The organism is Gudongella oleilytica (genome assembly GCF_004101785.1).
GTDB lineage: Bacteria > Bacillota > Clostridia > Tissierellales > Tissierellaceae > Gudongella > Gudongella oleilytica.
The window spans coordinates 1,901,486-1,959,156 of the sequence record NZ_CP035130.1 but is presented as its reverse complement, the minus strand read 5'-3'; the positions used below and the strand labels follow the sequence as shown (position 1 = coordinate 1,959,156).

The window sequence follows — 57,671 nt, the reverse complement described above, 5'->3', positions numbered from 1 at the left end:
TTAATGGGTGAGAGCGGGACAGGGAAGGAGGTCTTTGCTCAATCGATCCAAAATTACAGCAACCGGAGAGATGAACCCTTCGTAGCCCTGAATTGCGGAGCGATACCTAAGAATCTCATTGAATCAGAGCTGTTTGGCTATGTGGGAGGAGCCTTTACCGGAGCCAAATCGGAAGGTCACCCGGGTAAGTTCGAGATAGCTGACGGAGGAACACTTTTCCTCGATGAAATAGGAGAGATGCCATATGAGCTTCAGACAAGGCTTCTTAGAGTTATCGAAGAAGGGACCGTAAGGCGGATAGGAGGGAATCGGGAGATCCCTGTGGATGTCAGGATAATAGCTGCCACCAATAAGAATCTCAAGGGAGAGGTGGAGAAGGGCAATTTCAGGAAGGATCTTTACTACAGATTGAATGTACTGCCTCTCAGGCTGCCTCCACTTCGCGAGAGGAAAGAGGACATACCCCTTCTGATAGATTATTTCATGGAGAGGAAGTCCAGAAGACTAAACAAGAAGAAGGTAAATATATCTGCTTCAACTATGGAGAGGCTGCAAAACTATGATTGGCCTGGCAATATAAGAGAGCTTGAAAATTTCGTCGAGCTTATTATCAATACTGAATCCATCCCGGGAGAAATGAGCCCTGAGACTATTGTCAAATCTGCTGCAAGTGAAACAAAAAAAATCCTTTCTCTTGCAGAGGTTGAGGAGCTACATATAAGGAGTGCCCTCGAGGAGTGCTCATATAATATCACAAGGAGTGCTGAGATTCTTGGCATAAGTAGAAACACTCTATACAGGAAGCTTGAATTATATAAAATTGATGTTCCAAAATAGGACAGTGCTCTAAAATTGAGCACTGTCCTATTGCGAATATTGTTCAAAATTGGTACATATTTTATAATTGGAGCATTGCCCGCTTTATCTTTGTCCTGTAATCAAGCAAGACAGAGCTATCCGACAATTTTATATTTTGCTGAAAGTTGGCACTATTCTTGCATTAGTATATCGTACAATATTTAATGGGAGGTCTGCATATGTACGGTTACAATGGAAAGATACTAAGAGTAAACCTGACAGAAGGAACCCTGAAAACTGAGAATCTTGATATGGATATGGCCAGGAAGTTCCTTGGAGGAAGGGGACTTGGAACCAAGCTTATGATGGATGAGGTAGATCCAAAGGTCGATCCCTTCAGCCCTGAAAACAAGCTGTTTATAGTTTCGGGACCGATGACTGGAAATCCTGTCGCCACAGGTGGAAGATACATGGTCGTTACCAAGTCGCCGCTCTCAGGAACTATAGCATCCTCGAATTCCGGAGGAAAATGGGGAGCAGAGATGAAATTCGCAGGCTGGGATGTCATAGCATTTGAGGGCAAGTCAGAGAATCCTGTATATCTTAGCATAGAGGATGATAAGGCAGAGCTGCTTCCTGCAGATGAGCTTTGGGGTACAACCGTATCCTACACAACAAAGAAGCTTGAGGAGAATCATGCAAAAGGTGCAAAGGTACTTGCTATAGGTCCTGCAGGGGAAAATTTGTCGCTTATAGCAGCTATCATTAACGATGAAGACAGAGCAGCAGGACGTTCAGGTGTTGGAGCAGTAATGGGATCTAAGAACCTGAAGGCTGTCGTTGTTAAGGGCTCAGGCGCGCCCGATGTCCCCGATCAGGAGAAAATCAAAGAGCTCAACAAAAAACAACTTGGTATAATAAAGGAAAATGGAGTAACAGGACAGGGCTTGCCTACATACGGTACAGCAGTTCTTGTGAACATACTGAATGAGCTTGGCAGCTTGCCCACCAATAACTTCCAGAAAGCATTATTTGAGGGAGCGGAGGAAATAAGCGGCGAAACACTGGCCGAAAAATACCTGGTCAAGAGGACCGCATGCTACAGGTGCCCAATCGGGTGTGGAAGGTATGTTAAGGTAGGTGACTGGGAGGGCGGTGGTCCTGAGTATGAAACTCTATGGGCATTCGGGGCCTCCTGTGGTATAAGCGATATGGAATCGATAATAAAGGCAAATTATTGGTGCAATGAGATGGGTCTTGACACTATTTCCGCTGGAGCAACCATTGCAGCCGCTATGGAGCTTCATCAAAAAGGATACATCAAGGATGAGGATCTTGACGGAGTAAGCCTTGAGTTCGGGAATATAACTGACATTGCTGAATGGACGAAGAGAATGGGCTATGGACAGGGCTTAGGTGCAAAAATGGCTATGGGCTCATACAGACTGACAGAAAGCTATGGAGTGCCTGAGTTGTCAATGTCAGTGAAGAAGCTTGAGATGCCTGCGTATGACCCAAGAGGTATCATGGGTATAGGTCTGAACTATGCAACCAGCAACAGAGGTGGCTGTCACGTGAGAGGCTATACAATATCTCCAGAGGTTTTGGGTCTTCCCGAGCAGATTGACAGATTTGAAGCCAAAGGTAAGCCAGGCTGGGTCAAGACTTTCCAGGATCTTACTGCCGCAATAGACTCCCTTGGAGTATGCCTGTTCACATCCTTCGCTCTCGGAGCTGATGACTATGCTGAAATGTGCAACGCCATCTGTGGAACTGATTACACAGGTAAAGATATCCTTAAGATAGGCGAAAGGATATACAACATAGAAAGACAATTCAACATGATGGCAGGCCTAACCCCTGCGGACGATACTCTTCCAAGGAGACTGCTGGAGGATGAGATTCCCGAGGGTCCTTCCAAAGGCCATGTAAACAGACTTGCCGAAATGCTTCCGGTTTACTATTCAGAGAGAGGCTGGGGGACTGATGGTATCCCAACAAAGGAAAAATTAGAGGAATTGGGTTTGTAATGATAAAAGTCGAGGTCAGGTACTTTGCAACTCTTCGCAGTGATGGAGTCAAAAAAGAGATAATTAGTACCAATAAGGATAAAACAGCTGAAGAACTTATCGGGGATTTAGGGATATCCATTGACGATGTTGCCATCTTGCTCATAAACGGTGCAAGGAGTAAACCTGATACAGTCCTGAAGGAGGGAGATGTTATCTCCCTGTTTCCTCCTGTTGGAGGAGGCTGATATGATGAATTTAAAGCATCCAGACTGGTGGAATGACCGCCAGCTCCGGATGCTTTACTTTTGTTCTTAATAATTATGAATAATATTGCTATAATATACATAACGAATGGAGGTGGTTTTGAGTTGAGAGGTGGATATATACTTGCACTGGATCAGGGTACAACAAGCTCGAGAGCTATATTATTCGACCATAAGGGCAGCGTTTTTTCATCTGCGCAGAAGGACTTCAGACAGATCTATCCAAAGTCCGGGTGGGTCGAGCACGATCCTCTTGAGATTTGGGCTACCCAGTCAGGTGTAATCAAGGAGGTACTGGAGAAGGCCTCGGTGAAGCCGGATGACCTTAAAGCTATAGGAATCACAAATCAGAGGGAGACTACTGTGGTGTGGGAGAAAAACACGGGGACTCCAGTATATAATGCAATAGTATGGCAGTGCAGAAGGACTGCCGGGATATGCCAGAGTATGATGGATGAAGGCTTGGGAGATTATATATCTGAGAGTACCGGGCTGATCATCGATGCTTATTTTTCAGCAACAAAGATAAAATGGATTCTGGACAACGTGGAAGGAGCAAGAGAAAAGGCTGAAAGAGGGGACCTCTTATTTGGCACGATAGATACCTGGCTTATCTGGAAGCTGACATCAGGAAGGATTCATGCAACTGACCACTCAAATGCCTCAAGGACGATGCTTTACAATATAAAGTCCCTGGAGTGGGATGAAAAGATTCTTGATTATCTTGATATCCCAAAGACTATGCTCCCCGTTGTAATGCCCTCATCAGGAATATTTGGATACACTGATGAAAAGGATTTTGGAGGCAGAGTTCCCATTTCCGGAGTTGCGGGAGACCAGCAGGCAGCATTGTTTGGACAAGCCTGCTTTGCACCGGGAGAAGCGAAGAATACCTATGGAACAGGCTGCTTTATGCTTATGAACACCGGAGACAGAGTGATCAGATCGAAAAATGGGCTGCTGACGACGATAGCCTGGGGTATGGACGAAAGGATCACCTATGCCCTCGAGGGGAGCATATTTGTAGCAGGAGCTGTAGTTCAATGGCTTAGAGATGAGATGAGGCTAATAAGGACCGCTGCTGAATCAGAAATGATGGCGTCCTCAGTACCAAGTGCCAACGGGGTGTACGTAGTTCCTGCCTTTGTAGGCTTGGGGGCCCCCTACTGGGATATGTATGCCAGAGGGACAATAGTAGGTATAACGAGAGGCACCAAAGCAGAGCATATAGTGAGGGCATCCCTTGAATCAATTGCCTACCAGACTAAAGAAGTCCTGGATTCCATGGAGGAAGATTCAGGAATAAAGCTAAAAGCGTTGAAGGTTGATGGTGGTGCAGTAGCTAACAACTTCCTGATGCAGTTTCAGGCTGATATATTGAATACCCATGTAGAGAGACCATCAGTAACTGAAACTACAGCCCTGGGAGTTGCATATATGGCAGGACTTGCTGTAGGCTTCTGGCAAAGCAAGGAAGAGATAGTAGGGAACAGGATATTGGATAGAATATTCGAGCCCGGTATGGATACCTCTTCAAGGGAAAGGCTTTACAGGGATTGGAAGAGAGCTGTGGAGAGATCCAGAGGCTGGGAACCGGAGGAGGATTAAATGATAGACGGGATTATACTGGCATCCGGTTTTTCCAAACGGATGGGAAAAAACAAACTTCTGTTGTCACTGGGATCGGATACAGTGGTTGAAAAAGTAATACTCGCTGCAAGAGCCTCAAGGCTGAACAAAATAATCCTGGTATGCAGAGATGAAAGACTGATGGAGATAGGGAAAAGTCTGGGCGTAACGCCAGTCATGAACAAAAATGCCATATTGGGTCAGGCTGAAAGCGTAAAGCTTGGAGTTGCAGCATCCGAGGCTAACGGGTATCTTTTCCTGGCTGCAGACCAGCCATATATAACTTCTGGATTTATCGACCTTCTCATAGAAAAGCATATGGAGACGGGAAAGGGTATAATAGCCCCCGTACTCAGAAACAGGATAAAAATGCCGATACTGTTTTCGGAAAGCTATAGAGAGGATTTGCTTCGGGTCCAGGGAGAACATGGAGGCTTTGAGATAATTGAAGGCAATCCCGAGGACATAGAGCTTGTGGAGGTTGAGAATGAAAGGCTGGTAGCGGATGTGGACACCCTGGACGATTACAGATGGCTAATGGCAAATGGAGGAGAAATATTGTAATGGAGCATATTTTCGTAAGTCAAAACGGACATCAGTTTCTCACATTCCCGGAGCTTATTAAGGCGGGGCTGTCCATATGCATGACAACAGGCGATATGGACGTTGGTACCTCAACCAATGGGGATATAGAGTCCATAAGAAATAACCTGAAGTATGCATTCGACGTACTTGGAAGCGAGCCAAGGCTCCTGTACAACGGGTACCAGGAGCACACCAACAATTTGGAAATAATAAATTCCCTCGATCAGGGGCTGGCAAGTCCCTACGGAAGATATATACCGTCCACAGACGGACTCATCACCGATATGACTAAAGTATGTCTGCTGACAAGATTTGCTGACTGTGTTCCGATCGTACTGTTTGACATAAAAAATAAAGTCCACGCAAATATCCATTCAGGATGGAAGGGTACTCTCTTAAAGATCGGGGAAAAAGGAGTCCATGCAATGAAGAGGAATTTCAATTCAAAGGGAGAGGATATAATTGCTCTTATAGGACCATGCATTGGAAGAGATGATTTTGAGGTGGAGTGGGATGTTGCATCCAGGTTCATTGATATACACGGACATATCCCTGAAGCTGTGCGTAAGAAAAATGAAAGGAAATTCCTTGTTGATCTTCAGCTGATAAACAGGGAGCTACTCTTAAATGCAGGGGTCAAGGAGCATAACATAAATATCATACCGATTTCCACCTTCTCGGATAATAGGTTCCACTCATACAGAAGGGACAAGGCATCCTATGGACTCATGGGTATGATCACTATGATAAAATAACCACTTAAGAAGGAGCTCCTGATACTTTGATCAGGAGCTCAAGATATTATTGGATATTTTTAATAGGGTCTTTCTCTGTAGCGCTTTATCTCCTGGGTAAGAAGAGGAAGTATTTCCAGCGCATCGCCCACAATACCGATATTTGCCACACCAAATATAGCTGCCTCAGGATCCTTGTTTATTGCTATAATATAGTCTGACTTCTCCATCCCGGCAAGGTGCTGTACGGCACCTGATATACCGCATGCTATGTATACCTTGGGCTTGACGGTCTTGCCTGTCTGTCCCACCTGGTGGTCCTTCGCAATGTAGCCCTTGTCGACAGCGCCTCTGGAGGCACCTACTACAGCGCCCATGATATCTGCACATTCCTGAAGCACGTGGAAATTATCTCCTATACCTCTTCCGCCTGATACTATTATGTCGGCCTTGGTAATATCAACAGCCATGTGGTCCTTGTGCATTACCTCGAGGATTTTGACAGGGTCGTTTATATGGTCTATGGAAACCTCCCTTTTATCGATCTCGAAGCATCTATGCTCATCCTTATGGAGCATCTCCATAACTCCAGGTCTTATAGTTGTCATCTGAGGTCTCTTCGTTTCGTTTATTATCGTTCCGAAAAGATTACCCCCGAATGCTGGTCTCGTAACATACAACAGGCTTGAGTCAGCATCCTCAGGATTAAGCTCAAGCTTGGTAGCATCAGCAGTAAGCCCAGTGTCACACCTGGCTGCTATCCTTGGAGCCAGGTCTCTTCCCATAACTGTGGCAGGTATTAGCACAATATCCGGCTTATCTGTCTCTATCATTTCTGTGAAAAGGGAAGTGAAAATTTCTGTGCTGTAGTGTTTAATATCATCATTCTTGAGGAAAACCACCTTATCTGCACCATACCAGCCTACATGGGCAGCAACATCATCGGAATGATTCCCTATCAAAACTCCCACTACCTTATACTCAAGCTGTGGCCTTCCTTTAACAAGTCTTGAAGCCTCGCCTAAAAGCTCCAGTGATGCATCGTGGACCTTTCCGTCCTTGACCTCACAGAAAACATAGATATCCTTGTATTCATTTAGATTCATATTATTCACCCTACTTTCCTATAAACTTGAAATCGACCATAATATCGAAGACTTTTCTTGCTGCCGCCTTGCCGTCAAGGTGAAGAATATCAGAATTCTTGTGGACTTCCTTGGTAAAGGTCTTTTTAACCTTTGTTGGCGAGCCCTTCAGCCCTATGATCGATTGGTCTATCTGGATATCATCAAAGGTCATGATCTTTATATCTCTCTCGAATGCATGGCTTATTCCTCTTACATGCATATACCTTGGGGTGGCGAGGGTGCTTAGTGTGGTGATCACACAGGGAAGTGGAGCTTCAACGATCTCATAGGTGCTCTCCAATGCTTTTTTGACAATTATTTTACCTTCCTTCACAGCGATAATATCGTCAACATATGTTATTTGCGGTAGTCCCAGCTTCTCAGCTGTCTGCGGACCGACCTGAGCTGTATCGCCGTCTATAGCCTGACGTCCTGCAATGATAAGATCAAATTCCAGATTTCTGATAAGAGCTGCCAGTGTATTGGATGTAGCCCATGTGTCAGCTCCGCTGAACTTCATGTCACTTAGCACTATGGCTTCATCAGCCCCCATTGCATAAAGCTCTCTCATCATATTCTTGGCTTGTGGCGGCCCCATGGTGATGCATGTTACCTTTGCTCCCATTGAATCCTTAAGTCTTAGAGCGGCTTCAAGACCAGCAAGATCGTCCGGATTGGTTATAGTAGGAACTCCTGCTCTAATAAGAGTCCCGGTTTCCTTATCGATCTTCATTTCAGTTGTATCGGGTACTTGCTTTAGTAAGACCAGTATATTCATAGCAATCTCCTATTATCTTAGTATTTTACTTGCGATAACCATCTTCTGCACCTCTGAGGTACCCTCATATATCTCGGTTATCTTAGCGTCTCTGAACATTCTTTCCACCGGATAGTCTCTGGTATAGCCATATCCTCCATGCAGCTGGATCGCCTTAGTCGTAGTCTCCATAGCAACCTCTGAAGCGAATAGCTTGGCCATTGCTGCCTCAGTGCTGTAGCTTTGATTCGTATCCTTCAGGTAAGCTGCTCTGTAAACCAAAAGCCTTGCCGCATCTATTTTGGTCTGTAGATCGGCAATGGTAAACTGTGTGTTCTGGAAGGCTGCAATTGGCTTGCCGAATTGCTTCCTCTCCTTCACATACTTAATCGTCTCATCAAGAGAACCCTGTGCAATCCCAAGAGCTTGAGCAGCTATACCGATCCTGCCTCCATCAAGAGTAGACATGGCTATCATGAAGCCCTTGCCCTCTGCTCCAAGCAGATTTTCCTTTGGAACCATGACATCCTTGAAAATAAGCTCAGTGGTTGAACTTCCCTTTATGCCAAGCTTGTGTTCAGTTTTGCCGATAGAAAAACCATCCATGCCTTTCTCAAGGATAAAGGCTGAAATGCCTCGATTACCCTTTGATTTATCGGTCATTGCAAACACTATATAAGTATCTGCATAGCCTCCGTTAGTAATGAATATCTTCGATCCGTTGATCCTGTAATAGTCGCCTTCCCTGATCGCAACCGTTTGCTGCATCGCCGCATCGGTACCCGCATTCGGCTCAGTAAGGCCAAATGCCCCAAGCTTCTCACCTCTGGCCAGCGGCACCAGATATTTCTCCTTTTGCTCTTCGTTTCCGTAGGTATAGATAGGGTTGCATCCCAGAGAGGTATGGGCAGAAAGAATTACTCCAGTTGTGCCGCATACCTTGGAAAGCTCCTCCACCGCCAATATGTATGAAAGGTTATCTCCGTCAGAACCACCATACCTGCTTTCAAAGGGTATTCCCATCATACCTATTGCCTTCATTTTTTCTACTGTTTCTACGGGAAATCTTTCCTCCTCGTCGATATCTGCTGCTATCGGCTTAACTTCCTTCTCCGAAAATTCCCGGAAAAGCTTCCTCATTAACGCCTGCTTTTCGCTTAAATCAAAATGCATTGCCTTACTCAAGAACTTCACCCCTTATTATTGATAAAATAGTAACAAAGTAAGTCAAAAAAATATTGAAATTGTTAAATTAATCACTATTTACTATTATAAAACATTTGAAACATAAATCAAGGAGTTTGAGAATATTTGATAAAAAATAATCAAACTATGCTCGATTATTAAGCTAAATTTCAAAATATTTATCCAATATTTGTTCTGTACACCATAGAAAATAATTCGATTTATTGCTATACTTTAGTGAAATACAATAAAGGGGAGGGGTGCTATGAGAACAAAGCTTGAAAGAATAGAAAGAGACATAGTTGAGCTCTCAAAGTTCAACAGCAGCAAGGATGGAGGATTGACAAGATTCTCACTGACTGAGGAAGACAGGGCAGCAAGAAACTACCTGAAAAGAGAGCTGGAAAAACTCGATGTTAAGATATACGAAGATCAGGCAGCTACACTTTTTGCAAGAAGAGAAGGTACCGATCCGGCTGCTCCGGCAATAATGATAGGCTCACACTTCGATTCTGTAAGAAACGGGGGAAACTTTGACGGTCCTGCGGGTGTAGTCATGGCTTTAGAAATTATGAGAACTCTGGATGAAAACAAAGTCAGAACCAAGTACCCGATCGAATTCGTCGCGATGATCGAGGAAGAAGGCGGCCGATTTGGGTCAGGAGTTTTCGGCAGCAGAGCAATGGCTGGACTTGTTACCTATGAACAGCTCCAGGCTAACAAGGACAGCGAGGGAGTATCTATGGCTGAAGCGTTGGAAAAATTCGGTTTTGACCCCCGCAGGATAAACGAGGCGAAAAGAGACCCCTCAAAAGTAAAGGCCTTTATAGAGCTTCATATCGAGCAGGGACCTATCCTCGAAAAGAACGACAAGGATGTTGGCATAGTAGAGTTTATAGTAGGTATAAATGAGTTCAAGGTAATACTCTCAGGAAGGCCGGATCATGCAGGGACAACACCAATGGACATGAGGGCGGACGCTCTTGGCGTAGCAGCTAAGGTGATTTCAAAGATCGACAGCTACCCGACACCAGAGAATAACGGCACTGTAGCTACTGTAGGCGTGCTTGAGGTAAAACCCGGAGCTGCGAACATAGTACCTGCGCAGGTAGTGTTTACTGTTGATATCAGGTCCAAGGATCAGGAGAGTATAATAAGAGTAAAAGATAAGATCCTAAAAGACCTTGATCAGTTGACCAGTGGCTCGGAGGTTTCTTATCAGGTTTTCGACATGCTCAATGTGAAGCCCGTGAGGATGAGCGAAGAGGTCATAGGAATGTTTGAGGAATCTGCGGGTAAGCTTGGCTTATCCTCTCAGAAGATGTCAAGCGGGGCAGGCCACGATGCTATGATCATGGCTGCCGTCAGTGAAGTTGGATTGATATTCGTACCCAGTAAGGATGGCAGAAGCCATTGCAAGGAAGAATGGACAGATTTTGACAAGCTGCAAAAGGGAATCGAATTGATATATGATACAATACTAAAATTAGGGGAGGTATAAAATGGATATCAAGGAATTAATGAAGAAGCATTTGGACTATGCAGTAGCAACGAGGAGATACTTTCACGAAAATCCTGAACCAAGCATGAAGGAATTCAATACTCAAAAGAGAATAATGGAAGAACTTAAGGCTATGGGTATAGAACACTATCCATGCGGAGGGACAGGGGTCGTAGGTATCATTAAGGGAAAAGGACCTGGAAAAACTATAGCTCTGAGAGCAGATATTGACGCATTGGAGGTTCAGGAGGAAAATCCTGTACCTTATAAGTCAAAAATCGATGGAATGATGCATGCATGTGGACATGATACTCATATTTCCGGCCTGCTAACAGCGGCAAAGGTCCTCAATGAGATCAAGGATGAGTTTGACGGTACAGTAAAGCTGATATTTCAGCCAGGTGAAGAAGTTGCCCAGGGTGCGCTTGCCATGATCAAGGATGGAGTAATGGAGGGCGTGGATGGAATTTTTGGGATCCACATCTGGAATGACGTTGAAACAGGAAAGGTATCTGTGGAAGCTGGACCAAGGATGGCATCAGCTGGAATGTTTAAGGTATATATCACCGGAAAAGGCGGCCACGGTGCTATGCCGCACCAGACAGTAGACGCATCAGTTGTGGCATCTGCCATCGTCATGAACCTCCAGAGCATAGTCAACAGGGAGATAAACCCTTCAGATACTGCAGTTGTTACCGTCGGAATGATAAGAAGCGGCTCCAGATGGAATGTAATATCGGGTGAGGCTTATATGGAAGGCACTACAAGATGTTACAGTATGGAGGTAAACAATGCCTTTGAAGGTCAGATCAGAAGAATTGTAGAGATGACAGCACAGGCATATAGGGCGGAAGCAAGAATGGAATATACTCAAATGACCATTCCTACCATCAATGATCCTATGATGTCAGCTATAGCTGCCGAATCAGTTAAAAAAGTTGCTGGCGAAGAAGGCCTGGTGACCTTTGAAAAGACCTCAGGAGGAGAGGATTTTGCATTTTTCTCAGAATATGCTCCTTCGACATTTGCCTTTGTTGGTTCAAAAAATACTGCCAAGCTGGACTATTACCCTCACCATCATCCAAAGTTCGATATCGACGAGGATGCTCTTGGGGTATCAGCAGGTCTTTACACACAATTTGCTCTTGATTTTCTAAGTAAATAAAAACTGCCCTGAATCCTATAAGGAGTCAGGGCATATTTTTTTCTCAAGCTCTGGGTAAATTGAAATGATCTCAAAGGCAAGCTGAAGCCTAAGTCTCTTTTCATAGTCATCAAGGTCAAGGCTTAGGATCTCCTTTACCCTTGACAATCTGTAGGTAAGGGTATTCCCGTGAATATGAAGGGTATCCCTGGTGCCGGACCAATTTCCACAGCTTTTGATATAGACTTTTAATGTTTGGTACAGCTCAGCCCGTGAAAAGCCAGGGTATTCTGAAAGCGGGCGGAATACCTTGATCACAAACTCCTCCAGCTCTTTTCTGTCCGCCTTCAGGAGGAACCTTTTAACCTCAAAATCCTCATAGAACACACATTTATCCCTTAAAGCCCCGATCGGCGCAAGTTCAAAAAGCCTGAAGGAATAGTCATAGGTAGTACGCAGCTGTTTCCAGTCGTCGATTCTTTCGCTTACAACCATCGATATGGCTGGAGAGTAAATGTGGGAGAACTCAGAGCCAATAAAGTAGTTAACCAGATCCCTATGGAATTCCATTATACCCTTACGGGTTGGATTCTTAGTCTCGTCAAGAAGTACGATGATCATATTTCCCTTCAGCAATAAAAGACAATTTTTAAACCTCTGCAAAGCCAGTGCGTTTACTTCCTCATACAAATGCTTTATAAGCTTATAATTTGAAACCTGAATCGTGGGTAGCTCCAACCTTATCAGGATAAGTCTGTGGGGCCTTCAAGATCGACCTTGTACCTTTTGGAAAATGCCTCGATGGACTCCAGACTGCCTGAATTCATAAGGTTGTCAAAGAGATCCCCCTTTATAGACTGTTCAAGATTGAACATCCATATGATCAAGCAGATTTGATTTTTGAAAGGTGAGTGCATCTCTTGATACTGAGAAATCTCCCCAGTAGCTTATCACGGAATAAAAGGAGTCTATGACAAAAACATCGCTCTGCAGGAGCATCGACACCTCCCGAACAATATCGTCTATGGTGCTTTTCTTAAGGATCATCTCAGTAAACCTGTTGTGGAGGTAGCATTGAGCAGTCTTGTTGCCTCCAGGATATTTTGAAGCTCCAGTATTCTTCTTTCGGATTTCTGCATTGGATTCCCTCCAAATCAGATTTTTACCTGGTGGTACACCTTTTTGCCTTTTCTTATCAATATCCTGCCGTCCTTGAAGTCGTCAAGCGATACCATCCTGTCGACAGCCTCCACCTTTTCGCCGTCAATAGTAATGCCGCCTTGCTCTACCAGACGCCTTCCCTCGCTATTTGTCTTAATAAGTCCGAGCTCTCTCATAAGATCGAGAATTCCGATCCCTTCCTCAAAAATTTTCGCATCCATGTCGGTAGAAGGAATGGACTCTGAATCCGCAGAGCCTGCAAATAATGACCTCGAAGCCTCCAAAGCCTTATCCGCATCCTCCTTGCCGTGTACCATTTGAGTGACCTCGTATGCAAGGACCTCTTTGGCCATATTGATCTCAGCATCCTTAAGTGCACTCAGTCTTCTGACCTCATCCATGGGAAGGAATGTCAGGAGTGCCAGGAATTTCTCAACATCTCTGTCGTCAACATTTCTAAGGTACTGGAACAGTTCATATGGAGAGGTCTTCTTCCTGTCAAGCCAGATCGTACCCTTCTCGGTTTTTCCCATCTTTGTCCCCGCGGCAGTTGTCAGGAGCTTGAAAGTCATTCCGTATACCTTATCCTGCTCAAGCTTCCTGACAAGCTCATAGCCTCCGATTATATTAGACCACTGGTCGCTTCCTCCAAGCTGCATCTTGCAGTTGTGGTGTCTGTATAGGTACAGAAAATCATAGCTTTGCATCAGCATGTAGCCAAATTCGAAAAATGTAAGTCCCTGCTCCAGCCTGTTCTTGTAGCAGTCAAAAGTAAGCATTCTGTTAACTGAGAAGTGGACCCCGATCTCTCGCATGAAGTTTACAAAATTAAGATCCATTAGCCAGTCTGCGTTATTCACCATTATTGCTCTGTCATCGTTAAAGTCCAGGAATCTCTTGAACTGTTCCTTAAAGCATTCTGCATTATGGTCGATCATCTCTCTCGTCAATACTTTTCGCATATCCGACTTTCCGGAGGGATCGCCTATCATCGTAGTTCCTCCGCCAAGAAGTGCAATGGGCTTGTGACCAGCCCTTTGCATATGCATCATAACCATCATCTGGAGGAAATGTCCAAGCGTAAGACTGTCCGCAGTGGCATCAAAGCCTATATAGAATGCCACGGATTCCTTCTCCAACAGCTCCCTGAGCTCCTCCTCATGTGTTACCTGATCGATGTAACCTCTTTCATTCAAAACGTCAAATACATTTGCCATAGAAAAACCTCCTGAAAAAAAATAAGGGCTTTCTCATCCATAAGGACGAGAAAACCCGTGGTACCACCTTAATTCGCAAAAAGCCTCTCGCTGCGTATGGTGCAGCTCTACCACAAGACTCAGGACTGTAATTCAGCGCCGTGCTCTGCCGATTTTCCACCATCCTCAGCTCTCTCTTAAAACATTACCGACCGCCTACTTGTTCCATCATCGTCAATATACAGTTAACCTCATATTAATACACGCAGATGGCAATGTCAACATTCTATTCAGTGGAAACTACTCTGTCACTGCTATTGCAGCTGAGTTTTCCCACAGACCGTGGATATTGCAGTAGCTTGCTGCAATTATGGAACCTGAAGCGGGAACCTTGAATCTGACCACTCCAAACGGGTTTGTAAGGATTTCAGACTCGCCATGGGCAGCAAATGATATTGTGGCGATCTCAACCGGGAATTTGCCCTCGTCAGCCTTGAAATAAACCTTGATCCATGCTATGTAGTGCTCAAGGGTATTGGGGTGAGGGATCTGTTCGCCAACAAGGACCTTGACCTCTATTTCCTCGCCTTTTTTAGCAGATTCAGGCGCATGGATCACCGGTACGTGCTTCTCTCCCTTCCAGTCTCCGCTTTGATACATTGTACCTATACTCATAACTCATTCCTCCTTTAACATTTTGTTACTTTATACCCCTCATATATCGGGTTATCACAAAAAGTATCTCAGTAAGACCTCCTTTGTCATCTGTCCTGATTAAAAGCACCAAAACTTGAGTATACTTAGGACAGAGAGGAGCGTTGCTTATGAAGGATATAAACTTGATAGCCACCACCACATTTGGTCTGGAGGCAGTTGCCAAAAGAGAGCTTGAAGCTCTTGGATATGGAAACATTAAGGTTGAAAACGGTAAAATCGAGTTTAAAGGCGGTCTTGATGATATTGTAAAAACCAATTTGTGGCTAAGGACCGTGGATAGGGTACTTGTCAAGCTTGCCGAATTTAAGGCTACCAGCTTTGAGGAGCTGTTTCAGGGAACCAGGGCTGTCCAATGGGCAGACTGGATACCCGAGGACGGTGCCTTCATCGTTGAGGGGAAAAGCATTAACTCAAAGCTATACAGCATTTCTGACAGCCAGCGGATAGCTGAAAAGGCCATAGTTGACAAGCTGAAAGAGAAATATCCTGTGGAATGGTTCTCAAAGTCAGGAGCCAGGTATCGAATAGAGGTTTCCATCCTGAAAGACATAGCGACTATAACCCTGGACACCTCAGGTGACGGACTTCACAAAAGAGGCTACAGGGACAGAGCGGGCGATGCTCCAATAAAGGAAACCCTTGCAGCTGCTATGATATTACTCAGCTACTGGAACAAGGACAGAGTCCTCCTGGATCCATTCTGCGGATCAGGAACGATCCTTATAGAAGCCGCAATGATAGGCAGGAACATGGCTCCTGGCCTGGACAGGAACTTCGATGCTGAAAAATGGAGTATAATTTCCCCTGAGATATGGAGCAGCGAAAGGATAAAGGCACGCAGCGCAATTGATTTTGACTCACAGCTTAAACTTTTAGGCTGCGATACTGATAAGAGGTCGATCCTAAGAGCCAGAGACAATGCGGCAAATCTTGGGCTTGAGGACGACATTGCTTTTTTTATGAAGGACATGCGGGACGTTGACATAAACGACGAATATGGGGTTGTAATAACCAACCCGCCATATGGCGAGCGTATGGGAGAGAGAGAAGAGGTTAGAAAGCTTTATACTGATTTTGGAAGCAAATTCAGACCTCTTGAAACCTGGTCCATTTATGTCATAACCTCAAATGAGGAGTTTGAAAGTCTTTACGGGAAAAAAGCTGACAGGAAGAGGAAGCTTTACAACGGACGAATAAAGGTAGACTACTATCAATTCTATGGACCGAGACCAAAGTAGGAGGTAGATGGTAATGGGTATTTATACTAAAACTGGTGATAAGGGCACGACTTCCCTGTTTGACAACAAAAGAGTCACTAAGGATGATATAAGAGTGGAAAGCTATGGCACCATCGACGAGCTTGGTTCGTTTTTAGGGCTGGCCAAGAACTTCGTAAAAGAGCCTGAGATGAAGGAACAGATCTTCACGATCCAAAACAAGCTTTTTACCGTAGCAACCAACCTGGCAACAGAGAACCAGGCGAAGGTTATGTATAAGATCAAGGAAGAGGACATTAAGTATCTTGAGGAGATAATCGACCTGTATATGGGAAGGCTTAATGATCCCACAGGCTTCATCGTGCCTGGATCCAGCGTCGAATCGGGCTATCTCCACGTTGCAAGGACTGTCTGCAGAAGGGCGGAGAGAAGGATCGTAAGCCTCACCGGCGTAGCTGAGGTGGATCCTCTGGTCGTCAAATACGTTAACAGATTGTCGGATGCGATCTACGCAATGGCAAGGTATTCCGAGGATCAGCAGAGCTCTGTAAAGTACCAGTGAACCTTAACAACTGAATATGGCATGGAATGAGCCGGAATTTTGTAAAACACGCAATTAATCTGTGGAAATATGACGAATTATGGTATACAATTATGGTAATCACCGTTTTTATCGGTAAGGGGTATAATTAATAGTTAATTCTTTATCAAATTGCCCGGCTTGGAGTGATGATCATGATTGATGGAAGAAAAACCATAAATGAGGGTATGGATTACATCGAGTATGGAATCCTGAACTACCACGTCCTTGAGGGCATGGCTGACTGGGTCCGCGTTGTGGACCTGAATGGCAAGGTTATTTTTGCCAACAGCTCAATGAGGAAGGCTCTTGGAGAGGACATAGTAGGAAGAGAATGCTATAAATCATATTGCAAGGATGAAAGATGCGCCTTCTGCATAACCAATAAAAGCATAGCAACGGGAGAGACTGTACAAAAGGAAGAGATAATAAACGGACAGTATTATTCCGTCAAGAGCTCCCCGGTCAGGGACAGCAACGGGAAAATAAATGCAGCGGTTGAGGTCTTCCGGAATGTCACCAGGGAGCGAAAGCTTGAGCTTGAGCTTATCGAGAGAAACAAAAAGATAAGCAAGGACCTTCACTTTGCAAGAAGGATACAGGAAAAAGTCCTGCCAAAAAGAGGAATAATAGACAATGTGACCGTAGACTACATCTACAAGGCATCTGAGATGCTGAGCGGAGACATGTTTGATATCTTCCACATCGATGAAAGGTCGCTTGGGATATACATTTGCGACGTAGCCGGTCATGGGATCGCCGCCTCAATGATGACCATGTTCATCAAAGAAACCATGAGAAGCATCAAGGATGAGATCAGAAGCCCCTCTGAGACTCTGGAGGAGCTCCATAGAAGGTTTACTGCTCTGGACCTGGAGGCGGATAAATACTTTACTATTTTTTACGGTGTATATGACAAAGAGACTCATAAACTGATTTACTCCAACGCAGGTCATAATTGCTACCCGATCAAATTCAACTCAGGCCATGTCGAGCCGTTAAAAATAAAGGGATACCCGATAACGATGCTTTTCGGAGGGGTTACCTATAAGGAGAAGGAGGTTTCCCTGGAAAAGGGTGACAAGGTCCTGCTGTATACAGATGGAATAACTGAAGCAAGGGACCACAACGACGTTCAGTTTGGAATCGAGGGAGTACTTGAAACAGTAAGAAAAAACCCTGACAATATGCTAAAGGAAATAGAGGAAAAATTCATAATCCACAGCTGGGGGGAGCAGAATGATGATTATGCCCTCGTGCTGCTGGAGGTAATGGAATAGGAGACTAACCCGGAATTTGATTCTGGGTTATATTTTTAGACAGGAGGGATACTGTGTTTATTGAATTTGACTACTCAAAGGGCTTCATCAAGGAACATGAAATCGAGATAATAAAACCACAGGTGGACATCGCCCACCAGCTTCTCCATGACAGGAAAGGCCCGGGGAGCGAATTCACAGGCTGGCTTGAATGGACAGAGACGATCGACAGGGAAGAGCTGGAAAGAATCCATACAACAGCTGAAAGGATCAGACAAAATGCAGATATACTTCTTGTTATCGGAATTGGGGGCTCTTATCTCGGAGCCAGAGCGGCAATGGAAGCTCTGTCCCACAGCTTCCACAATCTTCTGGATAAAAGCGCCAGAAAGGCACCGCAGCTGATCTTCGTAGGCAACAACATGTCTCCTAAATACTATTCGGATGTTATGGACCTTCTGGATGGACGGGAAATATACATAAACGTCATATCGAAATCGGGAACTACAACTGAACCTGCGGTAGCCTTCAGACATTTCAGAAGCTACATGGAAAAAAGATATGGACTGGAGGAGTCATCAAGGAGGATTATCGCGACAACTGACAGGGCAAGAGGAGCTCTTAAGACCCTGGCGGATAAAGAAGGCTATGAAACCTTTACTATACCTGATGACATTGGCGGGAGATATTCTGTAATGACTGCTGTAGGCCTGCTTCCTCTGGCAGCGGTAGGGATAGATATCGTCAGGATGCTGGAGGGCGTTCATGCTGCAGCCATAGAATACAGCAATCCCAGTCTGGATGAAAACAGCTGTTACCAATATGCAGCCACCCGACAGATTTTAAGCAGGAAGGGTAAATCCATAGAGATACTGGTAAGCTATGAGCCGTCTCTGCAATACCTTGGAGAATGGTGGAAACAGCTTTATGGTGAGTCTGAAGGCAAGGACGGAAAGGGGATATTTCCTGCAAGCGTAAGCTTCACTGCAGATCTTCACTCTATGGGTCAGCTGATCCAGGATGGAGCCAGAAATATATTTGAAACCACTATTCTTGTGGGGAGTCATGACAGGGACATTGTAATTAAGGGAGACGATGATGATCTGGATGGGCTGAACTACCTTCAGGGAAAGACTATTGGAAACGTGAATAGGAAGGCATACGAGGGAACGGTTCTTGCACACCTGGAAGGAGGCGTCCCCAATCTGGCCATTACTATACCAAAGCTTGATGAATACTCCTTCGGAAAGCTTATATACTTCTTCGAGAAGGCATGCGCCATCTCCGGATATATCCAGGGAGTCAATCCATTCGACCAACCGGGTGTCGAGCAGTACAAAAGAAATATGTTCAGGCTTTTGGGCAAATCCGGATATTGATCAGAAATAACCTGATATTGCCATTTTCTGTGTATTGATATATTATAGTCAATGGGAGGGATGGAAATGACCTACGAGCATTTGAAGATCGATAGAATCGGAAGTATTGCAACTCTTTCAATCAACAGACCTGAGGCACTGAACGCATTGAACTATAAGCTCTTGGTTGAGCTTAAATCAGCGGTTGATTCAATATCTGCTGATGATTCGGTACATGTCCTAATATTGACAGGCGAAGGAAGAGCCTTCGCAGCTGGTGCCGATATAGCAGAAATGAAGGATATGGGTCCGGACCAGGCAAGAGGCCTTGCAAAGCTGGGTCTTGAGGTATTCAGGGCTGTCGAGCTTATGGAAAAGCCTTCCATAGCTGCAGTCAATGGCTTTGCACTAGGCGGTGGCTGCGAGCTTGCCATGTCCTGTGATATAAGGATCGCATCAAGTAAGGCCAAGTTTGGACAACCTGAAGTAAACCTGGGAGTTACTCCTGGATTTGGGGGAACGAACCGCCTTGCAAGACTTGTTGGACCAGCCAAGGCTAAGGAGATGATCTTTACAGGAGATGTAATTGATGCACTTGAAGCGGAAAAGCTGGGTCTTGTAAACATGGTTACTGAACCTGAGTCACTGATGGAAAAATCCATGGAGCTGGCAGAGAAGATAGCTTCAAAGGGTCAGCTGGCAGTCAGATACTCAAAGCAAGCGATCAACAGAAGCTTTGAAACTGACATTGAGACAGGAATGGAGATAGAGAGGAATCTGTTCAGTCTATGCTTTGCAACAGAGGACCAAAAGGAAGGGATGGATGCGTTTCTTAACAAAAGAAAGCCTGAATTTAAAGTAAAATAACGGAGGTGCTATTATGAAGAAGGTAAGCATACTTGGCAGAGGAACTATGGCATTGGGTATAGTTCAGATATTTGCCGAGAGAGATTTTGATGTAAATGTATGGGTCAGATCCATCGACGAGAGCAACCCAAGGGCAAGCGTAGCTCCTATAGCTAAGACGCTTGAAAAGCTGGTCGCCAAGGAGAAAATAACTGCTGAGCAAAAGGATAAAACTCTCGCGAACATTACTATTACAACCAATCTTGACGATGTCGCGGACAGTGATCTGGTCATCGAGGCGATATCAGAGGATATGCAGGTCAAAAAGGAAACCTTTAAGAAGCTTGACGAGCTATGCAAGGAGAGCACCATACTTGCCACCAATACATCATCTCTTTCAATAACCGAGATAGCCAATTCAACCGGAAGACCTGACAAGGTCATAGGCATGCACTTTTTCAATCCGGTACCCTTAATGAAGCTGGTTGAGGTAATAAAAGGACTTGCAACCTCAGAAGAGACAAAGGATGCAATTATTGAATTGTCGAAATCTCTTGGGAAAACTCCGGTAGAGGTAGCAGAGGCTCCGGGATTTGTCGTAAACAGGATACTTATACCAATGATCAACGAAGCTGTCGGGATACTTGCCGATGGAGTAGCCACTGCAGAGGATATAGACGAAGCCATGAAGCTTGGTGCAAACCACCCCATAGGGCCATTGGCTTTAGGTGATCTTGTTGGACTCGACGTATGTCTTGCAATAATGGATGTACTCTACAATGAATATCAGGATCCAAAATACAGGGCTCACCCTCTATTAAGAAAAATGGTAAGGGCGAATCTTCTTGGAAGAAAGACCGGGAAGGGCTTCTTTGCTTATTAATATATGTAAAAAATTTAACCCCCGGATCGGGGGTTAAATTGCTTTTTGGCTGTCAGCGCTAAATCTGTTCAAAAGATTGGTTCCTACCTGATATATGTTTCCGGCTCCCATGGTAATTACAGTATCGTGATTTGAAACTTCCTGCAGGATATACTCCTCGATCTCACTGAAGGATCCCAGGTAAACTGCCTCGTAGCCTCTTCTTCGAATAAGTTCTGCAAGATCTCTTGAATGTATCTCTCCGTTGTCAAGCTCTCTTGCTGCGTATATGTCAGCGATTATTACTCTGTCTGCGTCCGAGAATGCCTCTGAGAAGCTGTCGAGGAGTATCTTAGTCCTCGTAAAGGTATGGGGCTGGAATATGCAAAATACCTTCTCGTCAGTGGAATTCCTTATGGCATTCAGCGATGCTTTGATCTCAGTGGGGTGATGTGCGTAATCATCGATGATCCTTACGTTTCCCATAAAGCCCTTAAGTTCAAGTCTTCTGTGAACCCCGCCATAGGACGATATCTTTTCCAGAACCAGATCCCTGTCTACTCCCATCGAATATGAGGCGGCGATAGCCGCCAAAGCGTTATACACATTATGCTTGCCCATTACGCCAAGCTTAAGACTACTCTCGAAGCTGCCTTCCGCATAGAGATCAAAGGAAGGGTACCCAAGAGGGTCAAAGGATATGTTTTTAGCCATAAAATCAGCGTCTGAGTCAATTCCTATAGTCACGACTTTTCCCCTGCAAGCACCTGCAAGCAATCTGACATGCTCATCGTCATTATTTGCAATAAGCACATCCCTTTCAGTAAGATTATCCACAAATTCCCTGAAGGTATCGGTTATATGGTCTATGCTCTTGAAAAAGTCCAGGTGGTCCTCGTCAATATTTAGAATTATCGCCATGGACGGATGGTATTTAAGAATATTCGCCTTATATTCACATGCTTCAGTAAGCAGGAATTCATTTGTTCCTAGCTTCACGTTCCCGCCTATAGAGTCAAGCTCTCCTCCCAGAAGTATGGTGGGATTCATCTGTGGGTTATTTATTATAGTTGCGATCATGCTGGTTGTAGTAGTCTTTCCGTGAGTACCCGATACAGCGATCGAATTCCTGTAATTTCTCATCAGCGAACCCAAAAAGGATGCTCTGTCTATTACACAAGCTCCTGATTCCCTTGCAGCAATAAGCTCGACATTGTCTGGTGCAATCGCGTCAGTGAATATTATCAGATCTGCATCTCCAATGTTACTTGGAGAATGCCCTATATAGATCTTTGCTCCCAGATCTCTCAGATGGCCGACGATGTGGCTGTCCGAGTTATCTGTTCCTGAAACCTGGTAGCCCTTGCTTAGCAGTATCTCTGCCATTCCACTCATGCTAATGCCGCCTATCCCTATGAAGTGGACCTTATTATAGGCCTTGGCATCAAAATAAAATTCAAACATTTATTTTCCCCCTGAATATACTTCGGTTATAATGGCCTTGGAGGGCAATTTATATGCCTTGCTCCTGCCATTGAATGATTATATCATACCAAAAATAATATTAAAGGACAAATTCACATGGTGAAAACAAAAAAACCAATAAAAAATTTACAATTTTCAAAAAAAAGAAGGATTTTTGAAAAAAATGTAGAATAAATATAGTGAATGCGATTGATGCGTCGGGGAAGGTGGTGAGACAATGAAGATTACTGACGTAAGGGTAAGAAAGGTTACTGAGGAAGGCAAAATGAAGGCGATAGTTTCAGTTACGTTTGACGATGAATTCGTCGTTCACGACATTAAGGTCATCGAGGGACAAAACGGACTATTTATTGCCATGCCAAGCAGGAAGATGGCTGACGGTGAATTTAGAGACATCGCTCACCCAATTAATGCCACCACAAGGCAAAAAATCCAGGAAGCCGTCTTTTCAGAGTATGAGAAGTCGCTGACAGCAGAGTAAAAGGGCCCGATGGGCTCTTTTGCTTTATAGGGGAGTATTTTATTAAAATATTGATGATTTGGGGTAGACTTATAGGTTAAATGGGTTAAAATATTATAGAGGCAATTAAAAAAGAGGTGTATATAGTATGAAAGTAAGCATAGTATTGGCTGCAGGGGAAGGTACCAGGATGAGATCCGACCTTGCCAAGGTGATGCACAGGGTATGCGGCAGACCGATGCTTGAGCACGTGCTGGATGCATCTGCAAAGGCAGGCATGGATAAAAATTTAGTTGTAGTGGGTCACAAAAAGGAAGATATCCTGGAGCAGATATCGGGAGAGAACATAGTGTTCGTGGAGCAGCCGATGCATGATGGAGCACCCTACGGTACTGGATTTGCAGTAATGCAGGCTCTGCCACATATTGATGACGACTGCACTGTCGTCGTTCTTTGCGGGGACACTCCGCTTGTAAAGAATGAGACGCTCAAGGACCTGATGGAGCATCACGAGATGAACGATAACTCCGCAACAGTTCTTACTACCGTCATGGATGACCCGACAGGATACGGCAGGGTCATAAGAAAAACAGATGGATCACTACTGGAGATAGTAGAGCAGCGGGATGCATCTGAAGAGCAAAAAATCATAAGGGAGATCAACTCCGGGATATATTGCTTCAAAGCCTCCACACTGAAGGAAGGTCTGGAGGAAATAAGCAATGACAACAGTCAGGGAGAATACTACCTTACTGATGTCATAGGTATACTTAACGGAAGAGGATATAGGGTCGGTGTCCTGGAGGCAAAGGACCACACCGAGATCATGGGAGTCAATTCGAGAGTACAGCTGGCCGAAGCAGAAAGTATAATGAGAAAGAGGATCAATACCTTGCACATGCTGAACGGGGTAACCATAATCGACCCCGAAAGAACATACATTGAGGAAGGTATAGAGATCGGCAGGGATACTGTTATATATCCAGGAGCGGTGCTGCAGGGCAGAACAGTAATAGGAACAAATTGCCAGCTTCTTGGCGGGACGAGGATCAGGGATAGTAAAATAGGAAGCTGCGTTGATATAGAATCTTCGCTGATAGAAGAGAGCATAGTGGGAGATGGTACTCACATAGGTCCCTACGCGCACCTCAGACCAAAGAGCGTACTTGGTGAACGTGTAAAAATTGGGAACTTTGTAGAGGTCAAAAATGCAAACATAGCGGACGGCTCAAAAGCAAGCCATCTTTCCTATGTTGGAGACGCTGATGTCGGCAAGGATGTAAACATTGGCTGTGGAGTAGTGTTTGTAAACTATAACGGAGTCTCAAAATCAAGGTCCATAGTGGGAGATCATGCCTTTGTTGGCAGCAATTCCAATTTAGTTGCTCCGGTCGAGGTAAAGGAATGGGGATATATAGCTGCAGGGTCCACGATCACTGACGACGTGGGAGAAGGCGAGCTTTCCATAGCAAGAGCAAGGCAGGTCAACAAAGAAGGCTGGGTTGAGAAAAAGGGCTTCAAAAAACATAAATAGGAGGAAGTTAAATGAACCTTTGTCTTGGAGGAGTAAAGGTATTCACAGGCAATGCCAATAGAGATTTAGTCAAAAAGATTTGCTCCGAGCTGGATATCCAGCTTGGGAATTGCGAAGTAACTCATTTCAGCGACGGAGAGATAAACGTCAATATCGGTGAGACCGTAAGAGGCTGCGACGTCTACATAATTCAGCCCACAAATTCACCTGTAAATGACAATCTGATGGAGCTGTTGATCCTTATCGATGCAGTAAAGAGAGCTTCAGCAGGGAGGATAAATGCAGTTATCCCCTACTACGGATATGCCAGACAAGACAGAAAAACCAAGGCAAGGGAGCCGATCACAGCTAAGCTTGTTGCAAACCTAATAACTACAGCGGGAGCAGACAGAGTAGTATCGATGGATCTCCATGCAGGTCAGATCCAGGGGTACTTCGATATTCCGGTGGATCATTTGTCTTCCATTCCATTGCTTGCAAATTACTTCAAAAATATAGTAGATGAGGATACAGTAATAGTATCTCCCGACCTTGGCGGAGTAACAAGAGCAAGAACCTTTGCCAACATTCTGGATCTGCCCATAGCAATAATCGAGAAGAGAAGACCTAAGGCAAATGTCTCGGAGGTAATGAATGTTATAGGTGAAATCGAGGGGAGAAATGTGATCCTTGTAGACGACATTATAGATACCGCAGGAACAATAGTAAAGGCTGCCAGTGTTCTGAAGAGCTTCGGCGCCAAGAAGGTCTACGGCTGTGCAACCCACGGTGTTCTTTCCGGCCCTGCATTGGAAAGGATCCACACCTCTGAGCTTGAGAAGTTCGTAATAACCGATACTATTCCATTGTCTGACGAAGCTAAAATTGATAAGATAGAGGTTGTAAGCGTAGCTCCACTATTTGCAGAGGCAATAAAGAGGATCAATTCCAACGAATCAGTAAGTATAATTTTCGAGTGATCCGGCATTGGGAGATGGTCAAGTGTTTTTGATAGTGGGTCTTGGTAACCCGGGAAAAGAATATGATAAGACCAGGCATAACGTGGGCTACGATGTGGTTGACAGACTGGCGGGAACCAACAGCATCAAGGTTGACAGGATAAAATTCAAAGCCCTCACAGGTGAAGGCACCATCGCCGGCAAGAGGGTCATGCTCATGAAGCCCCTGACCTACATGAACAACAGCGGGATAGCCTTAAGGGAAGCTATGGAGTACTACAAGCTGTCCATAGAGGATCTTATTGTCATCGTGGATGACATAGACATCGAGTTTGGCACGACCCGAATAAGGAAAAAAGGTAGTGCAGGCTCGCACAACGGTATGAAATCTATAATCTATCATCTGAAAAGGGACGACTTCACAAGGATAAAGCTTGGCATTGGGAAGAAACCTCCGGAGTGGGACCTGGCGGATTTCGTTTTAAGCAGGTTTTCCACTGATGAGAGAAAAGAAGTTGATAAAATGGTAATAAAGGCTGCAGAGGCTGTAGAAGCGATATTGAAAGATGGTATCGACGCAGCCATGAACAGCTTCAATATAAAAAATACAGCCCAGGATTAAACCTGGGCTTCCGGCGTTATGGAAGAGGAATGGAAATGAAGGATTTTTTGCTTGATTCATTGCTTCATCTCAAGTCCTACGGAAGTCTTCTAAAGGATATTGAGGAAAAAACTACACCAATTGCAGTCCACGGCCTCATGGAGGAGAACCTTGGACATTTTTCTGCTGCCCTCAATCTGCATCTTGGAAAGCAGCTTTTACTAATAACCTATGACGAGCTTAGAAGCAGACAGCTGTATGAGGATATAAAAAGCATCGCCGGAGAAGCCAGGACTGTACACTTCCCCAGAAAAGAGCTTTTATTTTACGACATAGATGCTCACAGTCACGAAAGGACCCACCAAAGAATTAAAGCCGTCTCAAGATTATTTGAATCCAGGGACACAATTGTCATAGCTTCAATAGAAGCCATTTCCGACAGGATCCTTTCAAGAAAAACTCTCGAGACTCATAGAATAAGCCTCTCCCTTGGAGAGGAGCACCTTCTCGATGTAATAACCGACAAACTCATAGCATCGGGTTATGAGAGAGTAAGCATGGTCGAGGCTCAAGGCCAGTTCAGCCTCAGGGGAGGGATACTTGACGTATTCTCACCAGACATGGAGAATCCTTCCAGGATAGAATTTTTTGACACAATGGTCGACTCCATAAGAAGCTTTGACTTCAGGACCCAAAGATCCCTCGAGGTCCTTGACGGCATCACGATCTATCCCTCAAGGGATATTCTTATTCCCAGGGATGGTTCAGTTATTGCAGAAGCCATTTCGAGGGATCTTTCATCCTACGTGAAGGCATCCACAGAAAAGCAGTCAAGAGATCTTGCTGAAGAGAAATTCGGAAAATACATCGAGCTGCTTAAGCAAGGCATCCACATTCCCAACAGGGATATTCTTCTGCCATACCTTGAAACTGAGACCATATCGGATATTCTCGATCATCTTAGAGAGGACGCAGTCATTCTATTAGATGAGCCCAGGAGAATCAGAGAGTCCAAGCTATCCCTGGAGAACAGCTTCGACAGCTGGGTTTCAGAGCTGTTTCAGGCAGGAGAGGTGCTTAAATCCCATTTTCATTCAAGAATAAGGCTTCAGGACTTCATAGATAATACCAGTAAATTCACCTGCCTTACCAGTGCGGCATTCCTAAAGCAGGACCATGATTTTCCTCCAAAGTCTATACATCAGCTGCAGGGAAGGCAGATGACGGTCTATCACGGAAAACTGGATCTCCTTAAGGAAGATCTCGAGAGGTTCAAATACAGGGGCTATAAAACGATAATACTATCCGGTACGGAAGGCAGAGGCAAACGGCTTAAGGACATGCTTGACAAGCTGGATACAGCCTCAGAGTACCATGAGACAAGGGATACAGAAATAAAAAGCGGCCAGCTTTTCATAACTCCCGGTTCGTTAAAAACTGGCTTCGAGTACGAGGGAGTCAAGCTCGCTGTAATAAGTGACGGAGATATTTTTGGAAGCGGAAGAAAGCGAACCAAAAAGAAAAAAGGAAAACCTCTTTCCAAGGATTCCTCATTAAGCTTTGGGGATCTTAAGGAAGGGGATTTTGTAGTTCATGAAAACTACGGGATCGGTCAGTACCTTGGAGTTCAGCAGCTTGCGGTCCAGGGTATAAAAAAGGATTACCTCCACATACAGTACAAGGGAAATGACAGGCTTTACCTCCCGATTGACCAGATGGGAATGATCCAGAAATATATTGGATCAGACTCCGTAAAGCCAAAGATAAACAAGCTAAGCGGTGGGGACTGGACAAAAACCCGCTCCAGAACGAAAAAGGCAATCGAGGACATGGCACAGGATCTCCTTGAGCTTTATGCAAAGAGAGAAAAGCTCAAGGGTTTCAGCTTCTCAGAGGATTCGACCTGGCAGAGAGAGTTCGAGGACATGTTTCCCTATGAGGAGACTCAGGGTCAGCTTCAGTCAGCTGAGGAGATCAAAAAGGACATGGAGACTCCAAAGCCAATGGACAGACTTCTCTGTGGAGATGTCGGCTACGGGAAGACTGAGGTGGCCTTAAGAGCTGCATTTAAAGCAATAATGGACGGGAAGCAGGTTGCCATATTGGTACCTACCACCATACTCGCCCAACAGCACTATAATACACTTATGGAGAGATTTGGAACATTCCCCGTAAAAATTGCAATGCTCAGCAGATTCAGGTCTGCCAGGGAACAGAAGGAGAACATCAAGCTCTTGAAAAAGGGGATGATAGATGTCGTCGTTGGGACACACAGACTACTCTCCAAGGATGTTGAGTTCAAGGATCTTGGGCTTTTGATAGTGGATGAGGAGCAACGGTTTGGAGTCAAGCACAAGGAAGCGCTGAAGAAACTGAAGGAGTCCGTGGATGTGCTTACTCTTACTGCCACACCCATACCCAGGACACTCCATATGTCCCTTGTAGGGATAAGGGACATGTCTGTAATAGAGGATCCGCCAGAGGAAAGATATCCTATCCAGACCTATGTGACCGAGCACAACAAGTCTCTTATCAGGGAGGCAATAATCAAGGAGATCTCAAGAGGCGGCCAGGTATACTACGTTTACAACAGAGTAGAGAAGATCGACAGGATATCCTCCGAGCTCCAGGACCTGGTACCGGAGGCTGTATTTTCAGTGGGGCATGGACAAATGCCCGAGCGGGAGCTTGAAAATGTCATGATGGATTTCATGAACCAGGAAACTGATGTACTTATATGTACAACAATAATCGAGACCGGTCTGGACATCCCCAATGTAAATACAATAATAATCCACGATGCTGATAAAATGGGACTTTCTCAACTGTATCAGCTAAGGGGAAGAGTCGGCAGGTCCAACAGGATAGCATATGCATACTTCACATATGAAAAGGACAAGGTGCTAAGCGAGGTTGCAGAAAAAAGACTGAGAGCCATAAAGGAGTTCACTGAGTTCGGGTCAGGCTTCAGGATCGCCATGAGAGACCTTGAAATCAGAGGGGCAGGAAACCTTCTTGGTATGGAGCAGCATGGACATATCGAGTCTATTGGTTATGACTTGTATGTAAAGTACCTTGGAGAAGCAGTCAGAAGGCTTAAGGGAGAGGTCGTCGATGAAAGGATCGACACGACGGTTGATATTAAGATTGACGGCTTTATCAGCGACAGGTATATTGAGGATGAAGACCAGAAGATAGAGATCTACAAGAAAATATCCTCAGTGGAGAGCATGGATGACTACAGGGAGCTTATAGATGAGCTGATCGACCGCTTTGGAGATCTTCCAAAGCCTGTTGAAAACCTGATGAACATTTCCTATATAAGGGCCTTGTCGAGCAAGAATGGCATAAAAAATATCCTCCAGCTGAGTGACAGTACCAGACTGGACTTCGCATCCCCCGACTGGCTGAAGCCTGAGCTTATAAACCAGCTCTCAGGGAAATATGGAGGAGAGATTGAGTTTGATCTTTCAACAGAGCCCGGGATAACTATAACGACTAAGACAGATATAATAAACAGGTTGAAGGATTTGGTTGAAGCAATTGACAATTTCAGCAGGCCGTAATATATTCTAAGTTGGTTTTTTCAGAGGGGGAAGTGATTTTAATGAATAAGAAGATAGCTGCAATATTGCTTACCTTGGTACTCGTTGCCTTGCCGGCAGGTTGCCAGAATGCAAGGGAAGGAGTAGTTGCAGAAGTCAATGGGATGGAGATAACACAGGATGAGTTCGATATGGAATTCCAGGTAAACAAGGCGAGATTCGAGAGGCAATACGGCGACGACGCACTATCCCAGGTGGGTATGGATGGGAAGACCTTAGGTGAAAGTCTGAGTGAAAACATCCTCGAGAACCTCATAATCCAGAAGCTAATCGAAGTTGACTCTCAGGAGAACGGGATTTCAGTTACCGAGGAGGAGATCGACCAGAGGATTTCATCTGTCAAGGAGGAGCTGGGCGGAGAGCAGGCATTCCAGGATTTCCTTGATTCAAACAGCTTCGATCTTTCATATTTCAGGAAATACGAAAGAGAGCAGCTTATCATTGACAAGCACAGGGAACTGATCCTTTCAGGAATCGAAATCAGTGACGATGAGGCAAGGGACTACTACTCACAAAACAGCGAAAGCCTAATAGAAGTTAAGGCAAGCCACATACTTCTTGGCTCAGAGGAGGATGCTCTAAGAGTATTACAAAGACTTCAAAATGGAGAGGACTTCGCTCAGGTTGCAATGCTGGAATCCCTGGACAGTGAATCGGCTGTAAGAGGGGGAGACCTTGGATACTTTTCAAGGGGCTACTACTCGATATCTGAGTTTGAAGAGAAGGCCTTTTCGTTGGAGGAGGGAGAAGTAAGCGGGGTCGTCAAGACAGAGGTAGGATATCACATAATATGGGTTATGGATAGAATGGACACCTATGAGGAGCTTGCCGACAAGGTGATAGAAACAATAAGGGAAGAAAAATATTTTCAATATATAGAAGAGCTTAGGGCTGAGGCTGAAGTAAAGAAATTCACAGAATAGCCTTAAGGCATCAGGAGGAGCAATAATGACTAAAAGTCAGAATTATTTAAAGGGTGCAGCGGTACTTGGTGTCGCCGGCATCATAGTAAAGATATTGGGAGCGGTATACAGAATACCTCTTTCCAATATTATAAAGGATGAAGGTATAGGCTATTATCAGACTGCCTATCCGATTTATGTCCTTTTGCTTACGCTTTCAACTGCAGGGATACCCGTTGCGATCGCAAAGCTGGTTTCTGAAAAGAGGGCTCTTGGTGACTACAGGAACGCCCACAAGGTTTTCAAGGTTTCCCTGGTGGGATTGGTGGTTCTGGGAATACTTACATCCCTTACAGTTGCAGTTGGTGCAGAAATGATAGTAGAGTCGATCGGTAATCCAAATGCCTACTATGCCTTGCTCGCACTTGCACCTGCGCTTTTATTCGTCCCCATAATGGCAGCATTCAGAGGATTTTTCCAGGGAAGCCAGACCATGTTCCCAACGGCATTGTCCCAGGTATTGGAGCAGCTGTTCAGGGTTGCCACAGGCCTTGGACTTACCGTACTGCTCCTTGACAAGGGACTTCCTATAGCTGCAGGCGGAGCATCCTTCGGAGGATCCATGGGTGCAATCATCGGCGCAGTAACAATAATCATCATATACTTAAAAAGAAGAAGCTCTATAAAGGATGAGATAGCCACAACAATAATAAGCAAGGAATATCCTGTTAAGAGCATCATAAAGGATCTGCTTTTGATTGCTGTACCGATAACCATTGGTTCAGCAATAGCCCCTATAATGAACACAGTGGATGCGGCACTCGTTTTCAGGAGACTGCAGGATATCGGCTACACCTCGAAAACTGCCAACGACCTCTACGGTCAGCTCACTGGAATGGCTCAAACGCTGGTGAATCTTCCCCAGGTTTTCTCGATAGCGATCTCAATGAGTCTTGTGCCTGCCATTTCGACTGCAAGCGCCAGGAAAGCACGGGATGAGCTGGGCAGTCTCATTTCATCCGGCATCAGGATGACGCTTTTGATAGGACTTCCTGCGGCACTTGGGATGTTCGTACTTGCCAAGCCTATAATTGCACTGTTGTACTTCAATAATGAGCCTTCTGTAATTGCAAGTACAGGGGACATTCTGACTTATCTTTCCCTTGGAGTGATATTTTTGACCCTTGTACAGGCTCTGACCGCCATTATCCAGGGACTTGGAAAGCCGATCATACCCGTAAGAAATCTATTCTTCGGTGCCTTGGCTAAGATTACCCTTACCTATATTCTCACTGGAATCCCTGCAATAAATGTAAAGGGTGCAGCCATAAGTACAGTAACTGCTTATGCTGTGGCGGCCACACTGGATTTCTATTATGTTATCAAAACGGCCAATGCCGGTATTGATCTCAAAAAGATACTTCTCAAGCCGCTGATGTCCTCATTGGGGATGGCGGCAGTCGTAAAGCTTGGCTACATGGCAATGTCATCAATAATGCCTGACAAGCTGGCAACGGTTGGAGCAGTGGGACTGGGAGTTGTAGTGTATGGGGTACTTCTGATCGTGACGGGAACTATAACCAGGGAGGACCTGGCCATGTTCTCCAAGGGAGGAAGAATTGCTGACAAGCTTGGCAGATTCCTGAAAAGCGAAAAACAATAAATCGTAAGGAGCTATTCTATGGATAAAATTTTTGTAATAGGCTTAGGGCCTGGAAGTCCGGACAACCTTACCTTAGCGGCTGTTGAAAGGATAAACGGAGAAGGACCACATTTTTTAAGGACCGAGAAGCATCCTGCAGTGGATTATTTCAAGACCAGAGGGATAGCCTACCAAGCCTTTGACAGCTACTATGATACCTCTGAAAGTTTTGAGGAGGTTTATTCCTCCATAACTGAAAGACTGATAGAAGAGGCTAAGACCCATGGCATCGTAAACTACTATGTTCCCGGGAATCCTATGGTTGCGGAGAGAACTGTAAAGCTTCTGGCAGACAGAACTGATGACATAGAGCTTAAGTTCGTTTCAGGAATGAGCTTTATCGAGCCCATGCTTGAGGCGACAGGAATAGACCCTGTAGACGGACTACAGGTCCTGGATGGAGCAGAGCTTAAATCGACTGATGTCAGCATAAGAAGCAACATAATAATCACCCAGGTCTATAATCCAAGAATAATGTCTGACATCAAGCTGATCCTGTCGGAAATATATGGCGATGAGCACGAGGTTTGCCTTGTTCACAGGGCTGGACTGCCCGATCAGAATGTAGAGAGGCTTATGCTTTCTGAAATAGACAGGTCTCCTTATATAGATGCCCTTACAAGCCTTCTCGTTCCCGCTCTTGTCGGCGACCGAAAATCAAGGTATTCCTTCGAGGACATAGTCGACATAATGGCAAAGCTCAGAGCTGAGAACGGCTGCCCCTGGGACAGAGAGCAGGACCACCTGTCCATAAGGCAGGCTGTGCTTGAGGAAGCCTATGAGCTGGTCGAAGCACTTGAGGACGAGGACCCTGAACACATAGTCGAGGAGTTGGGAGATTTACTGCTTCAGGTGGTTTTTCACACTCAGATAGGGTATGAAGATGGCGAATTTTACCCGTTTGACGTGACGACAGGTCTTGCAAGCAAGTTAATTTCAAGGCATCCACACGTTTTTTCAGAAAAAAATGTAGATAATTCCAGCGAAGTAGTATATAATTGGAATAAGATAAAGTATGAAAATAGGAATATATCAACCCTTTCAGAGAAATTGAAAAATATTCCAAGACTTCCAGCCCTGATGAGGAGCTACAAGGTCCAGGAAAAAGCCGCTGAAATAGGCTTTGACTGGGACAGCATCAGCGGCCCTTCAGACAAGGTGTCTGAGGAGCTTTTAGAGGTAATGGAGTCTTACACTGTATTTGGGCCCTCCCACAGCCATACCGAAGAGGAAATCGGCGATCTTCTCTTCGCCGTAGTCAATCTTTCCAGGTTTCTAAAGGTGGATCCTGAGGTAGCACTCAATAAAACCATTGGAAAATTCACAAAAAGAATGGAAAAGATGGAGTATATGGCTGAAAATATGGGTATACAGATGGAGGAAATGAGTCTGAATGAGTTGGATGCCCTATGGGACAAGGCTAAATCTGAAGAGTGAAGTTTGCTGATTGTGGACTCAAAAGTATGAATAAATTAGCAAATAAAAAACAAGGAGGAATCATTAATGAACAAAGCTGAATTGATCGCGAGCATAGCAGAAAAAAGCGACCTTACGAAGAAAGATGCAGAAGCAGCATTGAACGCATTTATGAAAGCTGTTGAGGAGTCATTGGCAGCAGGAAACAAGGTTCAATTGGTAGGCTTTGGTACCTTCGAGGTAAGGGAAAGAAAAGCTAGAGAAGGAAGAAATCCTAGAAATCCTGAAGAAGTTATTAAGATTCCTGCATCAAAAGCTCCTGTTTTCAAAGCCGGCAAGGCACTTAAGGAGAGCGTAAACGTAACTAAAAAAGGAAAGAAGAAATAAGAAAATCAGGTCTATGACCTGATTTTTTTTCGGGGGTAAATATGAGAATAGATAAATATCTTAAGGCATCGAGGATCATAAAACGAAGGACTGTAGCTAAGGAAGCCTGTGAACAGGGCAAGGTGTCGATAAACGGAAAGACCGCCAAGCCGGGAGACGAGGTAAAGGTGGGAGACGTCATCGTTGTTTCCTTCGGCAACGGCGAGATGAAGGTGGAGGTTCTGGATCTGAAGGAATCTGCGGGCAAGGACCAGGCAGACAGCCTGTACAAGGTTATTTAGCCAAGGGTAGTACTTGAAAATAATCATAAAACATGAGATAATTGACCGTAAGAATAGCAACATTTCTCAAAGGCGGTGATTTTGTGTCCGGAAAAAGAAAGATACAAAAAAAAGGCTTGAGAATATCACATGTTTTTGTTGTCCTGCTTGTGATATATCTCGTCACGGTCATGAATCATCAGAGACAGCTAATGAATAGCCTTGAGGAGAAAAGAGAGGTCCTTGAATCCGAGATAGTCCAGTTGGAGGACAAGATCGGGGATTTGAACGATCAGATCGAAAAAAGCGGCACTCTGGAATTCGTCGAGAGGATCGCCAGGGATGAGCTTGGTATGGTAAAGCCCAGGGAAATAATCTACATAGACAAAAGCAGTCCGGAGTACAATAAGGACAGTGTTTTTGACAAAGATAAATAATTGACATAACCCCAAGGCTGATATATACTCATGATATATTATCATTTGTAAGGAGGAAAAGGTTGTCTATGCCCGTATCTGTTGGAGAAATAGTAGAGGGTACTGTGACCGGAATAACTAATTTCGGTGCTTTTATTCAGTTGCCAGAAGGAAAGAGTGGACTTGTACATATCTCAGAGGTATCTCACGACTATGTAGAAAAGGTCTCGGATTACTTAAAAAAGGATCAAAAGGTCAAGGTCAAGGTATTGTCCATATCTGCAGATGGTAAAATAAGTCTGTCAGTAAGGCAGGCCAAGCCTAAGACAAGCAAGCCTGTGGAAATAGACTGGAGCAGGCAGGATGACAGACAGAGAAGCATGTCCTTTGAAGATATGCTGAACAGCTACCTCAAGGACAGCAATGAGAAGATGGACCAAATCAAAACCAAAGACGGCAGAAAGAGCTTTGGAGTGAGGGGCAAAAAAAACAGCAGCAACGATTGATAAAACCGGTTTAACCGGTTTTTTGTATTTGTGTGGAAGAAAAAAACTATGGGTATATTATGATACAGCTTGGATTGGGTGATCCAGATGGAGAAAAAGGTTCTTAAAAATATTATAGAGTATGGAATGGTCGATGCGGGGGACACCATTCTGGCAGCTGTGTCAGGAGGGCCGGATTCCATGGCAATGCTGATGAGCCTGGTGAACCTGAGGGAAAGACTTGGGTTCAGGCTTGCGATCGCCCATGTGAACCATGGCGTCAGAGGAGAGCTTGCCGACAGGGACCAGCGCTTTGTGGAAGAGGTAGCAAGGAAGCTTCAGATTCCCTATCACACGATCAACGTGGATATGGTTGCCCATGGCAAGGAGCTTGGTATATCATCTGAGGAAGCGGGAAGACTTCTTCGATACGATTTTTTCAGAAAGGTATTGGCAGGCTATGGCAAGGGCAGGATCGCTGTGGCACACAACATGAACGATCAGGCCGAGACTGTTCTTTTCAGGATAATGAGAGGAACAGGTATCGATGGCTTAAAGGGCATGAGCTTCAATCAGGATGATATCATTCGACCCTTATTGAATATAACAAGGGACGAGATAGAGGGTTATATCAGAGAGAATGGCATCGAGACCGTTGAGGATCACACAAACCTTCAGACAGTGTACACCAGGAACCGGATAAGACTTGAGCTTCTTCCATACATAATGGAGAACTTCAACCCGAATATAATTGAGGGACTCTTCAGGATGTCGTTATTGGCCTCTGAGGATAGTACCATAATCGAGGATGCGGTCGAAAAAAAATATAATTCTGTAGTGAAAAACAAAAGCTATAACAGTATAATTTTTAGTGGCAGCCACTTTACGATGGAGTCGCCGCCTCTTAAAAAAAGACTCATACGAAAGGCTGTACTTGGCATAAAAGGAACGCTCCACGGCATCGAGGAAAAGCATGTCAGCTCTGTTCTGGAGCTTTTCCAAAATGGGCGCACCGGCTCAACCCTTGACCTTCCGGGAGGTATAATAGCAAGAGTATCCTACGACGAGCTCTCCATTGAGAAATCAAGATCAGCCAGGGAAGAACTTCCTGAGGTGGAGATCAACCCTGGGGATAACCTGATACCGGAGTGGGGTCTTCTCATAAAGGTTGAGAATACAGAAAAAGCTGAAACAGGCGGAAGAGGAAAATTCACAGCAACCATAGATGGTGACAAGCTTGAGGGAACGATGATACTGAGACAAAGAAGGGATGGAGACAGGTTCTCACCCACAGGTCTAATCGGATCAAAGAAGCTGAAGGATTACTTCATAGACAAAAAAGTACCCAGAGACCAAAGAAACGAAATACCCATAATTTCAGATTCAAAAGGCATAGTCTGGGTGGTGGGACATTCAGTGGATAATCGGGTTGCAGCTGATATAAAAACGATAAATCATTTAAGGTTGACCATAAGTAAAATCAAATAAACCGATGGGAGGATATGATTTGAACGATCCAATCAAAAAGATACTCGTTGAAGAAGAAGCGATCAGAAAGAGAGTAAAGGAACTTGGAAGAGAGATAACCGAAGCCTACAAGGGAAAGGACCTTATAGTTGTCGGCATACTGAAAGGTGCTGTCGTATTTTTGTCGGATCTTACCCGAGCTATCGAAATGCCGGTGCTGATAGATTTCATGGCCGTATCCAGCTATGGAAAATCCAGCATATCCACTGGCGAAGTAAGGATAATGAAGGACCTGGACTTCAGCGTTGAAGGCAAGGATGTCCTTATAGTTGAGGATATTATAGATACAGGGCTTACTCTCAACTATCTGAAGGACATACTTACAAAGAGGGGAGCCAGCTCCGTAAGGATATGCACTCTTCTTGACAAGCCCGATAGAAGGACTGTAGGAGTGCACATAGACTTTTTGGGTTTCGAGATACCGGATGAGTTTGTAGTGGGCTATGGCCTTGATTTCAATGAGATGTACAGAAATTTCCCATTTGTAGGGGCTCTGAAGGAAGAGATTTACAGCTGAGGATTTATTGATTAGATAACCAGGCTATGGTATAATAAATAAATATCATCTAAACTGGGAATTGGAGGGAGGACTAGTATTGAAACGATTTTTTAAGGGCATCAGTATATACCTGCTGATAGTGCTTTTGATAATGTTCAGCGTAAGAATGTTCGGCACTGAGGTAGAACAGATCTCCGAATTTGATTTTACGGAGTTGGTGTCCAGACTTAAGGATGGAAGCATAGACAGAATAACCTCCATCGGGAATACGGTCGAGGGCGAGCTTAAGGATGGAACAAAGTTCACCGCAATACTGCCCGAGGAAGCAAGACCGACCTTCTATCACGATTACGTGAAGGAAATGGTCGATAATGAGACAATCAAATACGGCGCGGAGCAGATTCCCATAAGCCCATGGTATATAGAAATGCTGCCGACTCTGATGATACTTCTGGTTTTTGGAGTCGTCTGGTTCGTGTTTATGCAGCAATCTCAGGGCGGAGGCGGCGGTGGCCGGGTGATGTCCTTTGGGAAAAGCAAGGCTAAGATGCACAAGCTTGAGGAAGGAAAGCTCGTCACCTTCAACGAGGTAGCTGGGCTTGAGGAGGAGAAGGAGGAGCTTAAGGAGATAGTCGACTTTTTGAGTCATCCAAAGAAATATGTTGAAATAGGCGCAAGGATACCTACAGGTGTTTTGATGGTAGGACCTCCTGGAACAGGAAAGACATATCTTAGCAAGGCCGTTGCAGGAGAAGCGGGCGTACCGTTCTTTACGATCTCAGGATCAGACTTCGTTGAGATGTTCGTAGGAGTAGGTGCCAGCAGGGTAAGAGATCTGTTTGAGCAGGCAAAGAAGAATTCACCCTGTATAGTCTTTATTGACGAAATAGATGCAGTAGGCCGGAGAAGAGGTGCAGGGCTTGGCGGAGGACACGACGAAAGAGAGCAGACGCTAAATCAGCTCCTGGTCGAGATGGATGGATTCTCCAAGAATGAAGGCATAATAGTCATGGCTGCAACAAACAGGGCTGACATACTTGACCCGGCGCTGCTAAGACCGGGAAGATTTGACAGAACGATCTATGTCGGGCTTCCCGACATAAAGGGCAGGGAGGCGATACTCCAGGTCCACACCAGGAACAAGCCCCTTGCAGAAGATGTTGACCTTAAGGTAGTGGCTAAGAGAACACCGGGCTTTACTCCGGCGGACCTTGAGAACCTGGTGAATGAAGCCGCACTTCTAACAGCAAGATTCAATCTGAAAACCATACCTATGCACCTTATAGAGGAAGCTTCAATAAAGGTACAGGCAGGACCGGAGAAGAAGAGCAGAGTCATAAGCCCACACGAAAGAAAGCTCACGGCATATCATGAAGCGGGGCATGCCCTTACAGCCAGAATGATACCCGGTACTGACCCTGTTCACATGGTTACCATAATACCAAGGGGAATGGCTGGAGGCTTTACAGCCTATATACCTAATGAAGACAGGAATTACCTGACAAAAAAGCAAATGGAGGACAAACTTGTAATACTTCTTGGCGGCAGGGTAACTGAAGCTCTCGTCCTTGACGACATAAGCACAGGTGCTCAAAACGATATCGAGCGTGCAACAAAGCTTGCCAGATCTATGGTTACCCATTATGGGATGAGTGAAATCCTTGGACCTATGACCTATGGTACCGATGAGGAAGAGGTATTCGTAGGAAGAGATCTGAACAGATCCAGGAATTACAGTGAGGAAGTCGCAGCTGCAATCGACAAGGAAATGAGAAAGCTCATCGACACTGCATACCACAGGGCGGAAGCTATTATAAAACAAAATATGGAAGCTCTGCACAGATTGGCCGATGCTCTTCTCGAAAAAGAGACCATAGACGCCAGAGAGTTTGAAGAGATTTTCCAAGGAAGCTGATGCAGGCCCCTTCACGGGGACCTGCTTTTCGCATGCAGGGAATAATACAAATTTTGCAATTTTGCCTGCATGATTTAAAATAATTGAAGTTTATGTTGCAATATTGCCATAATTTCTAATATAATAAGTGGTAGATTAGGTACCATGATGAGGAGGTAAAGGGATGTACGATGACAAGAAACTTGATCAAGTAAAGTCTTCCTTTAAAGATTGGGAAGATAACAAGGTCCAAAAGCTTCTTTCCAAGTTTCCGGAGAGGAAGAAAACATTTTCCACTGGATCTGACACCGAGGTCGACAGATTATACACACCTGCCCATATAGAGGATCTGGATTACGAGAGAGATCTCGGTTATCCGGGTGAATACCCATTCACAAGGGGAGTTCAGCCAACGATGTACAGGGGCAGATTCTGGACCATGAGACAGTATGCAGGCTTTGCTACAGCCGAAGAATCCAACAAAAGATACAAATATCTTCTGGAGCAGGGACAAACAGGTCTTAGCGTAGCCTTTGACCTTCCAACTCAAATAGGCTATGACTCAGACCACAGCCTTTCAGAGGGAGAAGTAGGAAAAGTCGGTGTTGCCATAGACTCGTTGAGGGATATGGAAATACTGTTTGACGGCATCCCACTTGACAAGGTCAGTACATCCATGACTATAAATGCACCCGCCAGCGTTTTGTTGGCAATGTATATCGCAGTTGCTGAAAAGCAGGGAGTATCACCAGACAAGCTGAGAGGAACCATACAAAATGACATCCTCAAGGAGTACATTGCCAGGGGAACATATATATTCCCGCCTGAGCAGTCTATGAGACTTATCACCAATATATTCGAATATTGCTCAAAAAGCGTTCCACAGTGGAACACCATAAGCATAAGCGGCTATCATATAAGAGAAGCAGGCTCAACAGCAGCTCAGGAGGTAGCATTCACACTCGCGGACGGTATCGCATACGTAGAGGCGGCAATAAAGGCAGGTCTTGATGTTGACGACTTCGCACCAAGATTGTCCTTCTTCTTCAATGCCCACAACGACCTTCTTGAGGAGGTTGCCAAGTACAGAGCGGCAAGAAGACTATGGGCAAAGATAATGAAGGAAAGATTCAAAGCCAAGAGCGACAAGTCAATGCAGTTAAAGTTCCACACCCAGACAGCCGGCTCGACTCTTACAGCTCAGCAGCCTGACAACAATATAATAAGAGTTACCATCCAGACACTTGCTGCAGTTCTTGGGGGAACACAGTCCCTGCATACCAATTCAAGGGATGAGGCGCTGGCACTTCCTACGGAGGATTCTGTAATGATAGCCCTGAGGACCCAACAGATAGTTGCATACGAATCAGGAGTCACAGAAACAATAGATCCTCTTGCCGGCTCATACTACATCGAGAGCCTGACAAGTGCCATAGAAAAGGAAGCAGAGGACTACATTACAAAAATAGATAACCTTGGAGGAGCCACAAAGGCTATAGAGAACGGCTATATCCAGAAGGAGATCCAGAATTCAGCATATAAATACCAGATGCAGGTGGAGGATCTCGAAAGAATAGTAGTCGGGGTAAACAAGTTCAAGGTCGAGGAGACTGGGAAGAGAGAGCTTCTTAAGGTAGATCCACACGTTGAGATCCTTCAAAGAAAGAAGATCGAAAAGCTTAAGAAGGACAGAGATGGATCTTTGGTGGAGAACACCCTTATGGTGCTAAAGGAAAAGGCAAAGACAGATGAAAATCTTATGCCCTACATTCTGGATTCAGTAAAGGCATATGCTACTCTTGGCGAGATTTGCGGCGTTTTAAGAGAAGTTTTCGGAGAGTACGAGCAATCGGTAATACTATAGAAATTTGGGAGGTAATACAATGGACAGACCTATAAGAGTTCTCGTCGCTAAGCCCGGTCTTGACGGGCATGACAGGGGAGCCAAGGTAATAGCAAGGTCTCTTAGAGATGCTGGTATGGAGGTAATATATACCGGTCTAAGACAAACTCCAGAGCAGATAGTGGCGGCAGCAGTTCAGGAGGACGTCGACGTTGTTGCAATGAGCATCCTTTCAGGAGCTCACAACCATCTTTTTCCAAAGGTAGTAAGGCTTTTGAAGGAAGAGGGGATCGAGGACGTTCTCGTGCTTGGCGGGGGAGTAATACCTGAGGACGACATTCCATTCCTTGTGGAATCAGGGATAGAGGCAATATTCACACCTGGTACCCCGACGAAGGAAGTAATTCAATTCATTAATGACAATATCAAAAGGAAATAGGCGGTGTTTGCTTTGAATATCGAGGAGAGGCTGCTGGCAGGCGACAAGAGAGCCTGTGCGCGCCTGATATCAATGCTTGAAAATAGGGACGAGGAAGCAGTCTCCATAATAAAAAGGCTTTTCCACATGACCGGCAACGCATATGTTATCGGTATCACAGGACCTCCGGGAAGCGGAAAGTCTACCCTGACCGACCGTCTGACCAAGCAGCTCAGAGTCCAGGGCAAAAAGGTTGGGATACTTGCCATAGACCCAACCAGCCCATTCAGCGGAGGTGCCATCCTGGGGGACAGGATCAGAATGAACGACCTGGCTCTTGACAAGGGTGTATTCATAAGAAGCATGGGGACCAGGGGTTTTCTGGGCGGAATTTCAAAGGCTACCTGGGGTGCAGTTAAGGTACTGGATATCTACGGCTGTGACTACATATTCATAGAAACCGTAGGAGTAGGACAATCAGAGGTGGATATAGTAAAGATGGCCGATACAGTCCTCATGGTCATGGTACCCAATATGGGCGATGACATCCAGGCTATAAAAGCCGGGATAATGGAGATAGCAGACGTATTCGCCATAAACAAGTCCGATCTGGACGGAGCAGACAAGACAAAGCTTGAGATCGAGATGAACCTTGACCTCAATGAGAAATCTGACTACAGACCTCCGGTCGTAAAGGTATCCGCAATCAAGAACGAGGACATAGACGTTTTACTGGGTAAGCTTGTCGATCATGAGAATTACCAAAAGTCCACAGGTCATCTGCATGAGACAAGGATAAGAAACCTTAAGGCGGAGATACTCCAGCTGACTGAAGAGGAGCTCCTAAGGCTTATAATGGACCGTACAAACAAAGGCGGCCTGATAGATGACCTGGCTGTGAAGGTGGAGAAGAGAGAGATGGATCCATATACCGCCAAGGAAGCGATAGTATCCCTTGTAAAGGAATAACGAAGGAGGAAGCTATGGTAACCAAGATAGACCACATCGGAATTGCCGTTAAGAATTTGGAGGAGACACTTAAATTTTACGGGGACGTGCTGGGAATAAAGTGCGTAAGCCAGGAAGTAGTGGAGGAGCAAAAGGTAAAGGTTGCATTTTTACCTGTTGGAGATACTGAGGTGGAGCTTCTGGAATCGACCTCGGAGGATGGACCTATCGCGAAATTCATCGAGAAAAAAGGCGAGGGGATCCAACATATAGCCTTCAAGGTGGACAACATTGAAGAAGCGATCAGAGAGCTTGAGGAAAAGGGAGTAAGGATGATCGACGAAAAGCCACGATATGGTGCCGGCGGTGCAAGGATAGCTTTCCTTCATCCAAAATCAACCTCAGGAGTACTCATAGAAATAAGTCAGAGAGACTAAGGAATTTAGGAGGGTAAAGATGAGCGATAAAATTCAGCAGCTTCTTGAAGCCAAGAGAAAGATATCCCTTGGCGGAGGGGAGAAAAGAATTGAAAAGCAGCACAGCTCAGGTAAAATGACTGCCAGAGAGAGAATAGAGTATCTTCTGGATGAGTCAAGCTTTGTGGAGCTGGATGCCTTTGTAAAGCACAGATCAACTAATTTTGATATGGCAGATGTAGATGCACCTGCAGACGGAGTCGTAACCGGCTACGGAACGGTAGACGGAAGGCTCGTTTTTGTATATGCTCAGGACTTCACCGTAGTCGGAGGCTCCCTGGGAGAAATGCATGCTGCAAAGATAGTCAAGATACAGGATATGGCGCTTAAAATGGGCGCACCCATAGTAGGCTTCAACGATTCAGGCGGAGCCAGGATCCAGGAAGGCGTAGACGCACTTTCAGGCTATGGTAAGATTTTCTTTAGAAACACTATATCCTCCGGAGTAATACCACAGATCTCAGCTATAATGGGACCCAGTGCAGGCGGTGCGGTATACTCTCCTGCAATAACGGACTTTATTTTTATGACTGACAAAACAAGCATGATGTTCATAACAGGGCCCCAGGTAATCAAGTCAGTTACCGGAGAAGACGTTACCCAGGAGCAGCTGGGTGGAGCAAACACCCACAACAAAATAAGTGGAGTTGCTCATTTCATAGACAATTCAGAAGCAGAATCCATAGACAGGATCAAGGAGCTATTAAGCTTTCTGCCGTCAAACAACCTGGAGCAGCCTCCAATATATGAATTTGAGGATGACATTAACAGGATAGACGAAAGACTAAACGAAATAGTTCCTGAGAATCCAAATAAGCCCTACGACATGAAGGAAGTAATAAAGAGCCTTGCTGACAGCGGACACTTCTTCGAGGTACAGCCGCTCTACGCTCAAAATATCATCACAGGCTTTATAAGACTCAACGGAAGAAGCGTAGGTGTAATAGCAAACCAGCCGAGAATTCTTGCAGGATGCCTTGACATAAATGCATCTGACAAGGCAGGAAGATTCATAAGGACCTGCGACGCATTCAACATCCCGCTTCTTAACCTTGTAGACGTACCAGGCTTCCTGCCGGGAACAAGTCAGGAATACGGCGGGATCATAAGACACGGAGCAAAAATGCTCTATGCCTACTCCGAGGCAACAGTACCTAAGGTTACCCTCATAGTCAGAAAGGCATACGGCGGAGCTTATCTTGCAATGTGCTCAAAGGACCTTGGAGCAGACCAGGTATTCGCATGGCCCAATGCTGAGATCGCAGTAATGGGACCGGATGGAGCGGCAAACATAATCTTCAAGAACGAGATCGCTGCATCAGATGACCCAATAGCCACAAGGGCAGAAAAGATTGTTGAATACAGAGATACCGTAGCAAATCCATATATAGCGGCACAAAGAGGCTTCGTAGACGACGTATTGGTGCCAAGCCAGACAAGACCGAGGTTGATAAGCGCCTTTGACATGCTGGAGACCAAGAGAGAAACAAGACCAGGCAAAAAGCACGGCAACCTGCCGGTATAGGAGGGATAACCATGGGCAACGAAGTAACTATGTCGGAGGCATTGATAGTCACCGCCGTAAGTATGTTGGTAGTATTCCTGGTGCTTATTCTCATATCCTATATAATCGGACTGCTTAAGACCTTTGCAGCCGGTAAAAAGCCTGCAGATGTGCAGCCGGAGAACACAAGTGCTGCAGTCATAAAGCAGGAGGAAAAAGCACCAAGCACCCCTGAACTTGATGAAGGAGAGCTTATTGCAGTAATTGCTGCAGCAGTAGCAGCATCACTGGGACGTGACATTCCTGAGATCAGGATAAACAGCATAAGAAGGGTTCCACAGCTGACCACACCCTGGAGAGAAATGGGCAAGCAGGAACAACTGCTGAGCAAACTATAATAAATCTGGAGGAGAAAGAATGAGAAAGTTTATAATAAACGTAAACGGCAACAGCTACGAAGTAGAAGTTGAAGAGGTAGGCGGAGCTTCCCAACAAGTATCAAGACCTGCTCCAAAGGCAGCAGCACCTGCAGCGGCAGCATCTGCTCCGAAGGCGTCGGCACCTGCGTCAGCACCAGTGACGGCAAGCGCCGGTCAGGAGATAATCGAGTCTCCAATGCCAGGCAACATATGGAAGATACTTGTAAAGGAAGGCCAGGAGGTAAAGAGCGGCGATGTTCTTTTGATCCTCGAGGCCATGAAGATGGAAAATGAGATATTAGCCCCGAGAGACGGAAAAGTTGCATCCATAACAACCTCTGAGGGTTCGGCCGTTAATACTGGAGACAAACTGGTCATAATGGACTAAACCCTTCAAGAAAGGATGAACAACTATGTTTATGGAAATATTGACGGACTTTTTGTCCAGCACCGGATTCGGGCTAGGTAATTACGGCCACTACGTAATGCTGGCAATATCCTTCATCCTGCTCTATCTGGCAATAGCAAAGGGCTTTGAGCCGTTGCTACTTACGCCGATAGCTTTTGGTATGCTGTTGGCCAATCTGCCAGGTGCAAATCTTATGAAGGAGCCAGTGATCCAAATAATACAAGATCCACTCACCGGAGAATTAGTGAGCAAGACAAAGGAATACGGAGGGCTTTTGTACTACCTCTACCAGGGAGTCAAGCTGGGGATCTATCCTCCATTGATATTCCTCGGAGTAGGTGCTATGACTGACTTCGGACCCCTTATCGCAAATCCAAAATCGGTACTTCTTGGAGCGGCAGCACAATTTGGAATATTTGCAACCTTTATCGGCGCTATCCTTCTGGGCTTCACAGGCCCTGAAGCAGCCAGCATAGGAATAATAGGAGGAGCAGACGGCCCAACAGCGCTTTACCTTACAGCAAAGCTGGCCCCGCACCTTTTAGGGCCGATAGCGGTAGCGGCATATTCCTATATGGCACTCGTACCTATAATACAGCCTCCAATAATGAAGGCTTTAACCACCAAAGAAGAGCGAATGGTAGTAATGGAACAGTTGAGACCTGTTTCCAGGAAGGAAAAGGTAATATTCCCGATAATGGTAACTGTTGTCGTATCCTTCATACTTCCATCAGCAGCACCACTTGTTGGTATGCTCATGCTTGGTAACCTCTTCAGAGAAACACTGGTAACAGACAGATTGTCAAAGACGGCTCAAAACGAGATGGTAAACATCGTAACCATATTCCTCGGAACAACAGTTGGAGCGACTGCAAGTGCTGAAAACTTCTTCAACATCCAGACAGTCAGCATCATAGCACTGGGACTTGTGGCATTTTCTATAGGAACAGCTGCCGGAGTTCTCTTAGGAAAAATAATGTATAAAACGTCAGGAGGAAAGGTAAATCCTCTGATCGGTTCAGCTGGTGTATCGGCAGTACCTATGGCAGCAAGAGTATCACAAAAGGTCGGCCAGGAAGCAAATCCGAGAAACTTCCTGCTGATGCACGCCATGGGACCAAACGTTGCAGGAGTAATAGGCTCTGCAATTGCTGCAGGCATGCTCTTGATGTTCTTTGGATAAAATGGATGCAGACTCTCAAGGGAGTCTGTTTTCTTTTGCCTGAATTGGGTACAAACCTACTGAATAAAAAGGAGTGAAGCTGATGTTTCCAGGTTATATAACAGATGTTGACGGCATTATCGTTGGGCATGCCCACTCAGAGGATGCTCTAACCGGCTGTACTGTAGTGATATGTCCGGAAGGTGCCTCAGGAGGAGTCGATGTAAGAGGCTCCGCACCGGGGACCAGAGAGACAGATCTTTTCAAGGCAGAAAAGCTGGTTGACAAGGTCCATGCAGTTGTCCTTTCTGGGGGTTCAGCCTTTGGGCTTGAGGCTGCCTCAGGGGTAATGGACCATCTGGAGGAGTTAGGCATAGGCTTTGATGTGGGAGTTACCAAGGTCCCCATAGTAGCCTCAGCTGTGATATTTGATCTGGCCATAGGAGACCATAGGGTTCGTCCTGGCTGGCAAATGGGCTATAAGGCTTCATTATCTGCTTCAAAGGATGAAAACAGACAGGGCAATGTAGGCTGCGGGATGGGTGCAACGGTAGGCAAGATCCTCGGACCAGGGGGAGCAATGAAATCAGGGTTAGGGAGTGCAACCGTAAGCTCCGGAGAGCTTGTGGTTTCAGCCCTTATCTGCGTAAATGCATTCGGGGACATCTTTAGTGAAGGCTCTCAGATAGCGGGAGCATATGACTACGAAAACAATAAATTGTTAAACACCTATGAGATCATGAAAAACTCCCTGACATCGCCTGGATTTTTAAACACCAATACTACCATAGGGGTAGTGGCAACAAACGCCATCCTTACAAAGGCAGAGGGGAACAAAGTGGCTCAGACCGCACATAACGGCCTTGCAAGATCCATAAATCCCGTCCATACAATGGTAGACGGCGACACCATATTCACAATGGCGACGAACAAGCTAAAGGCCGACGTGAACATCGTAGCAGCAATGTCACAGGAGGCTGTCGAGAAGGCAGTCATTAATGCAATCCTTTCAGCTGAGGGGAAAGCAGGACTAAAAGCCCACAGGGACATTACAACAAAAGTATTGTAAACGATACAAAGTGAATATATAATAGTGTAGGAATCAAGCTGACATCACCAGTGAGTCAGACTAAAGCAGCAGTAAACAAAAATACGACTGGTATCCGACAGGAATCAGAGCGGAGGGATATTATGAAAAATGGAAAAAGGTTAGACGTTAGAAGACTGGCAGTTATTGGAGTATTGGGAGCGATCTCTGTAGTGCTTGGAATGACCCCATTGGGATTCATACCCGTAGGGCCGACCAGAGCCACCATAATGCACATACCCGTAATCATAGGGGCAATTATGGAAGGGCCCGTGGTTGGGGGACTGGTAGGTCTCATATTCGGGATATTCAGCATTTATCAGGCGATCACAGCACCTACCCCTGTCAGCTTTGTTTTTTTAAACCCGATAGTTTCAGTATTGCCGAGGATACTCATAGGCATAACCTCCTACTACGCATATAAAGCGCTAAGCAGGATAGGCAACAAAAGAACCACCTGGCTGCTATATGGCATCTGGGCAGCAATAGGGATATACCTTATAAGGGGATTGTACAGCGGGATAGTGAATTATACCTCCGTATGGCCTCTGTTGATGAACGGCGGACTCCTAATTCTGACGGCTTTGATGGCATATCTCACTTCAAGGACATTGAAGGACAGGGCGCTTGATCTTATTATACCAACAATAATAGGTACTCTGACGAACACGGTCGGTGTATTGTCAATGATCTATATCTTCTATGCAGAGCGGTTCGTGCAGGCGATCGGGCAGGACATTGATACTGCCAGAAAGGTAATCGTCGGGATAGGCATAACAAACGGAATTCCGGAATCCATAATAGCGATAATAATAGTGACCAGTGTAGTAACTGCACTAAAGAAAAGAAAAAAATGAAAAAGGTGAAAATATGCTGTTGGTAATCGATGTTGGAAACACTAATATAGTCTTTGGTGCATACGAAGGTAAAAAACTCGAATATGACTGGCGTATAGCTACAGACAAGGAAAAAACCTCCGACGAGTACGGTATACTGTTCGATCAGATGTTCAAATACAATGGGATCGACAGGTCGCAGGTAAAAGACATAATCATATCATCGGTAGTGCCGACCCTGATGCACACCCTTTCTGCAATGAGTCAAAGGTACTTCAATATAGACCCTATTGTGATCGGGCCTGGAGTAAAGACGGGAATGAACATTAAATATGACAATCCCCGCGAGGTAGGAGCAGACAGGATCGTAAATGCAGTTGCAGCGTATGATAAATATGGAGGACCTGTCATAATCGTGGACTTTGGTACTGCTAACACCTTTTGCTTTGTGAATAAGGAGGGCGAATACCTTGGAGGTGTAATTACCCCGGGTATAAGGATATCGGCAGACGCTCTGTTCATGAGGACTGCCAAGCTCCCAAAGGTCGAAATATTAAAGCCTGAAAAGGTTATTGCAAGGAACACCATTTCAAGTATCCAGTCAGGTATTGTTTATGGCTACATTGGCATGGTGGATTCGATCATAGAGAGAATGATCACAGAAATGGGTCTTACAAAGACAGAGGTAACAGTAGTTGCAACTGGAGGCTTTTCAACCCTTATCGCCAGTGAAAGCAAGTATATCCAGCATAACGACAAGTTCCTTACGCTGGAGGGCTTGAGGATAATTTATGAGAGAAATCAGTAAGTAGCCGGCCTACTTACTTTTCTTTATATGGGGTGTATTATGAAAATTGGAAACATTGAACTTAAAAATAATCTTGCATTGGCTCCAATGGCAGGAGTAACTGACTTTGCCTTCAGATCCCTGTGCAAGGAGATGGGAGCAGGGCTGGTGGTAACTGAGATGGTAAGCGCAAAGGGCCTTTACCACAACGACGAAAAAACCTCAGACCTCACCCACAGCCATGAGGATGAACGGCCGGTTGCCCTTCAGATATTCGGCTCCGACCCTGATATAATGGCTCAGATTACCAGGGATAATCTGAATTGCAGAGATGATATAGATATAATAGATATAAATATGGGATGCCCTGCTCCCAAAATAGTCAAAAACGGCGACGGCAGTGCCCTTATGAAGGACATTAAGTTAGCCGGTTCAGTTATAGATTCAGTGGTAAAGGCCTCAAAGAAGCCTGTGACTGTGAAGTTCAGGATGGGCTGGGACCACGGGAGCCTTAACGGAGAGGAGCTTGCAAGGATTGCCGAGGCAAACGGCGCGGCGGCACTTACAATACATGCCAGGACAAGGGATATGTTTTATGCAGGTGAGGCCGACTGGAGCTATATCGCCAGGGTAAAAAATGCTGTATCCATACCGGTGATAGGGAATGGCGATGTTTTTACCCCGGAGGATGCCCTCGCCATGATCGACAGAACAGGCTGCGACGGAGTGGCGATAGGAAGGGGGGCAATGGGCAACCCCTGGATATTCAGAGAAACCATTGACCTGTTAAACGGGAGAATACCTAAAAAGCCGACCCTCGATGAAATACTCCAGGTCAGCATAAGGCACCTTGAGATGGAGACAAGCCTCAAGGGTCCGCGGGTAGGGGTCAGGGAAATGAGAAAACAGCTTGCCTGGTATCTTAAGGGACTAAGAAATTCCAACGAGGTAAAGAACAGGATCAACACCATGACAAGCTCCGAGGAGATCATATTGGAGCTTGAGAGATATTTCGCAGTCCTTAGGGAACACAGGGTGTTTGATAATTAGGATAATCCTTGACATTAGTGCTCAGCTTGATTATAATATGGAACATACAATCGGGAAACATCCCGGAAAAACTTTTAGAAATGGCTTAAAATACAGAAATACTCGGTGTCACGTAAAATTGACGCCATTAAAGGAGAGAGTTTGATGACTGAAAAAGACGTATTTTTAACCCCGGAGGGGCTGGCAAAGCTTGAATTGGAGCTTGAGGAAGCTAAGCTGGTAAAACGAAAGGAAGTCGCTGAAAGAATAAAGCAGGCACTTGATTTTGGTGATATCAGCGAGAACTCCGAGTACGACCAGGCTAAGAATGAGCAAGGTAAGCTGGAAGAAAGAATCGCCAAGCTCGAGGCTATCCTTAGAAATGCCAAGCTCATCGACGAGGACGAAATCACAACAGAGGTCGTCAGCGTGGGTTCTAAGGTCACAGTTCTCGACCTGGAATACAATGAAGAATCAGAATACACAATTGTTGGATCAGCTGAAGCCAATCCTTATGAAGGAAAGATATCCAACGAATCACCGGTTGGGAAAGCCCTCTTAGGCAGCAAGGCCGGAACGGTTGTAGACGTGAACGTACCTGACGGAGTAATCAAATACAAGGTTCAAAGGATCGCAAGATAAGGATTGGAGGTCAGACTATGCAGAACAACGAGCAAAGCTTGAATGAAATGCTACAAATCAGAAGGGACAAGCTGTCCAAGCTTATAGAAAAGGGTAAGAATCCGTTTTTGATTGAGAAGTTTGACTACACTCATCACAGCACAGAGATCAAGGACCGTTTCGAAGAGCTTGAAAACCAGAGAGTAGCTGTTGCCGGAAGAATAATGTCCCGAAGGGGTCATGGGAAGGCCAGCTTCATAGACATACAGGACAGCGAGGGAAGGATCCAGATATTCGTAAAGCAGGATGCAATAGGTGAAGAGGAATACGATGACCTGTCACTTCTCGACCTTGGAGATATCATAGGGGTCGAAGGGGTAGTATTCAAGACAAGAATGGGAGAGATCTCTGTCAAGGCCGACAAGCTCGTCATCCTTTCGAAGTCTCTTCAAATACTTCCCGAGAAGTTCCACGGCCTGAAGGATCAGGACCTTAGATACAGACAAAGATACGTAGATCTGATAGTCAATCCCGAGGTAAAGGAAACATTTATACTCAGATCGAAGATAATAAAGGCAGTAAAAGAGTACCTGGATGACAGAGGCTTCCTTGAGGTTGATACACCGATCCTGAGCACCATTGCAGGCGGGGCAAACGCAAGGCCCTTCGTAACCCATCACAATACACTGGATCTGGATATGTACCTTAGGATCGCCAACGAGCTTTACCTGAAGAGACTAATAGTCGGTGGCTTTGAGAAGGTCTACGAAATGGGCAGGATGTTCAGGAACGAGGGAATGGACACAAGACATAACCCGGAATTCACCAGCATCGAGCTTTACCAGGCTTACGTAGACTACGAAGAGATGATGAGACTTACCGAAAACCTGTTTGCATATGTTGCAGAAAAGACCTTGGGTACCACCATTCTTAACTATCAGGGCAAGGAGATCAACGTGGCACCTCCGTGGAGAAGAGTCGACATGGCAGAGGCCGTAAAGGAATACACAGGGGTAGACTTCTCACTAATAAACACAGATGAGGAAGCCATAGCCGTAGCAAAGAAAAGAGGCATCGAGATAAAGCCCGGCATGACAAGAGGCCATATAATAGCCGAGATGTTCGAGGAGTACTGCGAAAAGCATTTGGTGCAGCCAACCTTCGTAACCGGACATCCGGTGGAAATATCTCCCCTTGCCAAGAGAAATCCTGACGATCCAAGGATCACTCAGAGATTTGAAGCCTTTATAAATACCTGGGAAGTTGCCAATGCCTTCTCAGAGCTTAACGACCCTATCGACCAGAGAGAAAGGTTCGAGGAGCAGGTCAAGCAGAAAGAGTTCGGGGACGATGAAGCACATCCAATGGACACTGACTTCATAAACGCCATAGAGGTAGGTCTTCCTCCTACAGGTGGACTTGGAATAGGCATAGACAGAATGATAATACTCTACACCAACACACCAAGCATAAGGGACGTACTGCTGTTCCCGACGATGAAGCCAATTGAAGATTAGTAAACGTGCGGCAGGGCAACCTGCCGCTTTTATACATAATTTATGAACCAGGGAGGAAACCGCCTTGAAATTGCTCCATATCCTCTTTCAGTATCCAGGCAAGACCGGAAGCGGTATTTATGTAAACAATCTAATCAAAGAGGCTTCAAAGAAAGGCCATACACAGGGTCTTCTTGCCGCATCAGGCCCCGGGCTTGATTATGAGAACGACGCACTTGAGTACCTCGATATAGTAAGGTTCGAGGAGGGCGAGCTGGATTTTCCCCTTCCGGGCATGAGCGACACAATGCCCTACAAAAGCACCAGATACAGGGACATGACGATCCTTCAGGTGTCGATCTGGAAGGAGAATTTCAAGGCTGCAATACAAAGGGCAGTTGAGGAATTCCAGCCCGACAGGATATTGTCCCATCATTTGTGGCTGGGCTCTGCTCTAATAGCAGAGCTTGGGCTGGGAGACAAGACCATGGCGATCTGCCACAGCACAGACCTGAGACAGTATATGCAGAATCCCGGCTATAGAAAATATGTAAGAGAGGGCTGCGGCAAGCTTAGCAGGATATTGTCCCTGAACAGGGTACAAAAGGAAGAGATATCGAACCTTTATGGTATACCAAAGGACAGGATCACAGTCATTGGCGGCGGCTTTGACACAGATATATTCAACCCGGCCGGAAGGATAGATCGTAACAGAGTGCCCGAGCTCATATATGCCGGGAAGCTGAGTCATGCCAAGGGACTGATCCCCTTGCTGGATGCATATGAGGAAATCAGTAGGGACACTCCCATAAGGCTCAGTCTTGCAGGGGCGGGCACAGGCAGCGAGGCGTCAGAAATAATGAAGCGGGCGGAGAGCCTTGGAGTCAGGCTTTTGGGGCCACTTACCCAGCACAGGCTGGCGGATGCATTCAGAGCATCGGATCTCTTCGTTCTGCCCTCCTACTACGAGGGCTTGCCTCTTGTACTCCTCGAAGCAATGGCTTGCGGTCTTCCGGCAGTGACCACTGAAATATGGGGCCTTAAAGATTACCTTGGAGAGGAGCTTGCCGGATCTGGTTTCGTGGAGTTTGTACCACTTCCCAGAATGAAGGGGATAGATATCCCTGCGGAAGAATGCATCGAAGGATTTAAAGACAATTTGAAACTGGCCATAAAAAAACAGATTAAGAATATCCATAAGGGGTATATAAGTTTTGCACCTCTCAAGGAGGCAGTTGAAAGACTATCATGGGAAGGAGTCTATAATAGAATAGATGATTTCCTGAAATAATCCCATTAATAGCCTTGACAACGTTTTCAAAAGAGGGTAAACTAAAAAGGTCGACTGTCGAAATAATATTCAAAAAAACTTCAAAAAACAGTTGACACCGCTTAAGTATAGATGCTATACTAAGCAAGTCGCCTCAAGAGGGCGGCTCATGAACTTAGATAACTAAACAGTGTGAGAGCTTTGAATGAACCAAAGATTTCAATTTTTAAGAACAAATAATATGAGCTAAATCAAACTATTAAATGAGAGTTTGATCCTGGCTCAGGACGAACGCTGGCGGCGTGCCTAACACATGCAAGTCGAGCGAAGTGACTCCGAGAGAAATTTTCGGATGGATCGAAGAGTCATCTTAGCGGCGGACGGGTGAGTAACGCGTGAGAAACCTGCCTTTCACAAAGGGATAGCCTCGGGAAACTGGGATTAATACCTTATGAAACTGAATTACCGCATGGTAGATCAGTCAAAGCGAATAAGCGGTGAAAGATGGTCTCGCGTCCTATTAGCTAGTTGGTGAGGTAACGGCTCACCAAGGCTTCGATAGGTAGCCGGCCTGAGAGGGTGAACGGCCACACTGGAACTGAGACACGGTCCAGACTCCTACGGGAGGCAGCAGTGGGGAATATTGCACAATGGAGGAAACTCTGATGCAGCGACGCCGCGTGAATGATGAAGGCCTTCGGGTTGTAAAGTTCTGTCCTTGGGGAAGATAATGACGGTACCCAAGGAGGAAGCCCCGGCTAACTACGTGCCAGCAGCCGCGGTAATACGTAGGGGGCGAGCGTTGTCCGGAATTATTGGGCGTAAAGGGTTCGCAGGCGGTCTGATAAGTCAGATGTGAAAGGCGTAGGCTCAACCTACGTAAGCATTTGAAACTGTCAGACTTGAGTTAAGGAGAGGAAAGTGGAATTCCTAGTGTAGCGGTGAAATGCGTAGATATTAGGAGGAATACCAGTGGCGAAGGCGACTTTCTGGACTTATACTGACGCTGAGGAACGAAAGCGTGGGGAGCAAACAGGATTAGATACCCTGGTAGTCCACGCCGTAAACGATGAGTGCTAGGTGTTGGGGGTCAAACCTCGGTGCCGCAGCTAACGCATTAAGCACTCCGCCTGGGGAGTACGTACGCAAGTATGAAACTCAAAGGAATTGACGGGGACCCGCACAAGCAGCGGAGCATGTGGTTTAATTCGAAGCAACGCGAAGAACCTTACCAGGGCTTGACATGCCGCTGACCGGTGCAGAGATGCATCTTTATCCTTCGGGGTACAGCGGACACAGGTGGTGCATGGTTGTCGTCAGCTCGTGTCGTGAGATGTTGGGTTAAGTCCCGCAACGAGCGCAACCCTTGTCTTTAGTTGCCATCATTAAGTTGGGCACTCTAAAGAGACTGCCGATGACAAATCGGAGGAAGGTGGGGATGACGTCAAATCATCATGCCCTTTATGTCCTGGGCTACACACGTGCTACAATGGTCGGTACAACGAGAAGCAAGTCAGCGATGGCAAGCAAATCTCTAAAAGCCGATCCCAGTTCGGATTGCAGGCTGCAACTCGCCTGCATGAAGTCGGAGTTGCTAGTAATCGCGGATCAGAATGCCGCGGTGAATGCGTTCCCGGGTCTTGTACACACCGCCCGTCACACCATGGGAGTTGTCAATACCCGAAGCCAGTGAGCTAACCATAAAAGGGGGCAGCTGTCGAAGGTAGGGGCAATGACTGGGGTGAAGTCGTAACAAGGTAGCCGTATCGGAAGGTGCGGCTGGATCACCTCCTTTCTAAGGAAGATACATTTGAAGTATCTCACACTGTTTGTTATATAAATCTACCAATGAACGATTGTCAATTGTCAATTGTCCATTGTCAATTTAATTATGGACTTGTAGCTCAGGCGGTTAGAGCGCACGCCTGATAAGCGTGAGGTCGGTGGTTCGAGTCCACCCAGGTCCACCAAGAGATCCAATGCACGATGAACAATGCACAATGCACAATTAAAAGAAGTCATCCTGAGCGAAAGCGAAGGATCTTAGGTTTAGACTTAAGAGAATGACCCTGATAACTGTGAACTGTGAACTGTGAACTGTGAATTGTCTCAACTGAACATTGAAAACTAAATCAAAGAAGAAGAACAAACATGAAATAGGTCAAGTTATTAAGAGCATAGGGCGAATGCCTTGGCACCAAGAGCCGAAGAAGGACGGGATAAGCACCGAAATGCTACGGGGAGTCGCAAATAGACGTCGATCCGTAGATATCCGAATGGGGGAACCCACTTGAGCAACCCTCAAGTACTCATGACCCAATAAAATAAGTCATGAGAGGTAGACCAGGGGAACTGAAACATCTAAGTACCCTGAGGAAGAGAAAGAAACATCGATTTTCAAAGTAGCGGCGAGCGAAATGGAAAGAGCCCAAACCTGATTTATCAGGGGTTGAGGACACAGCAAAGGAATGGATGGTCCATAGTCGAAGAAAGCTGGGAAGCTTTGCGAAACAAGGTGATAGCCCTGTAGACGAAATGGAAGATTCACAGGCTGTGCTCCAGAGTACCACGGGACACGAGAAATCCCGTGGGAAGCAGGGAGGCCCACCTCCCAAGGCTAAATACTACTTGGTGACCGATAGTGAACAGTACCGTGAGGGAAAGGCGAAAAGAACCCCGGGAGGGGAGTGAAAAAGAACCTGAAACCCTATGCTTACAAGCAGTGGAAGCACGTTAAAAGTGTGACCGCGTACTTTTTGTAGAACGGGCCAGCGAGTTATGATATGCAGCGAGGTTAAGTAATTAAGTTACGGAGCCGTAGGGAAACCGAGTCTTAACAGGGCGGATATAGTTGCATGTCATAGACCCGAAACCGGGTGACCTATCCATGGGCAGAGTGAAGTTTTAGTAAAATAAAATGGAGGCTCGAACCCGGTAGCGTTTAAAAGCTATGGGATGACCTGTGGATAGGGGTGAAAAGCCAATCGAACTCGGAGATAGCTGGTTCTCCTCGAAATAGCTTTAGGGCTAGCCTCAAGAATGGATGAGATGGAGGTAGAGCACTGAATGGTCTAGGGGCACATAGTGTTACCAAAACCTATCAAACTCCGAATGCCATACTCATAAGCTTGGGAGTCAGACTGTGGGGGATAAGCTTCATAGTCAAAAGGGAAAGAGCCCAGATCACCAGCTAAGGTCCCAAAATACTGATTAAGTGGTAAAGGATGTGAGGTTTCACAGACAACCAGGATGTTGGCTTAGAAGCAGCCACACATTTAAAGAGTGCGTAATAGCTCACTGGTCGAGAGACCTTGCGCCGAAGATTTCCGGGGCTAAAATCAGATACCGAAGCTGTGGGATGTATAAATACATCGGTAGAGGAGCATTGTGTAAGGGACGAAGGTGTACCGAAAGGAGCGCTGGACATTACACAAGAGAGAATGCTGGCATAAGTAGCGAAAGGTGAGTGAGAATCTCACCCGTCGAAAACCTAAGGTTTCCTGAGGAAGGCTCGTCCACTCAGGGTAAGTCGGGACCTAAGCCAAGGCTGAAAAGCGTAGGTGATGGACAACAGGTTATGATTCCTGTACTGGAGGTATTCGTTAACAGAGAAGTGGGGACGCAGGAGGATATGCAGAGCGTGCGGTTGGAAGAGCACGTCTAAGCACGTAGGGAGAGAAGACAGGCAAATCCGTTTTCTTAATGATCCTGAGGTGTGATGGGGATCGAAAAACAAGTAGAGAAGCTGCAGACTCCACACTGCCAAGAAAAGCCACTATCGAGAATATTTTCACCCGTACCGCAAACCGACACAGGTAGGTGAGGAGAGAATCCTAAGACGAGCGGAAGAACCTTTGTTAAGGAACTCGGCAAAATAGCCCCGTAACTTCGGGAGAAGGGGTGCCATTTGAAGTGGATATCAAACGATAAACAAGCTTCAGGTGGCCGCAGTGAAAAGGCCCAAGCGACTGTTTACCAAAAACACAACTCTCTGCTAAGTCGAAAGACGAAGTATAGGGGGTGACACCTGCCCGGTGCTGGAAGGTTAAGGGGAATGCTTAGAGGGAAACCTCGAAGGTGTGAACTTAAGCCCCAGTAAACGGCGGCCGTAACTATAACGGTCCTAAGGTAGCGAAATTCCTTGTCGGGTAAGTTCCGACCCGCACGAAAGGTGTAACGATTTGGGCACTGTCTCAACAAAGGATCCGGTGAAATTGTAGTACTCGTGAAGATGCGAGTTACCCGCGACAGGACGGAAAGACCCCGTGGAGCTTTACTGCAGGCTGACATTGGATTTTGGCATTGCATGTACAGGATAGGTGGG

The 57,671-nt window shown here is 45.6% G+C and carries 52 protein-coding genes, 1 tRNA gene and 2 rRNA genes (2 of these 55 running past the window's edge); 47 read left to right on the top strand and 8 right to left on the bottom strand.

All coding sequences use genetic code 11. The features are described 5' to 3' along the window. The 6 genes from EC328_RS09470 to EC328_RS09445 all read left to right on the top strand — a co-directional run. Positions 1-837, top strand: the 3' portion of a protein-coding gene (locus EC328_RS09470; protein WP_128426561.1) for a sigma-54-dependent Fis family transcriptional regulator. The gene continues 1,044 nt to the left of window position 1, outside the view; only the last 837 of its 1,881 coding nucleotides appear in the window; its start codon lies beyond the left edge, outside the window; the stop codon is at positions 835-837. A gap of 200 nt (positions 838-1,037) precedes the next feature. Next, the gene (locus tag EC328_RS09465) at positions 1,038-2,828 is read left to right on the top strand and encodes an aldehyde ferredoxin oxidoreductase family protein (protein WP_128426560.1); all 1,791 of its coding nucleotides are present in this window, start codon (positions 1,038-1,040) and stop codon (positions 2,826-2,828) included. Further along, entirely contained in the window at positions 2,828-3,055 is a 228-nt protein-coding gene (locus EC328_RS09460) for a MoaD/ThiS family protein (RefSeq protein ID WP_206363849.1), read from the top strand. The genes EC328_RS09465 and EC328_RS09460 overlap by 1 nt, the downstream gene beginning before the upstream one ends. Before the next feature lie 75 nt (positions 3,056-3,130). Then, entirely contained in the window at positions 3,131-4,681 is a 1,551-nt protein-coding gene (glpK, locus tag EC328_RS09455) for a glycerol kinase GlpK (RefSeq protein ID WP_128426559.1), read from the top strand. Beyond that, positions 4,682-5,266, top strand: coding sequence for a nucleotidyltransferase family protein (locus tag EC328_RS09450; RefSeq protein WP_128426558.1), 585 nt, complete (start codon positions 4,682-4,684; stop codon positions 5,264-5,266). Continuing rightward, positions 5,233-6,042 carry a purine nucleoside phosphorylase YfiH/LACC1 family protein gene (locus EC328_RS09445; protein WP_128426557.1) on the top strand — a complete coding sequence of 270 codons (810 nt, stop codon included), beginning with the start codon at positions 5,233-5,235 and terminating at the stop codon, positions 6,040-6,042. Before EC328_RS09450 ends, EC328_RS09445 begins: the two co-directional genes overlap by 34 nt. A gap of 59 nt (positions 6,043-6,101) precedes the next feature. Here the strand turns inward: EC328_RS09445 and EC328_RS09440 are convergent, their stop codons facing one another. The 3 genes from EC328_RS09440 to EC328_RS09430 are packed head-to-tail and all read right to left on the bottom strand — an operon-like array spanning position 6,102 to position 9,078. Then, positions 6,102-7,127, bottom strand: coding sequence for an electron transfer flavoprotein subunit alpha/FixB family protein (locus tag EC328_RS09440; protein WP_128426556.1), 1,026 nt, complete (start codon positions 7,125-7,127; stop codon positions 6,102-6,104). A 10-nt stretch (positions 7,128-7,137) separates the two neighbouring features. Then, positions 7,138-7,926: an electron transfer flavoprotein subunit beta/FixA family protein gene (locus EC328_RS09435; RefSeq protein WP_128426555.1), complete on the bottom strand. Its 789-nt coding sequence runs from the start codon at positions 7,924-7,926 to the stop codon at positions 7,138-7,140. 12 nt (positions 7,927-7,938) lie between these two features. Next, on the bottom strand, positions 7,939-9,078 hold the full coding sequence (locus EC328_RS09430) for an acyl-CoA dehydrogenase (RefSeq protein ID WP_128427044.1): 1,140 nt from the start codon (positions 9,076-9,078) through the stop codon (positions 7,939-7,941). A gap of 277 nt (positions 9,079-9,355) precedes the next feature. Here EC328_RS09430 and EC328_RS09425 point away from each other — a divergent pair, with 277 nt between their 5' ends. Together EC328_RS09425 and EC328_RS09420 are read left to right on the top strand one after the other, a co-directional pair. Next, positions 9,356-10,591 carry a Zn-dependent hydrolase gene (locus EC328_RS09425; RefSeq protein WP_128426554.1) on the top strand — a complete coding sequence of 412 codons (1,236 nt, stop codon included), beginning with the start codon at positions 9,356-9,358 and terminating at the stop codon, positions 10,589-10,591. 1 nt (position 10,592) lies between these two features. Next, a complete protein-coding gene (locus tag EC328_RS09420) occupies positions 10,593-11,756 on the top strand; it encodes an amidohydrolase (protein WP_128426553.1) in 1,164 nt (387 codons plus the stop codon). 15 nt (positions 11,757-11,771) lie between these two features. Here EC328_RS09420 and EC328_RS09415 read toward each other — a convergent pair whose 3' ends face one another. From EC328_RS09415 to EC328_RS09405, 4 genes are all read right to left on the bottom strand, one after another. Beyond that, positions 11,772-12,356, bottom strand: coding sequence for a PucR family transcriptional regulator (locus EC328_RS09415; protein ID WP_128426552.1), 585 nt, complete (start codon positions 12,354-12,356; stop codon positions 11,772-11,774). A gap of 122 nt (positions 12,357-12,478) precedes the next feature. Next, positions 12,479-12,622, bottom strand: a complete 144-nt coding sequence (locus tag EC328_RS11540; RefSeq protein WP_164906089.1) for a hypothetical protein — start codon at positions 12,620-12,622, stop codon at positions 12,479-12,481. Positions 12,623-12,889: 267 nt separating this feature from the next. After that, positions 12,890-14,113 (bottom strand): tyrosine--tRNA ligase, encoded by a 1,224-nt coding sequence (gene tyrS, locus EC328_RS09410; RefSeq protein WP_128426551.1) that lies wholly within the window; start codon positions 14,111-14,113, stop codon positions 12,890-12,892. Positions 14,114-14,392: 279 nt separating this feature from the next. Next, the gene (locus tag EC328_RS09405; RefSeq protein ID WP_128426550.1) at positions 14,393-14,767 is read right to left on the bottom strand and encodes a class II SORL domain-containing protein; all 375 of its coding nucleotides are present in this window, start codon (positions 14,765-14,767) and stop codon (positions 14,393-14,395) included. Between the two features lie 149 nt (positions 14,768-14,916). On the opposite strand from EC328_RS09405, the gene EC328_RS09400 reads away from it, so the two are divergent. The 6 genes from EC328_RS09400 to EC328_RS09375 all read left to right on the top strand — a co-directional run bounded on the left by EC328_RS09400 (position 14,917) and on the right by EC328_RS09375 (position 20,952). After that, on the top strand, positions 14,917-16,047 hold the full coding sequence (locus EC328_RS09400) for a THUMP domain-containing class I SAM-dependent RNA methyltransferase (protein ID WP_128426549.1): 1,131 nt from the start codon (positions 14,917-14,919) through the stop codon (positions 16,045-16,047). 13 nt (positions 16,048-16,060) lie between these two features. Beyond that, positions 16,061-16,588 carry a cob(I)yrinic acid a,c-diamide adenosyltransferase gene (locus EC328_RS09395; protein WP_128426548.1) on the top strand — a complete coding sequence of 176 codons (528 nt, stop codon included), beginning with the start codon at positions 16,061-16,063 and terminating at the stop codon, positions 16,586-16,588. Between the two features lie 173 nt (positions 16,589-16,761). Continuing rightward, on the top strand, positions 16,762-17,886 hold the full coding sequence (locus tag EC328_RS09390; protein WP_240671472.1) for a SpoIIE family protein phosphatase: 1,125 nt from the start codon (positions 16,762-16,764) through the stop codon (positions 17,884-17,886). A gap of 53 nt (positions 17,887-17,939) precedes the next feature. After that, positions 17,940-19,244, top strand: coding sequence for a glucose-6-phosphate isomerase (locus tag EC328_RS09385; RefSeq protein ID WP_128426546.1), 1,305 nt, complete (start codon positions 17,940-17,942; stop codon positions 19,242-19,244). Positions 19,245-19,310: 66 nt separating this feature from the next. Continuing rightward, positions 19,311-20,090 carry an enoyl-CoA hydratase-related protein gene (locus EC328_RS09380; protein WP_128426545.1) on the top strand — a complete coding sequence of 260 codons (780 nt, stop codon included), beginning with the start codon at positions 19,311-19,313 and terminating at the stop codon, positions 20,088-20,090. 13 nt (positions 20,091-20,103) lie between these two features. Further along, positions 20,104-20,952: a 3-hydroxybutyryl-CoA dehydrogenase gene (locus EC328_RS09375; protein ID WP_128426544.1), complete on the top strand. Its 849-nt coding sequence runs from the start codon at positions 20,104-20,106 to the stop codon at positions 20,950-20,952. A gap of 33 nt (positions 20,953-20,985) precedes the next feature. On the opposite strand, the gene murC is transcribed toward EC328_RS09375, so the two are convergent. After that, positions 20,986-22,395: a UDP-N-acetylmuramate--L-alanine ligase gene (murC, locus tag EC328_RS09370; RefSeq protein ID WP_128426543.1), complete on the bottom strand. Its 1,410-nt coding sequence runs from the start codon at positions 22,393-22,395 to the stop codon at positions 20,986-20,988. Between the two features lie 238 nt (positions 22,396-22,633). Between murC and spoVG the strand changes: the two genes are divergently transcribed. The 33 genes from spoVG to EC328_RS09205 all read left to right on the top strand — a co-directional run. Continuing rightward, on the top strand, positions 22,634-22,897 hold the full coding sequence (gene spoVG, locus EC328_RS09365; RefSeq protein WP_128426542.1) for a septation regulator SpoVG: 264 nt from the start codon (positions 22,634-22,636) through the stop codon (positions 22,895-22,897). A 127-nt stretch (positions 22,898-23,024) separates the two neighbouring features. Further along, on the top strand, positions 23,025-24,410 hold the full coding sequence (glmU, locus tag EC328_RS09360; RefSeq protein ID WP_128426541.1) for a bifunctional UDP-N-acetylglucosamine diphosphorylase/glucosamine-1-phosphate N-acetyltransferase GlmU: 1,386 nt from the start codon (positions 23,025-23,027) through the stop codon (positions 24,408-24,410). Between the two features lie 11 nt (positions 24,411-24,421). Continuing rightward, the gene (locus EC328_RS09355; RefSeq protein WP_128426540.1) at positions 24,422-25,369 is read left to right on the top strand and encodes a ribose-phosphate diphosphokinase; all 948 of its coding nucleotides are present in this window, start codon (positions 24,422-24,424) and stop codon (positions 25,367-25,369) included. A gap of 22 nt (positions 25,370-25,391) precedes the next feature. Beyond that, on the top strand, positions 25,392-25,970 hold the full coding sequence (gene pth, locus EC328_RS09350; protein WP_128426539.1) for an aminoacyl-tRNA hydrolase: 579 nt from the start codon (positions 25,392-25,394) through the stop codon (positions 25,968-25,970). 35 nt (positions 25,971-26,005) lie between these two features. Beyond that, on the top strand, positions 26,006-29,515 hold the full coding sequence (mfd, locus tag EC328_RS09345; protein ID WP_240671471.1) for a transcription-repair coupling factor: 3,510 nt from the start codon (positions 26,006-26,008) through the stop codon (positions 29,513-29,515). A gap of 41 nt (positions 29,516-29,556) precedes the next feature. Further along, positions 29,557-30,477 carry a peptidylprolyl isomerase gene (locus EC328_RS09340; RefSeq protein ID WP_128426537.1) on the top strand — a complete coding sequence of 307 codons (921 nt, stop codon included), beginning with the start codon at positions 29,557-29,559 and terminating at the stop codon, positions 30,475-30,477. A gap of 25 nt (positions 30,478-30,502) precedes the next feature. Next, positions 30,503-32,119: a putative polysaccharide biosynthesis protein gene (locus EC328_RS09335; protein WP_128426536.1), complete on the top strand. Its 1,617-nt coding sequence runs from the start codon at positions 30,503-30,505 to the stop codon at positions 32,117-32,119. Positions 32,120-32,137: 18 nt separating this feature from the next. Next, positions 32,138-33,595: a bifunctional methyltransferase/pyrophosphohydrolase YabN gene (yabN, locus tag EC328_RS09330; protein ID WP_128426535.1), complete on the top strand. Its 1,458-nt coding sequence runs from the start codon at positions 32,138-32,140 to the stop codon at positions 33,593-33,595. Between the two features lie 66 nt (positions 33,596-33,661). Further along, positions 33,662-33,961 carry an HU family DNA-binding protein gene (locus EC328_RS09325; RefSeq protein WP_128426534.1) on the top strand — a complete coding sequence of 100 codons (300 nt, stop codon included), beginning with the start codon at positions 33,662-33,664 and terminating at the stop codon, positions 33,959-33,961. Positions 33,962-34,002: 41 nt separating this feature from the next. Beyond that, complete coding sequence (locus EC328_RS09320; RefSeq protein ID WP_128426533.1) at positions 34,003-34,242, top strand: RNA-binding S4 domain-containing protein; 240 nt, start codon at positions 34,003-34,005, stop codon at positions 34,240-34,242. Positions 34,243-34,283: 41 nt separating this feature from the next. Beyond that, entirely contained in the window at positions 34,284-34,658 is a 375-nt protein-coding gene (locus EC328_RS09315; RefSeq protein ID WP_128426532.1) for an FtsB family cell division protein, read from the top strand. 68 nt (positions 34,659-34,726) lie between these two features. Beyond that, positions 34,727-35,143 (top strand): S1 RNA-binding domain-containing protein, encoded by a 417-nt coding sequence (locus EC328_RS09310; RefSeq protein ID WP_128427043.1) that lies wholly within the window; start codon positions 34,727-34,729, stop codon positions 35,141-35,143. 87 nt (positions 35,144-35,230) lie between these two features. Continuing rightward, positions 35,231-36,610, top strand: a complete 1,380-nt coding sequence (tilS, locus tag EC328_RS09305) for a tRNA lysidine(34) synthetase TilS (protein WP_128426531.1) — start codon at positions 35,231-35,233, stop codon at positions 36,608-36,610. A 19-nt stretch (positions 36,611-36,629) separates the two neighbouring features. Then, complete coding sequence (gene hpt / locus EC328_RS09300; RefSeq protein ID WP_240671470.1) at positions 36,630-37,166, top strand: hypoxanthine phosphoribosyltransferase; 537 nt, start codon at positions 36,630-36,632, stop codon at positions 37,164-37,166. Positions 37,167-37,245: 79 nt separating this feature from the next. Beyond that, positions 37,246-39,063 carry an ATP-dependent zinc metalloprotease FtsH gene (gene ftsH, locus EC328_RS09295; protein ID WP_240671469.1) on the top strand — a complete coding sequence of 606 codons (1,818 nt, stop codon included), beginning with the start codon at positions 37,246-37,248 and terminating at the stop codon, positions 39,061-39,063. 163 nt (positions 39,064-39,226) lie between these two features. Then, complete coding sequence (locus EC328_RS09290; RefSeq protein WP_128426529.1) at positions 39,227-40,906, top strand: acyl-CoA mutase large subunit family protein; 1,680 nt, start codon at positions 39,227-39,229, stop codon at positions 40,904-40,906. A gap of 19 nt (positions 40,907-40,925) precedes the next feature. Beyond that, a complete protein-coding gene (locus EC328_RS09285) occupies positions 40,926-41,324 on the top strand; it encodes a cobalamin B12-binding domain-containing protein (RefSeq protein ID WP_128426528.1) in 399 nt (132 codons plus the stop codon). A 3-nt stretch (positions 41,325-41,327) separates the two neighbouring features. Beyond that, positions 41,328-42,272, top strand: coding sequence for a methylmalonyl Co-A mutase-associated GTPase MeaB (gene meaB / locus EC328_RS09280; protein ID WP_420841485.1), 945 nt, complete (start codon positions 41,328-41,330; stop codon positions 42,270-42,272). Between the two features lie 14 nt (positions 42,273-42,286). Further along, on the top strand, positions 42,287-42,688 hold the full coding sequence (gene mce / locus EC328_RS09275) for a methylmalonyl-CoA epimerase (RefSeq protein ID WP_128426526.1): 402 nt from the start codon (positions 42,287-42,289) through the stop codon (positions 42,686-42,688). Positions 42,689-42,707: 19 nt separating this feature from the next. Continuing rightward, a complete protein-coding gene (locus tag EC328_RS09270) occupies positions 42,708-44,252 on the top strand; it encodes an acyl-CoA carboxylase subunit beta (RefSeq protein ID WP_128426525.1) in 1,545 nt (514 codons plus the stop codon). An 11-nt stretch (positions 44,253-44,263) separates the two neighbouring features. Beyond that, complete coding sequence (locus EC328_RS09265) at positions 44,264-44,629, top strand: OadG family protein (protein WP_128426524.1); 366 nt, start codon at positions 44,264-44,266, stop codon at positions 44,627-44,629. 19 nt (positions 44,630-44,648) lie between these two features. Next, on the top strand, positions 44,649-45,038 hold the full coding sequence (locus EC328_RS09260; protein WP_128426523.1) for a biotin/lipoyl-containing protein: 390 nt from the start codon (positions 44,649-44,651) through the stop codon (positions 45,036-45,038). A 25-nt stretch (positions 45,039-45,063) separates the two neighbouring features. After that, positions 45,064-46,242: a sodium ion-translocating decarboxylase subunit beta gene (locus EC328_RS09255; RefSeq protein WP_206363848.1), complete on the top strand. Its 1,179-nt coding sequence runs from the start codon at positions 45,064-45,066 to the stop codon at positions 46,240-46,242. Between the two features lie 82 nt (positions 46,243-46,324). Then, entirely contained in the window at positions 46,325-47,290 is a 966-nt protein-coding gene (locus EC328_RS09250; protein WP_128426522.1) for a P1 family peptidase, read from the top strand. Positions 47,291-47,412: 122 nt separating this feature from the next. After that, positions 47,413-48,165, top strand: a complete 753-nt coding sequence (locus EC328_RS09245; RefSeq protein WP_128426521.1) for an ECF transporter S component — start codon at positions 47,413-47,415, stop codon at positions 48,163-48,165. 13 nt (positions 48,166-48,178) lie between these two features. Further along, positions 48,179-48,952 (top strand): type III pantothenate kinase, encoded by a 774-nt coding sequence (locus EC328_RS09240; RefSeq protein WP_128426520.1) that lies wholly within the window; start codon positions 48,179-48,181, stop codon positions 48,950-48,952. A 39-nt stretch (positions 48,953-48,991) separates the two neighbouring features. After that, complete coding sequence (gene dusB, locus EC328_RS09235) at positions 48,992-49,981, top strand: tRNA dihydrouridine synthase DusB (protein WP_128426519.1); 990 nt, start codon at positions 48,992-48,994, stop codon at positions 49,979-49,981. 144 nt (positions 49,982-50,125) lie between these two features. After that, the gene (greA, locus tag EC328_RS09230; RefSeq protein WP_128426518.1) at positions 50,126-50,602 is read left to right on the top strand and encodes a transcription elongation factor GreA; all 477 of its coding nucleotides are present in this window, start codon (positions 50,126-50,128) and stop codon (positions 50,600-50,602) included. 17 nt (positions 50,603-50,619) lie between these two features. Further along, on the top strand, positions 50,620-52,098 hold the full coding sequence (gene lysS / locus EC328_RS09225) for a lysine--tRNA ligase (protein ID WP_128426517.1): 1,479 nt from the start codon (positions 50,620-50,622) through the stop codon (positions 52,096-52,098). 64 nt (positions 52,099-52,162) lie between these two features. Next, positions 52,163-53,368: a glycosyltransferase family 4 protein gene (locus EC328_RS09220; RefSeq protein WP_128426516.1), complete on the top strand. Its 1,206-nt coding sequence runs from the start codon at positions 52,163-52,165 to the stop codon at positions 53,366-53,368. 238 nt (positions 53,369-53,606) lie between these two features. After that, positions 53,607-55,142, top strand: a 16S ribosomal RNA gene (locus EC328_RS09215). 98 nt (positions 55,143-55,240) lie between these two features. After that, a tRNA-Ile gene (locus EC328_RS09210) sits at positions 55,241-55,317 on the top strand. A gap of 189 nt (positions 55,318-55,506) precedes the next feature. Continuing rightward, positions 55,507-57,671 (top strand): 23S ribosomal RNA (locus EC328_RS09205) (it continues 775 nt past the right edge of the window). The 16S and 23S rRNA genes sit together here with 1 tRNA gene alongside, the layout of an rRNA operon.

What these genes read in the sequence shown, in the direction of transcription:
- EC328_RS09465 (WP_128426560.1), top strand. Translation starts at nt 1,038, where the DNA reads ATGTACGGTTACAATGGAAAGATACTAAGAGTAAACCTGACAGAAGGA.
- EC328_RS09460 (WP_206363849.1), top strand. Translation starts at nt 2,828, where the DNA reads ATGATAAAAGTCGAGGTCAGGTACTTTGCAACTCTTCGCAGTGATGGA.
- glpK (WP_128426559.1), top strand. Translation starts at nt 3,131, where the DNA reads ATGAATAATATTGCTATAATATACATAACGAATGGAGGTGGTTTTGAG.
- EC328_RS09450 (WP_128426558.1), top strand. Translation starts at nt 4,682, where the DNA reads ATGATAGACGGGATTATACTGGCATCCGGTTTTTCCAAACGGATGGGA.
- EC328_RS09445 (WP_128426557.1), top strand. Translation starts at nt 5,233, where the DNA reads ATGGCTAATGGCAAATGGAGGAGAAATATTGTAATGGAGCATATTTTC.
- EC328_RS09440 (WP_128426556.1), bottom strand. Translation starts at nt 7,127, where the DNA reads ATGAATCTAAATGAATACAAGGATATCTATGTTTTCTGTGAGGTCAAG.
- EC328_RS09435 (WP_128426555.1), bottom strand. Translation starts at nt 7,926, where the DNA reads ATGAATATACTGGTCTTACTAAAGCAAGTACCCGATACAACTGAAATG.
- EC328_RS09430 (WP_128427044.1), bottom strand. Translation starts at nt 9,078, where the DNA reads ATGCATTTTGATTTAAGCGAAAAGCAGGCGTTAATGAGGAAGCTTTTC.
- EC328_RS09425 (WP_128426554.1), top strand. Translation starts at nt 9,356, where the DNA reads ATGAGAACAAAGCTTGAAAGAATAGAAAGAGACATAGTTGAGCTCTCA.
- EC328_RS09420 (WP_128426553.1), top strand. Translation starts at nt 10,593, where the DNA reads ATGGATATCAAGGAATTAATGAAGAAGCATTTGGACTATGCAGTAGCA.
- EC328_RS09415 (WP_128426552.1), bottom strand. Translation starts at nt 12,356, where the DNA reads ATGATCATCGTACTTCTTGACGAGACTAAGAATCCAACCCGTAAGGGT.
- tyrS (WP_128426551.1), bottom strand. Translation starts at nt 14,113, where the DNA reads ATGGCAAATGTATTTGACGTTTTGAATGAAAGAGGTTACATCGATCAG.
- EC328_RS09405 (WP_128426550.1), bottom strand. Translation starts at nt 14,767, where the DNA reads ATGAGTATAGGTACAATGTATCAAAGCGGAGACTGGAAGGGAGAGAAG.
- EC328_RS09400 (WP_128426549.1), top strand. Translation starts at nt 14,917, where the DNA reads ATGAAGGATATAAACTTGATAGCCACCACCACATTTGGTCTGGAGGCA.
- EC328_RS09395 (WP_128426548.1), top strand. Translation starts at nt 16,061, where the DNA reads ATGGGTATTTATACTAAAACTGGTGATAAGGGCACGACTTCCCTGTTT.
- EC328_RS09390 (WP_240671472.1), top strand. Translation starts at nt 16,762, where the DNA reads ATGATTGATGGAAGAAAAACCATAAATGAGGGTATGGATTACATCGAG.
- EC328_RS09380 (WP_128426545.1), top strand. Translation starts at nt 19,311, where the DNA reads ATGACCTACGAGCATTTGAAGATCGATAGAATCGGAAGTATTGCAACT.
- EC328_RS09375 (WP_128426544.1), top strand. Translation starts at nt 20,104, where the DNA reads ATGAAGAAGGTAAGCATACTTGGCAGAGGAACTATGGCATTGGGTATA.
- murC (WP_128426543.1), bottom strand. Translation starts at nt 22,395, where the DNA reads ATGTTTGAATTTTATTTTGATGCCAAGGCCTATAATAAGGTCCACTTC.
- spoVG (WP_128426542.1), top strand. Translation starts at nt 22,634, where the DNA reads ATGAAGATTACTGACGTAAGGGTAAGAAAGGTTACTGAGGAAGGCAAA.
- glmU (WP_128426541.1), top strand. Translation starts at nt 23,025, where the DNA reads ATGAAAGTAAGCATAGTATTGGCTGCAGGGGAAGGTACCAGGATGAGA.
- EC328_RS09355 (WP_128426540.1), top strand. Translation starts at nt 24,422, where the DNA reads ATGAACCTTTGTCTTGGAGGAGTAAAGGTATTCACAGGCAATGCCAAT.
- mfd (WP_240671471.1), top strand. Translation starts at nt 26,006, where the DNA reads ATGAAGGATTTTTTGCTTGATTCATTGCTTCATCTCAAGTCCTACGGA.
- EC328_RS09340 (WP_128426537.1), top strand. Translation starts at nt 29,557, where the DNA reads ATGAATAAGAAGATAGCTGCAATATTGCTTACCTTGGTACTCGTTGCC.
- EC328_RS09335 (WP_128426536.1), top strand. Translation starts at nt 30,503, where the DNA reads ATGACTAAAAGTCAGAATTATTTAAAGGGTGCAGCGGTACTTGGTGTC.
- yabN (WP_128426535.1), top strand. Translation starts at nt 32,138, where the DNA reads ATGGATAAAATTTTTGTAATAGGCTTAGGGCCTGGAAGTCCGGACAAC.
- EC328_RS09325 (WP_128426534.1), top strand. Translation starts at nt 33,662, where the DNA reads ATGAACAAAGCTGAATTGATCGCGAGCATAGCAGAAAAAAGCGACCTT.
- EC328_RS09320 (WP_128426533.1), top strand. Translation starts at nt 34,003, where the DNA reads ATGAGAATAGATAAATATCTTAAGGCATCGAGGATCATAAAACGAAGG.
- EC328_RS09310 (WP_128427043.1), top strand. Translation starts at nt 34,727, where the DNA reads ATGCCCGTATCTGTTGGAGAAATAGTAGAGGGTACTGTGACCGGAATA.
- tilS (WP_128426531.1), top strand. Translation starts at nt 35,231, where the DNA reads ATGGAGAAAAAGGTTCTTAAAAATATTATAGAGTATGGAATGGTCGAT.
- EC328_RS09290 (WP_128426529.1), top strand. Translation starts at nt 39,227, where the DNA reads ATGTACGATGACAAGAAACTTGATCAAGTAAAGTCTTCCTTTAAAGAT.
- EC328_RS09285 (WP_128426528.1), top strand. Translation starts at nt 40,926, where the DNA reads ATGGACAGACCTATAAGAGTTCTCGTCGCTAAGCCCGGTCTTGACGGG.
- mce (WP_128426526.1), top strand. Translation starts at nt 42,287, where the DNA reads ATGGTAACCAAGATAGACCACATCGGAATTGCCGTTAAGAATTTGGAG.
- EC328_RS09270 (WP_128426525.1), top strand. Translation starts at nt 42,708, where the DNA reads ATGAGCGATAAAATTCAGCAGCTTCTTGAAGCCAAGAGAAAGATATCC.
- EC328_RS09265 (WP_128426524.1), top strand. Translation starts at nt 44,264, where the DNA reads ATGGGCAACGAAGTAACTATGTCGGAGGCATTGATAGTCACCGCCGTA.
- EC328_RS09260 (WP_128426523.1), top strand. Translation starts at nt 44,649, where the DNA reads ATGAGAAAGTTTATAATAAACGTAAACGGCAACAGCTACGAAGTAGAA.
- EC328_RS09255 (WP_206363848.1), top strand. Translation starts at nt 45,064, where the DNA reads ATGTTTATGGAAATATTGACGGACTTTTTGTCCAGCACCGGATTCGGG.
- EC328_RS09250 (WP_128426522.1), top strand. Translation starts at nt 46,325, where the DNA reads ATGTTTCCAGGTTATATAACAGATGTTGACGGCATTATCGTTGGGCAT.
- EC328_RS09245 (WP_128426521.1), top strand. Translation starts at nt 47,413, where the DNA reads ATGAAAAATGGAAAAAGGTTAGACGTTAGAAGACTGGCAGTTATTGGA.
- EC328_RS09240 (WP_128426520.1), top strand. Translation starts at nt 48,179, where the DNA reads ATGCTGTTGGTAATCGATGTTGGAAACACTAATATAGTCTTTGGTGCA.
- dusB (WP_128426519.1), top strand. Translation starts at nt 48,992, where the DNA reads ATGAAAATTGGAAACATTGAACTTAAAAATAATCTTGCATTGGCTCCA.
- greA (WP_128426518.1), top strand. Translation starts at nt 50,126, where the DNA reads ATGACTGAAAAAGACGTATTTTTAACCCCGGAGGGGCTGGCAAAGCTT.
- lysS (WP_128426517.1), top strand. Translation starts at nt 50,620, where the DNA reads ATGCAGAACAACGAGCAAAGCTTGAATGAAATGCTACAAATCAGAAGG.